The organism is Amycolatopsis sp. (assembly GCF_035546795.1).
GTDB lineage: Bacteria > Actinomycetota > Actinomycetes > Mycobacteriales > Pseudonocardiaceae > Amycolatopsis_E.
This window is the reverse complement of record NZ_DASZWC010000039.1, coordinates 171444-229114: the sequence shown is the minus strand read 5'-3', so window position 1 is coordinate 229114 and position 57671 is coordinate 171444. Positions and strand designations below refer to the sequence as shown.

The 57671-nt window shown below is 66.3% G+C and carries 57 protein-coding genes and 1 pseudogene (2 of these 58 cut by a window edge); 24 read left to right on the top strand and 34 right to left on the bottom strand.

Features of this window, described 5'->3' with window-relative positions:
* The 3 genes from VHD82_RS22905 to VHD82_RS22895 form a co-directional block, all read right to left on the bottom strand.
* A protein-coding gene (locus VHD82_RS22905) for an SAF domain-containing protein (RefSeq protein ID WP_325707435.1) crosses the window boundary here: on the bottom strand, positions 1-587 show its 5' portion. 124 nt of this gene lie to the left of the window's left edge; the window shows 587 of its 711 coding nt (coding positions 1-587); the start codon lies at positions 585-587; its stop codon lies beyond the left edge, outside the window.
* A gap of 119 nt (positions 588-706) precedes the next feature.
* Positions 707-1669: a hypothetical protein gene (locus VHD82_RS22900; RefSeq protein WP_325707432.1), complete on the bottom strand. Its 963-nt coding sequence runs from the start codon at positions 1667-1669 to the stop codon at positions 707-709.
* Between the two features lie 41 nt (positions 1670-1710).
* Positions 1711-2304, bottom strand: coding sequence for a hypothetical protein (locus tag VHD82_RS22895; RefSeq protein WP_325707549.1), 594 nt, complete (start codon positions 2302-2304; stop codon positions 1711-1713).
* A 287-nt stretch (positions 2305-2591) separates the two neighbouring features.
* On the opposite strand from VHD82_RS22895, the gene VHD82_RS22890 reads away from it, so the two are divergent.
* Positions 2592-3242 carry a prepilin peptidase gene (locus VHD82_RS22890; RefSeq protein WP_325707429.1) on the top strand — a complete coding sequence of 217 codons (651 nt, stop codon included), beginning with the start codon at positions 2592-2594 and terminating at the stop codon, positions 3240-3242.
* A gap of 155 nt (positions 3243-3397) precedes the next feature.
* Positions 3398-4237: a hypothetical protein gene (locus VHD82_RS22885; RefSeq protein ID WP_325707426.1), complete on the top strand. Its 840-nt coding sequence runs from the start codon at positions 3398-3400 to the stop codon at positions 4235-4237.
* Positions 4238-4647: 410 nt separating this feature from the next.
* On the opposite strand, the gene VHD82_RS22880 is transcribed toward VHD82_RS22885, so the two are convergent.
* From VHD82_RS22880 to VHD82_RS22870, 3 genes are all read right to left on the bottom strand, one after another.
* A complete protein-coding gene (locus tag VHD82_RS22880; protein ID WP_325707423.1) occupies positions 4648-5103 on the bottom strand; it encodes a hypothetical protein in 456 nt (151 codons plus the stop codon).
* The gene (locus tag VHD82_RS22875; RefSeq protein ID WP_325707420.1) at positions 5100-5405 is read right to left on the bottom strand and encodes a hypothetical protein; all 306 of its coding nucleotides are present in this window, start codon (positions 5403-5405) and stop codon (positions 5100-5102) included. The genes VHD82_RS22880 and VHD82_RS22875 overlap by 4 nt, the downstream gene beginning before the upstream one ends.
* Before the next feature lie 154 nt (positions 5406-5559).
* Positions 5560-5856: a hypothetical protein gene (locus tag VHD82_RS22870; RefSeq protein WP_325707418.1), complete on the bottom strand. Its 297-nt coding sequence runs from the start codon at positions 5854-5856 to the stop codon at positions 5560-5562.
* Between the two features lie 778 nt (positions 5857-6634).
* On the opposite strand from VHD82_RS22870, the gene VHD82_RS22865 reads away from it, so the two are divergent.
* Positions 6635-6859, top strand: a complete 225-nt coding sequence (locus VHD82_RS22865; protein ID WP_325707415.1) for a helix-turn-helix transcriptional regulator — start codon at positions 6635-6637, stop codon at positions 6857-6859.
* A 68-nt stretch (positions 6860-6927) separates the two neighbouring features.
* Here VHD82_RS22865 and VHD82_RS22860 read toward each other — a convergent pair whose 3' ends face one another.
* From VHD82_RS22860 to VHD82_RS22840, 5 genes are all read right to left on the bottom strand, one after another.
* The gene (locus VHD82_RS22860; protein WP_325707412.1) at positions 6928-7767 is read right to left on the bottom strand and encodes a phosphotransferase; all 840 of its coding nucleotides are present in this window, start codon (positions 7765-7767) and stop codon (positions 6928-6930) included.
* 111 nt (positions 7768-7878) lie between these two features.
* On the bottom strand, positions 7879-8016 hold the full coding sequence (locus VHD82_RS22855; protein ID WP_325707409.1) for a hypothetical protein: 138 nt from the start codon (positions 8014-8016) through the stop codon (positions 7879-7881).
* On the bottom strand, positions 8013-9062 hold the full coding sequence (locus VHD82_RS22850; protein WP_325707406.1) for a radical SAM protein: 1050 nt from the start codon (positions 9060-9062) through the stop codon (positions 8013-8015). Before VHD82_RS22850 ends, VHD82_RS22855 begins: the two co-directional genes overlap by 4 nt.
* A gap of 427 nt (positions 9063-9489) precedes the next feature.
* Positions 9490-9819, bottom strand: a complete 330-nt coding sequence (locus VHD82_RS22845; RefSeq protein ID WP_325707403.1) for a hypothetical protein — start codon at positions 9817-9819, stop codon at positions 9490-9492.
* Positions 9820-10160: 341 nt separating this feature from the next.
* Positions 10161-10424: a hypothetical protein gene (locus tag VHD82_RS22840; RefSeq protein WP_325707400.1), complete on the bottom strand. Its 264-nt coding sequence runs from the start codon at positions 10422-10424 to the stop codon at positions 10161-10163.
* A 261-nt stretch (positions 10425-10685) separates the two neighbouring features.
* Between VHD82_RS22840 and VHD82_RS22835 the strand changes: the two genes are divergently transcribed.
* Entirely contained in the window at positions 10686-12068 is a 1383-nt protein-coding gene (locus VHD82_RS22835; protein ID WP_325707396.1) for a helix-turn-helix transcriptional regulator, read from the top strand.
* Here the strand turns inward: VHD82_RS22835 and VHD82_RS22830 are convergent, their stop codons facing one another.
* On the bottom strand, positions 12069-12629 hold the full coding sequence (locus tag VHD82_RS22830) for an NUDIX hydrolase (protein ID WP_325707393.1): 561 nt from the start codon (positions 12627-12629) through the stop codon (positions 12069-12071).
* Between the two features lie 51 nt (positions 12630-12680).
* On the opposite strand from VHD82_RS22830, the gene VHD82_RS22825 reads away from it, so the two are divergent.
* The 3 genes from VHD82_RS22825 (at position 12681) to VHD82_RS22815 (ending at position 13953) form a co-directional block, all read left to right on the top strand.
* Positions 12681-12830 carry a hypothetical protein gene (locus VHD82_RS22825; protein ID WP_325707390.1) on the top strand — a complete coding sequence of 50 codons (150 nt, stop codon included), beginning with the start codon at positions 12681-12683 and terminating at the stop codon, positions 12828-12830.
* Between the two features lie 233 nt (positions 12831-13063).
* Positions 13064-13423, top strand: coding sequence for a Gfo/Idh/MocA family protein (locus tag VHD82_RS22820; RefSeq protein WP_325707388.1), 360 nt, complete (start codon positions 13064-13066; stop codon positions 13421-13423).
* A 176-nt stretch (positions 13424-13599) separates the two neighbouring features.
* A complete protein-coding gene (locus tag VHD82_RS22815; RefSeq protein WP_325707385.1) occupies positions 13600-13953 on the top strand; it encodes a hypothetical protein in 354 nt (117 codons plus the stop codon).
* 239 nt (positions 13954-14192) lie between these two features.
* Here VHD82_RS22815 and VHD82_RS22810 read toward each other — a convergent pair whose 3' ends face one another.
* Positions 14193-14759, bottom strand: a complete 567-nt coding sequence (locus VHD82_RS22810; RefSeq protein WP_325707382.1) for a L,D-transpeptidase — start codon at positions 14757-14759, stop codon at positions 14193-14195.
* Between the two features lie 286 nt (positions 14760-15045).
* Here VHD82_RS22810 and VHD82_RS22805 point away from each other — a divergent pair, with 286 nt between their 5' ends.
* On the top strand, positions 15046-15186 hold the full coding sequence (locus VHD82_RS22805; RefSeq protein ID WP_325707379.1) for a hypothetical protein: 141 nt from the start codon (positions 15046-15048) through the stop codon (positions 15184-15186).
* 370 nt (positions 15187-15556) lie between these two features.
* A complete protein-coding gene (locus VHD82_RS22800) occupies positions 15557-16594 on the top strand; it encodes a potassium channel family protein (RefSeq protein WP_325707376.1) in 1038 nt (345 codons plus the stop codon).
* A gap of 202 nt (positions 16595-16796) precedes the next feature.
* Here VHD82_RS22800 and VHD82_RS22795 read toward each other — a convergent pair whose 3' ends face one another.
* From VHD82_RS22795 to VHD82_RS22785, 3 genes are all read right to left on the bottom strand, one after another.
* On the bottom strand, positions 16797-17249 hold the full coding sequence (locus VHD82_RS22795) for a hypothetical protein (RefSeq protein WP_325707546.1): 453 nt from the start codon (positions 17247-17249) through the stop codon (positions 16797-16799).
* Between the two features lie 45 nt (positions 17250-17294).
* The gene (locus VHD82_RS22790) at positions 17295-17594 is read right to left on the bottom strand and encodes a hypothetical protein (RefSeq protein ID WP_325707373.1); all 300 of its coding nucleotides are present in this window, start codon (positions 17592-17594) and stop codon (positions 17295-17297) included.
* A gap of 178 nt (positions 17595-17772) precedes the next feature.
* Positions 17773-18102 (bottom strand): effector-associated constant component EACC1, encoded by a 330-nt coding sequence (locus tag VHD82_RS22785; RefSeq protein WP_325707370.1) that lies wholly within the window; start codon positions 18100-18102, stop codon positions 17773-17775.
* Positions 18103-18353: 251 nt separating this feature from the next.
* Here VHD82_RS22785 and VHD82_RS22780 point away from each other — a divergent pair, with 251 nt between their 5' ends.
* Positions 18354-18659 carry a hypothetical protein gene (locus VHD82_RS22780; protein ID WP_325707367.1) on the top strand — a complete coding sequence of 102 codons (306 nt, stop codon included), beginning with the start codon at positions 18354-18356 and terminating at the stop codon, positions 18657-18659.
* Positions 18660-18683: 24 nt separating this feature from the next.
* On the opposite strand, the gene VHD82_RS22775 is transcribed toward VHD82_RS22780, so the two are convergent.
* Both VHD82_RS22775 and VHD82_RS22770 read right to left on the bottom strand, forming a co-directional pair.
* Positions 18684-19541, bottom strand: a complete 858-nt coding sequence (locus VHD82_RS22775) for a formate/nitrite transporter family protein (protein ID WP_325707365.1) — start codon at positions 19539-19541, stop codon at positions 18684-18686.
* A gap of 798 nt (positions 19542-20339) precedes the next feature.
* On the bottom strand, positions 20340-20783 hold the full coding sequence (locus VHD82_RS22770; RefSeq protein WP_325707362.1) for a hypothetical protein: 444 nt from the start codon (positions 20781-20783) through the stop codon (positions 20340-20342).
* Between the two features lie 519 nt (positions 20784-21302).
* Here VHD82_RS22770 and istA point away from each other — a divergent pair.
* Genes istA through VHD82_RS22755 form a run of 3 tightly spaced genes read left to right on the top strand, consistent with a single transcriptional unit; the run spans position 21303 to position 23823 of the window.
* Positions 21303-22658 carry an IS21 family transposase gene (istA, locus tag VHD82_RS22765; protein ID WP_325707359.1) on the top strand — a complete coding sequence of 452 codons (1356 nt, stop codon included), beginning with the start codon at positions 21303-21305 and terminating at the stop codon, positions 22656-22658.
* A 6-nt stretch (positions 22659-22664) separates the two neighbouring features.
* Positions 22665-23480 (top strand): IS21-like element helper ATPase IstB, encoded by an 816-nt coding sequence (istB, locus tag VHD82_RS22760; RefSeq protein ID WP_325707356.1) that lies wholly within the window; start codon positions 22665-22667, stop codon positions 23478-23480.
* The gene (locus VHD82_RS22755) at positions 23470-23823 is read left to right on the top strand and encodes a hypothetical protein (RefSeq protein WP_325707353.1); all 354 of its coding nucleotides are present in this window, start codon (positions 23470-23472) and stop codon (positions 23821-23823) included. The genes istB and VHD82_RS22755 overlap by 11 nt, the downstream gene beginning before the upstream one ends.
* Before the next feature lie 239 nt (positions 23824-24062).
* Here the strand turns inward: VHD82_RS22755 and VHD82_RS22750 are convergent.
* The 3 genes and pseudogenes from VHD82_RS22750 to VHD82_RS22740 form a co-directional block, all read right to left on the bottom strand.
* Positions 24063-25040 (bottom strand): annotated as a pseudogene (locus VHD82_RS22750) (undecaprenyl-diphosphate phosphatase); the annotation flags it as partial.
* A 310-nt stretch (positions 25041-25350) separates the two neighbouring features.
* Positions 25351-26319: a M56 family metallopeptidase gene (locus VHD82_RS22745; RefSeq protein ID WP_325707350.1), complete on the bottom strand. Its 969-nt coding sequence runs from the start codon at positions 26317-26319 to the stop codon at positions 25351-25353.
* An 18-nt stretch (positions 26320-26337) separates the two neighbouring features.
* Positions 26338-26751 (bottom strand): BlaI/MecI/CopY family transcriptional regulator, encoded by a 414-nt coding sequence (locus tag VHD82_RS22740; RefSeq protein WP_325707347.1) that lies wholly within the window; start codon positions 26749-26751, stop codon positions 26338-26340.
* 105 nt (positions 26752-26856) lie between these two features.
* Between VHD82_RS22740 and VHD82_RS22735 the strand changes: the two genes are divergently transcribed.
* The 7 genes from VHD82_RS22735 (at position 26857) to VHD82_RS22705 (ending at position 35522) form a co-directional block, all read left to right on the top strand.
* Positions 26857-27600, top strand: a complete 744-nt coding sequence (locus VHD82_RS22735) for a DedA family protein (protein WP_325707344.1) — start codon at positions 26857-26859, stop codon at positions 27598-27600.
* A complete protein-coding gene (locus VHD82_RS22730) occupies positions 27597-28373 on the top strand; it encodes a phosphatase PAP2 family protein (RefSeq protein WP_325707342.1) in 777 nt (258 codons plus the stop codon). Before VHD82_RS22735 ends, VHD82_RS22730 begins: the two co-directional genes overlap by 4 nt.
* A complete protein-coding gene (locus VHD82_RS22725) occupies positions 28370-29056 on the top strand; it encodes a DedA family protein (RefSeq protein WP_325707339.1) in 687 nt (228 codons plus the stop codon). The genes VHD82_RS22730 and VHD82_RS22725 overlap by 4 nt, the downstream gene beginning before the upstream one ends.
* Before the next feature lie 69 nt (positions 29057-29125).
* On the top strand, positions 29126-29791 hold the full coding sequence (gene cei / locus VHD82_RS22720) for an envelope integrity protein Cei (RefSeq protein WP_325707338.1): 666 nt from the start codon (positions 29126-29128) through the stop codon (positions 29789-29791).
* A 202-nt stretch (positions 29792-29993) separates the two neighbouring features.
* The gene (locus VHD82_RS22715; protein WP_325707336.1) at positions 29994-32231 is read left to right on the top strand and encodes a transglycosylase domain-containing protein; all 2238 of its coding nucleotides are present in this window, start codon (positions 29994-29996) and stop codon (positions 32229-32231) included.
* An 18-nt stretch (positions 32232-32249) separates the two neighbouring features.
* Positions 32250-33452: a glycosyltransferase family 87 protein gene (locus VHD82_RS22710; protein ID WP_325707333.1), complete on the top strand. Its 1203-nt coding sequence runs from the start codon at positions 32250-32252 to the stop codon at positions 33450-33452.
* A gap of 504 nt (positions 33453-33956) precedes the next feature.
* A complete protein-coding gene (locus tag VHD82_RS22705) occupies positions 33957-35522 on the top strand; it encodes an LCP family protein (protein WP_325707330.1) in 1566 nt (521 codons plus the stop codon).
* Positions 35523-35644: 122 nt separating this feature from the next.
* Here VHD82_RS22705 and VHD82_RS22700 read toward each other — a convergent pair whose 3' ends face one another.
* Genes VHD82_RS22700 through VHD82_RS22690 form a run of 3 tightly spaced genes read right to left on the bottom strand, consistent with a single transcriptional unit; the run spans position 35645 to position 38557 of the window.
* The gene (locus VHD82_RS22700; RefSeq protein ID WP_325707327.1) at positions 35645-36145 is read right to left on the bottom strand and encodes a MarR family transcriptional regulator; all 501 of its coding nucleotides are present in this window, start codon (positions 36143-36145) and stop codon (positions 35645-35647) included.
* A gap of 31 nt (positions 36146-36176) precedes the next feature.
* The gene (locus tag VHD82_RS22695) at positions 36177-36446 is read right to left on the bottom strand and encodes a hypothetical protein (protein ID WP_325707324.1); all 270 of its coding nucleotides are present in this window, start codon (positions 36444-36446) and stop codon (positions 36177-36179) included.
* A 35-nt stretch (positions 36447-36481) separates the two neighbouring features.
* Positions 36482-38557 (bottom strand): chloride channel protein, encoded by a 2076-nt coding sequence (locus tag VHD82_RS22690; protein WP_325707321.1) that lies wholly within the window; start codon positions 38555-38557, stop codon positions 36482-36484.
* A gap of 217 nt (positions 38558-38774) precedes the next feature.
* On the opposite strand from VHD82_RS22690, the gene VHD82_RS22685 reads away from it, so the two are divergent.
* Positions 38775-41756, top strand: coding sequence for a UPF0182 family protein (locus VHD82_RS22685; protein ID WP_325707318.1), 2982 nt, complete (start codon positions 38775-38777; stop codon positions 41754-41756).
* 681 nt (positions 41757-42437) lie between these two features.
* Here VHD82_RS22685 and VHD82_RS22680 read toward each other — a convergent pair.
* From VHD82_RS22680 to VHD82_RS22640, 9 genes are all read right to left on the bottom strand, one after another.
* Positions 42438-44951 carry a DUF2156 domain-containing protein gene (locus tag VHD82_RS22680; protein WP_325707315.1) on the bottom strand — a complete coding sequence of 838 codons (2514 nt, stop codon included), beginning with the start codon at positions 44949-44951 and terminating at the stop codon, positions 42438-42440.
* Positions 44948-46258, bottom strand: coding sequence for an alpha/beta hydrolase (locus tag VHD82_RS22675; protein ID WP_325707312.1), 1311 nt, complete (start codon positions 46256-46258; stop codon positions 44948-44950). Before VHD82_RS22675 ends, VHD82_RS22680 begins: the two co-directional genes overlap by 4 nt.
* Before the next feature lie 257 nt (positions 46259-46515).
* A complete protein-coding gene (locus tag VHD82_RS22670) occupies positions 46516-46764 on the bottom strand; it encodes a hypothetical protein (protein ID WP_325707309.1) in 249 nt (82 codons plus the stop codon).
* Between the two features lie 704 nt (positions 46765-47468).
* Entirely contained in the window at positions 47469-48188 is a 720-nt protein-coding gene (locus tag VHD82_RS22665; RefSeq protein WP_325707306.1) for a TIGR02391 family protein, read from the bottom strand.
* A gap of 89 nt (positions 48189-48277) precedes the next feature.
* Positions 48278-49057: a hypothetical protein gene (locus tag VHD82_RS22660; RefSeq protein ID WP_325707303.1), complete on the bottom strand. Its 780-nt coding sequence runs from the start codon at positions 49055-49057 to the stop codon at positions 48278-48280.
* A gap of 63 nt (positions 49058-49120) precedes the next feature.
* Positions 49121-51589 (bottom strand): AAA family ATPase, encoded by a 2469-nt coding sequence (locus VHD82_RS22655; RefSeq protein WP_325707300.1) that lies wholly within the window; start codon positions 51587-51589, stop codon positions 49121-49123.
* 105 nt (positions 51590-51694) lie between these two features.
* On the bottom strand, positions 51695-52327 hold the full coding sequence (locus VHD82_RS22650) for a hypothetical protein (protein ID WP_325707297.1): 633 nt from the start codon (positions 52325-52327) through the stop codon (positions 51695-51697).
* A gap of 3 nt (positions 52328-52330) precedes the next feature.
* A complete protein-coding gene (locus VHD82_RS22645) occupies positions 52331-53161 on the bottom strand; it encodes a hypothetical protein (RefSeq protein ID WP_325707294.1) in 831 nt (276 codons plus the stop codon).
* A 1-nt stretch (position 53162) separates the two neighbouring features.
* Complete coding sequence (locus tag VHD82_RS22640; protein ID WP_325707291.1) at positions 53163-55106, bottom strand: AAA family ATPase; 1944 nt, start codon at positions 55104-55106, stop codon at positions 53163-53165.
* A 26-nt stretch (positions 55107-55132) separates the two neighbouring features.
* On the opposite strand from VHD82_RS22640, the gene VHD82_RS22635 reads away from it, so the two are divergent.
* Positions 55133-55339 (top strand): hypothetical protein, encoded by a 207-nt coding sequence (locus VHD82_RS22635; RefSeq protein WP_325707288.1) that lies wholly within the window; start codon positions 55133-55135, stop codon positions 55337-55339.
* A 593-nt stretch (positions 55340-55932) separates the two neighbouring features.
* Here VHD82_RS22635 and VHD82_RS22630 read toward each other — a convergent pair.
* A complete protein-coding gene (locus tag VHD82_RS22630) occupies positions 55933-56715 on the bottom strand; it encodes a hypothetical protein (RefSeq protein ID WP_325707285.1) in 783 nt (260 codons plus the stop codon).
* Between the two features lie 83 nt (positions 56716-56798).
* On the opposite strand from VHD82_RS22630, the gene VHD82_RS22625 reads away from it, so the two are divergent.
* Positions 56799-57020, top strand: a complete 222-nt coding sequence (locus VHD82_RS22625) for a hypothetical protein (protein WP_325707283.1) — start codon at positions 56799-56801, stop codon at positions 57018-57020.
* Positions 57021-57378: 358 nt separating this feature from the next.
* On the top strand, positions 57379-57671 hold the 5' portion of the coding sequence (locus VHD82_RS22620) for an MFS transporter (RefSeq protein WP_325707280.1). The gene runs 133 nt beyond the window's last position; 293 of the gene's 426 nt are visible here — the first part of the coding sequence; its start codon is at positions 57379-57381; the stop codon falls past the right edge of the window.

Genomic DNA, 57671 nt, shown 5'->3' with positions numbered 1-57671 from the left:
ACGATGCCGGTCACCACCGCGGTCCAGGCCGAGGTTTGTGTGTTCTGCGTTCCCGTCGTGGCGCCCTGCGGTGGGGTCGTAAGCACGAGAACGGTAGTGCCAGGCGTCAGGTCGGGTGGGAACTGGCCGGATTTCAAGCCCACCGCGGCGATCGCGGTGCCCCGCGCCGGGACCTGTGGTGAGCCGAGCACCGAACGCGTCACCAACGAGCCGGCGGGCAAACTGAACGCGACCGGCTGTCCCACCACTGTGGACGAAGCGGATGCCAGGACGACGTCCGTTCCGGAGTCGTCCGCCATGCTCACCTGCGCGAGATCCTGCGCCGACAGCACCTGCCCCACAGCAACAGGACGAGCCAACACCAGCACGTTCTCGCGGTCGCCCAACTGCATCCCGGCCAGCACTCCGCCCGCAGAACACGCCACCACCAGCAGCACACCGAGCAGCAGGTGCGGTACGCTCCGGCGCCGATTCGTGCCGCTCACGCGAGAAGGGGCTTTGCCGGTGCCATCGCGGCCACTCCACGCACTCGCCAACGCGTCCTTCGCCGACGAGTTCTGAGCGGTCGAAACCGAAGTCGTCACCATCAACCTCCTTCAGGCAAGAAACCATCGCGACGCGTCGACGTGATGTGTTCCTCGACGAGCCTTTTCGTGACTGCGTGTTTCGTTGTGGCTGTTCCGCCCGGCGGGCGGAACAGGAGCGCTTATCCGGTAGCGATGCCCTGGCTCTCCGCAACGCGGAACGCGACCGACGCCGACGTGGTCATGTTCGGGAAGACGCCGCCCTGGCCGGCGCCCGACCAGGTCACCGTCCAGTTCACGGTCGCGGTCACGCCGAACGCCTCACCGCGTTGACCGGCCGACGACGTGCGGTAGGTGTAACCGCAATCCGGCGAGGCGCTCTTCGGAGCACCACCAGCTTGGAACGACGTACCCGGCCCGGTGCAGGTCACCGAGCCGCCATCGCCCATCGACCACCTCACGGAAGTCGGTTTGGCCACCGCCGTCACGGACACACCCGGCACCGACGCGGTCGCCGACACCTCGCCCCAGCTGCCGCGGTCCAGCCACAGCCAGGTCGGCAGGTTCACCAACTGGTCGCCGACCGGGTTCGCCTCGATCTTCGGCGACGGCAGCCGCAACTGGTTCCTCGCCTGGGCCGCGAGCTCGGCCGGTGACGGCAGCGGTACGGGGCTGGCTTGGCCGTCCGCGATCCACACTGGCGGCCGGTACATCGCGTCGGCCACACCCGGACTGGTGCACTTGTACACGTACCAGGCACCCGACGGCGGCTGCACCTGCGCCAGACGCGGGCCAGCGACCGCGAACACAGCAGGTTGCACAGTCACCGTGCCGGACCGCATTGGAACCGTGTAGGAAGCCGGCTGAACACCACCCGGCGGCGGCCACTGGAAGTCACTGCGGACATAATTGCACTGGGCGAGATTCGTATCGCCACCGATGATCTTGTCGCCACCGGCATCGACCCGACCTGTACTCGGGTTCCCGTTCCCCGACGTGCCCGGTTTGCTGTCTCTGTTGCCCTGGTTGCTCGGACCGGGCGTGGGGTATTTGCCCGCCCCTAGCTCACAACCAGGGTTCGGGAACTGGCTGCAATCGGTGGAACCCCAGATATCGTCGGCGAGGGCAGGAACCGCACTCGCCACTAATACGGCCAACGTCAGGCCAGCAACAAGGCCTACGCGTCTCAGGCACATGAGCCCAGCCCCTCTACCGCGAACCGGGTCACACGCCACGCACGATCGGGCTGCTTCTTGACCTCCGCCGTGATCGCGCGTTTTCCGCCAGGTGTGTCGTTGAGCAGGTGTCCGTCCTTGTACTTCAGCGAGTTCGTGCTGTCGCCGCAGTCGGAGATCATGACCGTGGTCGGATCGCCTGACGGGTCCACACTGGACACTTGGGGGTTGTTCGTAGGCGCCCCCTTGGTGACCACGCCATTGAGGTGATCCGTGTACAGGCTGCGGGAGATCACGCCGAGCGCATCGCCGGTCGCGTACTTCGCGAGGTCGGGTGACTGCCAGTCGGATGTCACGCCGGCCTTCGCCATCGCCTGCCACATCCCGATATATGCGGCTGTTGCCTGTTGGCGGGCTTCATCTGCTGTGGATACCGTTGTGGGTGCGGCGCTGGTCGTCTCCGAAGCGCTGACAGTCGGCCCGGCCGTGCTCGGCCCGGTGGCACTGTTCGTGCTGCACGCGGTCACGAGCAGCGCGGCCCCTGCGACGAGAATGGTCCAGGCGCGCAGGTGCCCGCCGGAACCTCGGCGATGGCTGTTCACCATGACCACACCCCAGACTCGGAGGACGGTAGATCCCCTCCGATCTACTCTGTGACGGTCTTCACGTCTACCTTGCGCCCCCCTACCGACTGCAAGCTCCCCATGTGCCGACTTCGGAGTCGGAAAGGCATTTTCAAGCAAATGTTCAGCCGAATGAACTACCCCGTTAGGGTGAAAGCACTCGGTGTAACGTCGAGATCTCATCGTCCGCGCTCAGCCAACAACAGGGAGTAAACGATGAGGGGTGTCGTGGCCGTCGCGCGTCGCTGTCAACCCAGTCCAGGCCAACCATGACCAGTGTTGGTGTCATAGCGTGGACACTGGCCGGGGCCGTCATCGGCGCCGGCGCGCAGGTGCTCGCCCGCCGATGGATGCCCCGCCCTGACCACAGGCGACTCCTCGAGCTGGCCGGCGCAGTCGCGACCGGCAGTCTGTTCGCGCTGCTGGCCTGGCGACTCGGCGCCCAGCTGCCCCTGTTCGCCTATTCCTGGCTGGCGATGGTGAGCGTCCCACTGGCCACCATCGACTGGGCCATCCGCCGGCTACCGACCACGCTCATCCTGACCGGCGCAGGCGGCATGATCACCCTGCTGTGCGTGACTGCGGGGCTCGACCACGACCTTGCTGCGCTGCTGCGCGCCCTCACCGGCACCGTCGTCATCCTCGCGCTATACGGCGCGCTCTATGTGGCGATCCCTGGGCAGTTCGGCGGTGGCGACCTCCGGCTCGGTGGTCTCCTCGGCTGCGCCCTAGCCTGGTTGGGTTGGACCACGCTGGCCACCGGCACGCTCTCCGGCTGGGTCGCCGCCGCGCTCGCCCTACTCGTTCAGCGCGCTGCGGGTGGTCGTAGCGCCAGCAATGCCTCCCTACCGCTGGGACCGTTCCTGATCATCGGCGCGTTCGCCGCTGTGCTCACCGCTCCAGCGTCTGCGAGCGTGTGACGGCGGCATCCTCCGACCTAGTGAGGCTTCCGGCCTTACGACACGTCGGCAACGGCGATGCGCACACCGTCGTGGCCTTGGCTGGCTAAGCTCACGCAGGTACGCAAGGTTCGAGACCAGTCGCCGGGCCGATTCCGTCCAGCTGGAGGCTTTCAATGAGCGCAATTGGTCGTCGCAGCCGCGACGACCTGGGCCGTGCCTACGTACAGGCACTTTCGCGTGGTCTCGAGTGGCTACAAATGGAAGCGTCGGTCGCCTCCCTGACCTTCGACCAGCTCGCTCGGCTGGCCGAAGTGTGGGTCGACGACGTCCGACGGCAGCAGGCCCGCCATAGGGTCATCGAGGCGCTGCAGTTCCTGCACGGTCGGGTGGCATCTCGCTGGGTGCGCTGGGCCGACACCTTCGGGCTCCCGCAGCCGCCCACCACCGGGGATCCCGTGGACATCATCGCCAGCCCCTACAGGCTCGCCACCGATCTGCGGCTCGGGCGGTACGTGGCAGGGCTGCTCCCGTTGTACGACACAGCCCTGGCGATCCTCGCCGGCGACCACGCGGCGAAGACCGACTACGAGCTCCTGTCGGCTCCCTGGCGGCAGGTGTGTCTGCCATCTCCATTCACCCCAACCACCCTCTACGGTCCCCGCACGCAACTCGCACTGTCGGCGCTGTCCGCGCGCCGCTTTCCCCGCTCGTGCCTCACGCAGATCTTGTGCGCTCGCCGGGCCATCGACAATGCAGACTGGGAGGCCGCCACGGACACGGTGCACAAGGCGGCACTCGCATCGGGCTATCCCTACCGTGGCAAGTGCCTGTTCAGGGAGGCCGTGGCCAGCGCGGAGACCGCGGCCGACGAGTCTCCAACCCATCCCGAACTCGCTCAAGCCCTCTGGGGTTACTCGGCAGTCCAGGCCTTCCATCAGCAACTCACAGCAGACGGCGCGGCCCTGCTCGCAGGCCCCTATCGGGCCGGTGGACGCACACCACCGCCCGCCTAGCCCAAGGTTCCGAGTCGCTAATTCGGGTCGTATGTTGCTACGAGCGGCTGACCGCGCGCGTCGCGACCGAACGCCGAGATTCAGTCCACTGTGGAGCATGATCAGGTTGTTCGCTGCCCGCGGCCGACGACAGGAACAACACAGCGACGACCTTCGGAATCCGGCGCGTCAGCCAACCTTGGACGCTGCCCACTCGGCGACTCACTGCGATGCTCTTGCTCCTCGTCGTTTGCAGGTTGAGCCACCTCGGCAACAATCCCGGCCCGCAACGCATCCTTGATTCTCAGATAGTCCTCATGCGACACATTGGCTCCTTACGGCAGAGCGTTCAGTCCATCCGTGTGTCTGCTCTGGTGGGGCCGCTTGGCTAGGAAGACAACGCGGCAGGGTCGAGCGGTCGGACTGGTTCCCTACCAGCGTTTCAGCCATCTGACCCAAACGGCGTCCTTGCTGTCGAACACTTTTGCGGCATCACCGAGTTCCTCGGAAACCGCGTGAAGTACCTTTTCCCTGGCTCCGCGGTCGAAGTCCGCGGTGGAGTCGGGGTTCTTAACGATGCTCATGTACGACACGTGCGTGACCACGGTCGCCGGAATGTCAACCCGCTTGAGGGCAGTTCGGCACGCCTCCGTGCACTCGTCGGCCATGAAGGGCACGTTGGCTAGCTCGACGATGGCGGCGCACATGGTATCGAGGAGTTGTTGGTCGTAGCCGCTGCAATCGATATCGACTTTGCTTCGCACCAAGGCGAACAAGTCCTCGGGCTGGGCGTCGGGCTGCTCCTTCAACCTGCGACGTGCGACATCGACAAGGTCCCCAAGATCAGCGCGCGCCACGTCAAGCTGCTTGTACAAGTCCTGCATCATCTCTCCCCTACCTCGTTCCACACAGAACGCAGCTCTTCCCACGACGGCGCTTCGCGAACGACGTCCATCGCCAGTCGAGTTACCGCAAGGGAAGCGAGTAGCACCAGGTCCGTCTGGCTCATTTGCCCTCTCGCGAGGCCGTCGTCCAAAACTGTCGCCATCTGCGCCGCAGACACCTCCGGGGAATGCTTTTGGAGCAAGACACTAAGGGCGCCGACTGTCGCGTCAAGATTGTCGCCGACTTCGGCAAGGAGTTGGTCGAACTCGGCGACGGCTGAACCGAGATTGTCAGGCTGCTCCATTGTCGCCCCTTGTGCCTGTACCAACCCCCAGCTCAGGAGAACCCCCAGCGCCGCTTAGGGGGAGAATCGACGCTGGGGGTCCTTGATTGCCGGGCCGCCAATGAAGACAAACGCACCCGGCGAGCCTCGTGCTACACCTCGCATGCGAAGACATCTAGTTTCTCCGCCACAGCATAGGAATATAGCTCGGGAGAATCATCATGTCCGGACCTGTCAGCGCATGTTCAGCCGCGAACTCCTGAACCTGCTCGGCTGGCATCGCGTGCAGGGTTACTGGGCCTCCCACCTCTTCGTAATACGTCACAAGGCCAAAGCGGACGCCCCTTACCATTCCGGTCTCAACGGTATCATTCCATTCTATTCTGATTTTGCCGTCCTGCCCGTGGGCGGCAAGAGCAATGAGGATGTTCGTATTACGGTTCTCGTCGACCGGTAATAGTCTTACAGTCATGAACGTCCTTTGGAGAGGAATTGTTGTATAGCGAGTCGCATTGAATGAGTTCGAGGTCTAATAGATCTGCCAGTCCGGTATATGGCTCCGGGGCCAGTTGTTCATCCACAGCACACTGGCCACAGAAATATTCGCCGTCACTGTTCCTATACCACAACTCACCTACCGGCGTGGAATCAGGGGGAATCGCACAACCTGCGCAGAGACACCGACTTTCCCAACTTCCGTTTCCAATGCCGGAAGGCGCATTATCGGATGCTGCGGTCATAGAGGTCATAGCGTTAACCTTTCAGGTCACTATGCCCCGTACTCACCCCTTGCTCAGATTCGTTGGGAATTGAGCGCCCGATTACAGGGCAATGCGTGGTGGCGGTTGGTACCTGGCGTCGCTCGCGCTACGCCCGATAAAGGTCATGCGCTATGTACTCCCTCCTCGTGATCACTGGTCGAAAGCAGGTCCTAGGCGCGTCAACCGCGCAGATGAAGCATCGGAGGCCACCCCGAATGAACCGCGCATGACGTCGCGAGTTTCGCCGACCGGATCAGGCTGGACCGGGGCGACGTGACCTGCGAAAACGATGAGAGGTCACACCCTCGGCGTCGCGGTGCCCGATCCGAAGACGATGTCAACTGGCAGCGTTTTCGTACCCACACAGTGATGAGGGTCTCACATGTGATGAAAAAATGCTACACGTAGCACTGACAAGCGCCGGTTGATCTGTCGTGATTTGATCTTGTGCCGTCCCGCCGCGCCCGACGCCCCACCGACCCGGTGCTGGTGGCCCTCGGTCGCGCTCTCGCTCAAGCGAGGGAGGAACGCGACCTGACCGTCGACGAGCTGGTGGCGCTGGCCGACGTCTCACGACGTAACTACCTCTACATCGAGGGTGGCATGATCGAGCCCAAGGTCAAGACGCTTACCCGCATCCTGGCCGCCCTGGACGTCCCACCCGAGCAGGTCATGCAGCCCATGATCGAGGCGCTGAAGATCGAGGAAGCATAGGTCGCTCCGGCGAGGCCAGGTCGTCGGCAACGGTGAGGACTTGTGCGGCTAGCTTGTCGATCACGGAACTACACGAGCACGGTGGGACGAGCCGCCGATCGGTGGTCCTTCCAGGCCCGGGCTGCCTGCGCGAGCGCTTGCTTCCAGTCCTCGTCCGGTTGATCCTGGGCGATCTCGTTCCACATCGTGGTGAGCGCCGCGACGAAAACGTCGATCGCCGCTGGGTCGGCCTCGACCCAGGCCGGGCACTCGCGTGCGACCTCTTCGGCGGTGGTCGGGCTGTGTCCCCAGGCGATCAGGCGGGGTACGAGGCTGGCCGGGTCGACCCACGCCGCGCCCTTGGTCGCCCAGGCCCAGTCGATCATCTGAATGTCGCCGGCGCCGGTCACGAGGATATTCGTGGGGTTGTAGTCGGTGTGCAGGATGGTGTCGCCGGCCAGCACTTCGCGCGCCTCGGGGTCCTCGATCACCTCGGCCCAGCGAAGCTCGGCGTGCCGGAAGTAGACCGGCGGCAGGGTTGGGCAGGGCAGCTCCGCCAGCTGGCGCATGGTGGCAACCAGGCGGGGTAGGTCTGCCGAGCCGGGCGTGTAGTCGGCGCGTCGGCCATCCACGTGCTCGAAGCAGAGCAGATCCCAGCCTGCGATCTCGATCCGCCACAGCAGCTCCGGGGCCACGGCGCGCACGTGCGGGTTGATCGCGGCCTCGCGCTGCTGGGTTACTACGGCGGGTGTGTCCGTGCGCAGCCCCTTCAGGAAGACCCGTCCCGCTTCGACGTCGAGGATCGTGGCGATCGCAGAGTTCTGGCCATCACCGACCGTCTTAGCGGCCTTGACTGAGCCGAGAAGCGCTTCGACGGCGTCGTGGACCCGGGTGGGGAGCTGCTGCCAGTCGATACGCGGGATGGCCATGAACGTCTGTCCCTTGCTGGGTCCGGATGGGATGGATGCGGAATGAAGGCTAACCGGGCGGCCGGGTGCCGACGTGTGCCACGCCGACACCGGCCCGACGAGTGAGCCCGACTAGTACGGGTTGTCATCGCTCGCTGCGCAGTTGCAGCGGCCCTCTTCTGAGAGAGCTTCGAGATCTTCGATGATCTGGATCTCGTCGTCCGTCTCCGCCGGACCCGGCGGCTTCAGGTCGATCATCATGGCCGTCATACGTTCACCCCCTCCCGTCCGTGCTGGCAGTACGCACCCAGAGGCGCCTTCGCCTCCTGGTACAACTTCGCGAGGGGACGGCACACCCAGCAGGTGCCGGAGAGCGTGCAGCCGGTGCAGCCGCCGGTGCGGGTGTGCAGGGAATCCGCGATGGCGGACAGCCGGGGAAGCCCCTCGATGCCCTCGGTCATCAGGTCGACGGACGGGTTGCGGCCGACCTTGCAGATTGAGGCCACACCGTGGGGGTCGGCGTGGAAGAAGGTCACGCCGGCGCCGCAGCCGCCGAACGGCTTGCGCCGGCGTTGGAACTCCTGCGACTGCGCCGGCAGGCTCTCGGGTCCGCCGTAGATGGTCGGGCTCATGTTGGTGAACACGTGGTAGGGCAGGCCGAGATCGTTGGCCATCGCCTCCATCGCGGCGACCTCGTGGTCGTTGTGCCGGGCGACGACGATGTTCAGCTTGATCGGCAGCCCAGCCTCGACCGCCGCCGCGAGCCCGCGCCGGAACAGTCGGTACGACCCGCGACGCCGGGTGAGCCCGTCGTAGCTCTCCTCCGTCGCGCCGTACACGCTCAAGGTCAACCGGTACGGCCGCTTGGTGGTCAGCAGCTCCAGGATCTGGGAGTTGTGCAGCCGGGAACCGTTCGACGAGATCCCGAGCATCATGCCCAGGTCCCAGGCCAGCTCGTAAACCTGCGGGAACAGCTTGTCGATCAGCGGCTCGCCACCGGTGAGTTGGAGCCACAGCACACCGGCGTCCCGCATGATGTGGAGCAGCTTCTCGCGGTCGACCCAGGGCAGGCCGGAGAACTGTTTCAGCCCCAGATAGCAGTGCTCGCAGTCGTAGTTGCAGCCGAGGTTGAGTTCGTAGCTCGCGCGGCCGAACCGGTACGCCGACTCCGTACGGACGAGCACGGTCCCAGCGACCGTTCGCTGCGCCACGTCAAGTCCCCACGCCCGCTGAGCCGCGTCGGCGAACCAGCCGGGCACTGTGTCGCCGGTCGACGACGATGCCAGCTCCTGATAGCGACGGAAGGGGATCTTCACGCCGCGCTCACTATCCGGGCGTGTTACCAGGTAATCGCCCAGGAATGGGCTTGCGATCAACTCGTGCACTACTCGTCAACTCCTTCTCCACGTTCGGTCGGCGCATTGTTTTGAAATCGGTGTCGCTGTAACCCGCGCAACACGCGTTTAGCCAATTCAGCACGTGCCGTGATCACCGCCTGATCCACATCGGCGGGGCTGACCGAAGGCTGCCGTGGTGTCCGCGTCGGCAACGGTGATGATCTGTCCGGCCAACACTTCGGGCACCACAATCGGCCGGCGGGAATCGATGGGACGCGAATACACGGGGCGCCGCAATCGGCACATCCGAAAGTGCGTCCGGCCGCGTGAAAGCGCTCCTCGTTTCCGATGGAAACCTGGTGAACGAATATGTTCCATACGGCCAACCACGCAGCATCGCTGTCATTCACTCACGCTCTGGCCACTCCGCCAATACCTCGTGGACCACGGTGGTGAGGTACCCGTGCGATACGACTTTGCGAATCGGAAGCAGGCCCACCGGGATCGGGTAGTCTTCGCCCCGAAACCGCATGGCATCCGATTCGGGCTTCCCGTTGGTGTTGAGGACCATGACATCGATGTACCCGTGCTGCGATCGTGAGATCGTCAACTGTTCCCCGACTTCTCGACGGAGCACGAACCCGGCGACCTTGGCAACCTGCAACGCGGCCATGTCCATTTCTTCCCACGTCACCGTGTCCGCCAGGTGGTCGATCTCGGACTTCGGAACGTTCATCGTTTCCTCCGAGGCACGCCGGCGAGACCGTTCGCGATCCTGAGTGCGCGGAGGACCGCCGCCTGTTGCTCAATCGCTTCGCGCTCGTCACGACTTCGTCGCCGGCGCGGAAACCTCAACCTGACCGTCATCTCGCAGCACTCCCCGTGCGATGTTGAATGTGGACGGACGCCGGGGCGCGAGTAGGGGGTGTCGGCGACCCCGACGTCCTGTCTGAGGGGTGGCGGGCGACGCGCCCAAGCCTGCGGCTGCCGGGGCGGCCGGTCGGGCTTTCGGGGCGGACACAGCCTGGGACGATGCGGGAGTCCAGCGGGCTGTCCGGGGGCGCGTCGCCCGCCGGTTTACCCGGCGCGGCCGGGCTGGTTTCGATGGATCGGGATCACGTCTCCCGACTCCACCAGTCGCAGGTGCCGAGCGAGCGCGATGAGCTGCTGTCCGAGCGCGTCAGCCTCGCTCGCGCTCAGTTCTGCCGCCGGCAGCGGCGCGATGATCACCGCATGGTCACCCGTGATGTGCGCGCTGATCGTCCGACGCAACCCGGTTGTAGTGCGGCAGGGGTACGTCCCCGCCGGTGGCAGCGCCGGCGGAACCGCCTTCGAGCCCATCGTGGCCTCCTGCTGTCCGAAGTGATGCGGGAAGCCTCCGACATCTCAGCGAGATCACCAATCACAACGAGGGATATCCGAGCTAAAGATATCTGTTAGGCAGATATTCGCTGGTCAGCCGGGTGTGCAACGCACGGTATGCTGTCCCACACAACCAGCAAGCGGAGAACGATCGTGACCTCATCGCGAAACCGCAGGCGTTGCCGGAGCTGTGATGCGCCGCTCGCCGCAGACAACCGCGACGACCAGTGCAGTCCCTGTATGAAGGCGGCGGCACTCGCCGCTGGAACGGGCGACGTGCCTCAGCCCAGCGGGGATTTCTGGGACCAATCGGATGTCCAGGAAGCGATCACAGCCCGTCACTTCGGTCGGCTGCTGCGCGCGTACCGTCGCGCACATCAGATTCGGCAGGCCACCGTCGCGGAGTGGTTCGGCATAGCCCAGGGCCGCGTGAGCGCTATCGAACGGGCATCGACCCCGGTTACCGACCTGGCCAAGCTCGACCGCTGGTGCCAGATCCTTCGCGTACCACAGGAACACCTGTGGTTCACCGTTTCAGCGCAACACTCCGACAGATACGGCGTCGCCGACCCGACGCCTAAGCTCCCGGCTGTCCGTGAGACAACTGGAGATGATGTGCAGAGAAGGAAATTTCTCAGGTCCGCAGGCGCAAGCGCCGTTGCCGTCGGTGCCAGCCTCCTAGCCGGCACGACAGCCATCCCCGCGGGCGGTGCCGTGGGACTGCCCCATGTCGAGGACATCCGCAAGATGACCAAGGCATTCCGGGCGGCGGACAACCGGTACGGCGGTGGGCACAGCCGGACCGCGCTCAACACCTACTTCGAGTCCACCGTGAAGCCGATGCTCGACGACACCCGCATCGTGGGCATGCCGCGGCGCGAACTGTTCGCGGCCGCCGCCGAGCTGCGGCAGCTCGCCGGCTGGATGGCCTACGACGTCGGGCACGCCAACGACGGCCGCGATCACCTGCGCGAGGCGCTGCGGATGTGCCAGGAGGTCGAGGACGACGCACTCGCCGGGGAAATGCTGGCCGCGATGAGCCACCATGCTGCGTTCCTCGGCGGCGGCGACGCGGCTGTCGACCTTGCCCTCGCCGCGCACCAGTCCGCCGTGCGGGCCGGTCTGCCGGCACTGCGCGCCGAGTCTGCGGTCATGGAAGCACACGGGCTCGCAATGCAGAACCACCAGCACGGATGCCTGGATGCGTTGCGCCGCGCGGAGAAAGCGTTCGAACAGGTCAACCCCAACGACATGCCGGCCTGGCTGAGCTACTTCGACGGTTCCTATATGGCCGCGAAATTCGCCCACGCCTTCCGCGACCTCGGCGTGGCCCAGGAGGCGGAGAAGTTCGCCCGCCGGTCTCTGGACATGAGCGACGGCTATGACCGGGGGAAGCTGTTCAACACGGCTCTTGTCGCCTCGACTTTGGCCGACCAGCGCCGAGTCGACGAGGCGTGTGGCTACGGCATGAAGGCAGTGCGGATGGCCGGAAAGGTGCGCTCGGTTCGCGCCACCGCGTATCTCACCGACGTGGCCCGGCGGCTCGCTCCATTCCCATCCACCGAGGTTCGCACCCTGTACCGCGAGATGGACAAGGTCGGGATCTCCACGCCCCGGATCTGACTACTCCGGCGGGAAAGCCAGCACGTGGAGGAGGCCGACCTGCGAGGACGCGCCCAGGATCTCGCCCTTCGTGATGCGCTCGCGCACTGAGTTCAGTGGAATCCAGGCGATGCGCTCCGCCTCGTTGATGTCCACCGCGTCACCGATGTACTCGGCGCCACGCGAAAGGAACAGCAGGTTCTCGGCGTCCGCCATGCCGACGTTCGGCTGCAAGGAAACCAGCGGCTCGCTGGTGCGTGGACGCCAGCCGGTCTCTTCCTCGACTTCGCGGGCCGCCGTCACGGCGGGTTCTTCGTCAGGATCGACGTAGCCCCCTGGCAATTCCCACACCCAGCGATCGAAGATCCACCGATGCCGCCACATCATCAGGACGTTCTCCCGCGCATCGTCAAGCACGACCATCATCGCCGCCTTCGGCGACCGCATGACGTACTGCTCGAACCGCACGCCGTCCGGCAACTCGACATCAGCGACGGTGAGGCGAAGGCGGCGCGTGTCATCGATCAAGCGTTCGCCGTGGATGGTCCACCGCGTCGGCTCGGAGGGCGGGTTGGAGTCCATGAGCTGAACGTACCGGACCGGTCGCTGACCGACACATGGCTCAGTCAGGTCGTGACCGAGATCAACGTGCGGTGGAAGGTTCGCACGCTCGGACTCGCGCCGGTCGTGAGTCATGTCGCTCACCGCGATGTGCCGACGATGTTCCTGCGAGACGACGCGGCCATCACCGCCGACATCGAACATTGGGTCCCGCCGACGTGATCGTGCACGTCACCGACGCGATCATCACCCTGCGCGCGATTTCTGGGACGCGATGGACAGGATAACGATTCGCCGGTTTTTCGCAGGATCGGTGCCGACGTCCATCAGAACGATCCTGCCTGCGCGTCTGGCCTCGTCTCGGAACGCGGCAGGCAGCGCACCACCGCCATTCGCTCGAAACCGAAGGACCGGAGAGCCGTCCGTGGCTGGCACCGCGACGACGTCGTCAAACCGTGCCCATAGGGCCGGCCGGCGGCGGCATCCTCTACGACCACGGCCCGCACGCCTGCTATCTCGCTTGCCACCTCACCGGCCAGCAAGCCACCTCCGTCAGCTGCACCCTGACGACCGGCGCCAACGGTGCCGATCACGCCGCGCAGCTTGGTCTGCGGCTCGCGAACGGCTCAACGGCCGAAATCACGCTGAGCTGGTACGGAACCACCCGCACCAGCTCCTACGAGTTGACCGGCGCACACGGCACCGTGCGTCTCCGCAACGGGCTCCTCGAATTCGCCGCGCCCACGAGTACCTCCCGCGTGCGGACCGAAGATCACTCCGCCGGCGGACACGCGCGCAAGCGCTGGACCGACTGACACGACAGCGCTACTCGGCCCCATCACCCGCGTCCGGGAACCGCAGGCGATCTTCGCCAACGACAGCCTCACCCAAGCCGTGCGGCAGCTGGTCCTCTTCGGGCGCGACGGCCTGCCGGTCCTCGCTCGACACCTACGCCTGGCATGTCCAGGGCTGGCTGACCAACCAGAACGTCATGCGCGCTGTCTCCACGCAGCTGGCCGCCGAACCCGCCATCACTGCCGGCCAGCAAGCAGCCGAATGGGCCGACCCACACGGCGCCCAGGCCGAGCATGACCCCCACACCCAACTCCCCGGCTACCGCGTTGTCGAGCGCACCCTCACGCCTCAGTCGGCCGCCGTGGGCCAAGCACTGGGCGAGCTCGACTGGCCCACCGGTCACAACCGGCACCTGCACGACGCCGATGCCGCGCTGCGGCTGGCACCCGGTGACCGGATCAGCATGCTCGTCCCGCGACCGCAGACGGCAGCCCGGCGGCGTGGGGTCACCACGTGTGGCGACCCCACGCCGACCCGGAATCCCACCTAATCGAGCTCACCGGCAAACGGCGCAACCGTCGTCGCCACCGTCACCGAACAGCGGCGCGCCGAGATCGCGCACATAGTCTCCCGGATGCCCGCGGAATACCGCTCGGAACTCGTCCGCGCGCTGAAGGCGTCAGCGACGCCAGCGGCGAACCACCAGCTACCGACACCGGCCCGACGCCATTCTGAGATGTCCGGGCCGTTGTGTTGGCGAGTCACCGTACGGGGCGCGCGCCCCTGGTCTCAGTACACCGCGACCTCCGCGCCGACCGGGAGGGCTGCGTAGTAACGAGCCGAGTCGGTGGCGGAAAGGTGGACACAGCCGTGTGAGCTGGACACAAGGCTTCCTTCGTGGAACGCGATTCCGCCGGGGGCGAAGAAGACCGCGTTGGGCATCGGCTCGCCGAACTCGGAACTGACGTGGTGCGCGTCTTTCCACTGCACTCGGAACACCCCCTCGGGGGTAGCCACTGAGTCGGGGGCCCCGGCCGTGCCCGGCATGACCGGCACCGGACCGTAGATCATCTTGCCGTTCTGCTGTAGCCAGCTGATCCGGAGTTCTTCGTCGACGCAAGCAGCCGCGCTCGGGGGGCAGTGATTCACCACAACAGCCCGGGTGCCCACGTCGGCCGGTGCCGCACCGACGCCGTTATTCGTGACGGCAGCCGGTCGGGCCGGTCGCGGTGCGGCAGACGTGTCGGGAGCGACCCGAAAGAACGTCCAACCCGTCAGCACCGCCAACACGGCCGTTGCTGAGATGCCGAGCACTCGGGTTCTTCCGGTTACTGCCTGTCCGATCGTAATCACCACCTGTGCGATCGTTCCGGAGCCGGCTGGAACGCTACCCGAGTGCCCCCATGCCCACCGAAGCCTCATATCACGACGTCACCCACCAGGACGTGCATCACGAGCCCGATCCCGATGCCGACGGTCACCATGGAGATGCCGGACGTCACGCCCGTCGTGGCGGGATCCGTGGTGGACGGCAGCCAGAACCCGACGACGTGGTGGAACTACGCGAAGGCCGCGAGGTGCCCGCCTGGGCCGTATCACGGGACACCCATTCAGGCACCGGGCTTGGCCATTGTGGACGCTGATGGCAGCATCCGCGTTCTGTATCGAGGAAAGAAGCTCGGGGACTGCCCTTCGATATCGCGGATCGTCGCTGGTGCTCGGCAGCTACCGGCTGGCCCGCCGCAAGATCGACGCCGAAGACATCGAGGTCGCGGAAGGCTGATGCGGGTTGCGCACGCTGGGTCTGCGCCGCGCCCCGCGCTCGATCGCGTCGCGGCCAGTCCGCCGCCGTTTGAGCGCACCGATGTGGATCGAGGTTTCGGTCAGGAGGTCGTGCTGGGATCAGCCGTGCGCTGGAGTCGCACAACCGGCCGCCCTGCGTGTCGCGGGACACCGGCGGTGGCCAGCGCCCAGACGCCAGAATGCAAGGGCGATGCTCGGTGCGGCGCTCCTGGTGGCGCATCGGCTGACCGCGGTACGCCGCCGACGAGTTCGCTCCGTTTGCGCCGAAACGCCCAGGCTCAGAGCCCGACCGCGTGACATCAGCGCCCGCCTCGTAGGGTGACGCAGGTCGCCCACCCGGGGAGAGAAAGGTGCTGTTCTTCCTATCCAGGATGCTCGCGCGGTTCGGGGTGCTCAAGAGCTGGGCCACGCCGGTCGTAGTGATCGTGTTCGTCTTCGTGACGAGCTGGCCGCTCATGGCGCTCACCGAGCCCGGCAGCGAACTGGCGCAACCGGGCAACTACTGGTGGTACTTCGTGGTCACGGCCGCCACGGTCGGCTACGGCGACTTCTACCCGCAGTCCCCGGCAGGGCACGTCGTTGGAGCGTACGTCATCGTCGGCGGCATCGTCACGCTCACCACCGTGTTCACCAAGATGGCCTCGGTGCTCGAACAAGCGAGAGGACGGCGCATGCAGGGTTCCGGCTCCATCACTACGTCCGGCCACTTCGTCGTGATCGGCTACACGACGGGCCGCACCGAGCGGCTCGTCACCGAACTGCTCGCCGAGGACGGCAACGAGGTCGTGCTGTGCACGTGGGAGGACAGCGCGGTCCACCCGATGCCCGAGCGACCGGTCGGTTTCGTGCGCGGCGAGGTAACCGAGGACGCCGTGCTGCGGCGGGCGGGCGTGGACCGGGCCCGGGCCGTGCTGGTCGACGCCAGGGACGACAACGAGGCGCTCGCCATCGCGCTGGCCGTTGACCACGTCAGCACCAGCCCGCACGTGGTGGTGGCGCTGCGCGACATGGGGCGCGCGTCGTTGCTGCACTACGTCGGCGAGCACATCCGCTGCGTGCAGTGGCACACGCCCCGCATGATCACCGAGGAGCTTGCGTCGCCGGGCATCACGGAGGTCTACGCCGAGCTGATGACCTACGGTGGCGCCAACACCTACATGGTCACGCTGCCCGAGTCGCTCGGCCCCGTGCTCGTTGACCAGTGCCGGACCGCACTCGGCCGCCGCCACGGTGCCACCATGCTCGCCGCACGCAGCGGCGGCAGGCTCATCGTCAACCCCGACTGGCAGACCGAGCTGCCACCTGGGTCCGTCCTCTACTACATCAGCCCCTGCATGCTCACCACCGAGCAGATCACCGAGGCACTGCGAGTCACCCCACGCGCGTGATGGGGTCCCAAAGCCTCTCCCCCACCCGCGGAACTCGTGCGCTGATCTATTGGTACTTGACGACGTCCACCCCGGCGATGGCCAGCGCGCGGACGCTGGGAGCCGAGTCAGCGGATCGAACTCCACGTGCCGCCCGGAGTGGGTAACCGGCTGGAAGGACACCGACCTCACCGCCGGATGCGCCAGCCCGAACTCGACGATGTCACCCAGCTCGTGCTCGTTCAGCCCCCGCCCCACCGCCCCCACCAAGGTCACCGTCAGGCCGGCCTCGGCGCAGTTGTCCAGCGCCTACCGCTTGCGCTCGCGCAGGTCCTTGCCCCGGATCTCGAGGTGCGTGCGTTCGTCGAACCCGTCGAACCCAGGTAGATGTTGATCGACTTGCCGTTGCGGCCGTTGCGCTCGGCCAGGGCGCGACGAACCGCTTGTCGGTGGCCAGCCGGATGCCGTCGGTGTTGAGGTTGAGGTTGACGTTACGCATCGGGCGAGCCTGCGCGAGATCGATGAAATCCAGGATGCTCTTGTGGATGGTCAGTTCGCCGCCGGAGAACATCACCACCTCGACCTCGGACTCGACGAACACGTCCAGCATCCGCGCGCACTGCTCCACGGTGATCGCGTACCCGCCGGGCTGATGACAAGAGTCGGCAAAGCAGATCGGGCAGTCCAGGTTGCAGTTCGTGTTGACCTCGATGATCCCCAGTCAGGGACGCTGCTTGTACTCCGGACACATTCCGCAGTCCGACGGGCAGCCATCGTTGACTTCGGTGTGGAATGTGAGCGGGATCGTGCCCGGCTTGTTGAACCGGGCCGAGCCGAGATGCGCCTGCGCGTCACCGTAGACCGGCGCCTCGAACTCGCCATGCTCCCAGCACCGCTTGCGCAGGAACACCTTGTTGTCGCGGATGTTGACCTGCGCGTCTACCACGACCTTGCACACCGGGCAGACACTCTTGGTGTACTCCACGAACACCTCGTCCCGATACCGCTTCCGCTGCACCACCGGCCAGTCCCGCCCGACGTCGTGTGATGGTACGTGCGATCCACTTCACCATCGGCCGCACCGTGGCGCAGCCGAAGTGTCAGCGCGCCGACACTCTGCAGCCATGCAAGTCGCCAGCTGGGCAAGGCCGCGCTGCTCACTTCGGTCAGCGCTGCCAAATGCGGAGGGGCGTCACTCCTCACTGGCCGTCATCCGGTCGCGACCCGCTGTCCGCAGCCGCATCGCGCTCCCGTGCGGCACCAAGCTCCAGCACGAGGGAGATCGTGCGTTCGACGTCGTCGATGGAGGCCCCCTTGGTCATGATCTTCGTGCCATCAGGCGCTTCGACACGGATCTCGGCGTCTGGATTGCGGTCGACAAACCGCCGCAGGATCTCGGCCAGCACCGTCAGCGCGCCGCCGGAGCCGAGACCCGCCACCAGGATGTCCAGCCAATCGGCCGCGCCCGTCTGCCGCCCTCGCACGGAACAGGTCACACCGCCGCCGCGCAACTCAGGCAGCAGCCCCACGAACGCACTGTCCCCAGCGCCTCCCCGCAGCAGGAGCAATCCATCACCCGCGACACACATCCGAATCCGAGACACGACCGGTAGCTTGGCACGCGCGCCACCCCACAAGAGCGAACGACCTCACCGCGGCGACCAGCCGAGTGGCCAACGCCGGCGCCGATCCCCCACTGGGACCAGTGCTCTACCGTGGCTCTCAACGCACTCCTCGACTGGTCGCGCCAGCGGCCCACGAACACCGAGGTAGGTAAATCATGAAGCCCGAGACCGCGCAGAACACCCGGGGCCGAGTCACACCCTTCTGCTGGTGCTGCGGCAACGACAAGCTCGAGACCGAACTCGTCCGCCTCGGCTCGCACCCCGAGGTCGGCGTCTGCCTCAACTGCGCCCGGTGGCTCCAGCGACGCGCGCGGCGACACCATGACGACCAGCATCCCAGCCCGGCCGCCCGGCTTCGCGCGCGGATCAACGCGGTCCGCAACCTGGTGATCCGCAAGGGCTGGCACCGCCACGGCCTGCTCGGCGCACTGCTACGACGTCTCGACCACCACCTCCCGTAGACAAGGGCCTCCATCCGGCCACCGTCATCCCGTCACCGGCTCGAGCTGGCCACTCATCTCATCGGCCGGTGTCCCGGAGCTGTGTCGGCGCTGAGTGCGGCCCAGCATGCCGTAGCTCGCGCCGACGAGGAGACCGCCGCCGACCAGGTTGCCCAGCCCGACGAGCAACAGGTTGCCCGCGAACGCCGAAATCGTCGCACCGGGTACATGCTCGAACATGCCCAGCGAGAAAACCGTCATGTTCGCCACGACGTGCTCGAAGCCGGAGCTGATGAACGCCAGCAGGCACCAGAAGATCACGGCCAGCTTGGCGCCGTCGGACTTGGATCGCACCGCCATCCACACTGCGAGGCACACCAGGAAGTTGCACAGCACCCCGCGGAAGAACAGCATGGTGCCCGATTCGGCCGCCTTCGCCTTCACCACGCTCGCGAGCAGCGCGGCGGCAGGCGCGGCATGCCCGGGCGTGGCCCCCGCGGTGAGCACGCCGCTCTCGTGCACCAGCCACGCGAACACGACCGAGCCAACAAGGTTCCCGACGAACGACCCCGCAATGACGGCGATACCTGCGCCGACCCCACGACGGCGGGCGATCATGCCCTGCACCATCGTCATCATGTTCCCGGTGGACAGCTCTGCCCCAGCGAACACGACCGCGGTCAGCGCGATCCCGAACACCAGCCCCTGCACGAGCTTCGTCCACGGGGACTGGGCGGCGTTGAGCGGTCCGGTGGCCGCGAGCAGCAGCACGACCGCGACCCCGATGTAGGCTCCCGCCAGAGCGGAGCTCACGAGGTAGCGGCCCGGCGCGCGCAGGTCGGCGATCTTGCCCTCAGCGGCGTTAGCCTGATCGTTGAGAGCCTCGGCAACAGGTATCGGCACGGCTATTCCTCCACAACAGATCCATTGGCCGCGATCAAGTCGATCGCATGCACAGCCAAACTGTTGCTCACTGCAAAACAGTGACTCGGGTGTCACCGGTCGATGTCCAACATCGCACCAAACCCAGCCGCACCGAGTGAAACAGGCTACTTCGGACAAATCCGAGCGATCATGACCGCCGATTCCGTCGTCGCACGTGTCGCGGCGACCGCCGATGGCCAGCGGTCATGGCGGAAAACTCCGGGAGAGAACGTGACCTTCCACCGCCATACCTGTCACAACCGTGAAGATCCGACCTTGAGGGCATCGCGGTGGGCTCGCCAAGACGTGGACTACGACGGCGGTACAGCCAGCGAGCCGAAGTCCTTCCCACCGGAGAGCTGGCATGTGCTGCACGTCCTGCAGCACTATCGATGGTCGGACGGCTCGGCGACTTCGGCCGAGGACGCGATCAGCGATCACGGGCCCCCCCGTCTCGCCTGGAAACCGGGCAGCAGGGCACGGACCACGAGAACGGCTTGCAGGGTCGCAGCCGTCACATCCATCGGGACGAAGTGCTTCCTCCCGGAATGAGCGCATAGGCCAGCAGGCCCGCGCTACCTTCCTGTCGGGCTCGCTTCAGTATGCGCCGGGAAAACGAGGAATTTCCGCTCGTCGGCCGGAAATTCCACATATTCGCCGTGGTTCACGACGCTGCCTGAAGGAGGGCTGGAAACTCTGACACGCAGGCTCCTACAAGTGGTCGGCACTGAGTCTAGTAATCGATAGGTTACCTCGGGTCGCTCGTGTTCGATCGCGCTAGATAGTATCATCCAAACTCGTTTCACACCACAAATTTTCGCCGTTCGAAAACGTCTCGATCAGTCGACGCGATTCAGTAATGGCGACCCTTTGTAGATCAACATCGCTGGGGCCGCTCTCCGCAAAATCACTCATGAGCGATACGAAGGTTGCGAGATGCGGAAGCATCCTGGGATCAGCATTTGCAATGCTCGCCAGCCTGTTGCACGCAGCAACGGCATCAATGTTTCCATCGATGAGATTCTGGGCCACCCACCGGGCGGCATGTGCCCTTTGCTGCGTTGGCATCATTTCTTGTACGAAAAGTTCACTGTACAGCTCTTGGATCAACGGCTCAACATCTGCCCGCCCGGGCGTCGAGGTTGTCGGTTGACTGGCCAACTGCACAGCTGCGGACGGCGGCGGGTCCGATACAGAAAGCACGTTGATCGCCTCGGTCACGATAGCTTCGAAAGCCTCCACATCATTCAGGTAGGCACACGTAGCGTCGATGAGCCTCCGCTCCGGACCTCGTCGCATATGGCGGTGTATACCCTGCGTGTTCTCGGAGTGCAAACACATGTTCCCTACTTGGCCCGATCCCAGTAGATATTGGTCTTCTGCTCTACCCGGCACCCGGTGGCGGTATTTTCATACCAGCGGGTTTGAATCCGGCTGTAGTTGCGCGCGCGGTACGCTGTGCTGCTCTTCTTGACCCAGTCACTTATTTTTCCCCCGTAGGTACGGACCAATCGATCCGCTGCGCGCAGCGTAGAGCTGGAACCCTCGCCTGCAATGACCGACCCTTCCTCGCCGAGTTGCTGGGTACTAGCCAAATGTTGGCGCTCTCCGAATTTCCCCACTTGTGCTCTCTGAAATTCCCCAGTTGGGGTGTCTTGTCGGCGCGTCGTTTGCGCTGGTCAACGGCCTTCGGGCGACGGTTCGCGGTGTTGATCACCGCGGTTCGTGGCTGGAGGGTGGATGCTCTCGCTGGAGGAAGACGTGGAGGCGCAGGCGCTGCGCGATCAGGGCTGGTCGATCTCGGCGATCGCCCGTCATCTTGGGCGTGATCGGAAGACGATCCGCAGCTATCTGTCCGGCGAGCGGGAGCCGGGGCGGCGCAAGCCGGCGGGCCCGGACCCGTTCGAGCCGTTCGTCGCCTACTGCCGGGCGAGGCTGGCCGACGATCCGCATCTGTGGGCCTCGACCCTGCTGGACGAGATCGCCGAGCTCGGGTATCGGGGCGGCTACTCGACGTTCACCCGGGCGCTGCGCCGTTATGAGCTGCGCCCGCACTGCGAACCGTGTCAGGTCGCCCGAGGCCGCGACGTGGCGATCATTGAGCACCCGCCGGGCGAGGAAACCCAGTTCGACTGGCTAGAACTGCCCGATCCGCCCGCCGCCTGGGGCGTGGGGCGGCAGGCGCACCTGCTGGTGGGTGCGCTGGCGCACTCGAGCCGGTGGCGCGGGGTCCTGGCCGACGCGGAGGACTTCCCGCACTTGGTCGAGGCCCTCGACACGGTGGTCCGCAAGCTGGGCGGGGTTACCCAGGTCTGGCGGTTCGACCGGATGGCGACCGTCTGCTCCCAGTCCACGGGGCGGATCAGTGAGGCGTTCGCGCAGGTCGCCAAGCACTACGGGGTCCGCTCGGTGCTCTGCCCGCCGCGGCGCGGCAACCGCAAGGGCGTGGTCGAGAAGGCCAACCATTCCGCGGCGCAACGCTGGTGGCGCACCCTGGCCGACGACACCACCATCGCGCAGGCCCAAGCTGGGCTGGACCGCCTCGCACTCAAGCTCGATGACCGCCGTCGGGCCCACGACGGCCAGCGGACCACGGTCGGTGTCCTGGCCGAGGCCGAGTCGTTGCGGCCGGCGCCGCGGGTGGTGTTCCCGGCCGAGTTCGACGTGATGCGGGTGGTGACCGCGCAGGCGCTGGTTTCCTTTCGTGGCAACCACTATTCCGTTCCACCGGGTCTGGATCAGGCGCAGGTGCACGTCCGGCATCGACTCGGCGCCGATGTCTTGCGCATCGTCACCACCGGCGGCGCGACGGTCGCGATCCACCACCGCGCCCCGGATGGCGCGGGCCGGGTGGTCCGCGACGACGGGCACGTGCTGGCCCTGGAGCGGGCGGTGTTGGGCGCGTTTAGCACCGAACGGCCCTGCCCCCACAAGACCCGCCGCCCGCCTTCGGCGGCGGCGCTGGCCGAAGCGGCACGACTGCGCGGCCTGTCTGCGGCGGGGCCAGCGGCCCACGTCGTGATCGACCTGTCCGCCTACGCGGCCACCGCCGCGAGGCTCGACAGGGCACCCACTGATGAGTCCCGGAAGGACTGAAAGCTGTTGTCTGCCAACAAATCCGCGCCACAGATGAGCGAAGCCCGCCGCTACCAACAACTGCGGGCGCACTTCTCCTACCTCAAACTCGACAACGCCGCCGGAGCCCTCCCGCGCATCCTGGACGCCGCTCGCGCGGAGAACCTGTCGCTGACCGCCGCGCTGGAGCGGCTGCTGGAGATCGAGGTCAACGCCACCGAGGAACGCCGCCTGGCCGGCCGGTTGCGGTTCGCCTGCCTGCCGGACCCGTGGACTCTGGCCGACTTCGACTTCGCCGCTCAGCCTGGCGTCGACGAGAAGCTCATCCGAGACCTGGCCACCCTCCGCTTCTTGGATGACGCGTCGAACGTGCTGTTCGTCGGCCCGCCCGGAGTCGGCAAGACCATGCTCGCCACCGCGCTCGCCCGCGGCGCGGTCGAAGCCGGAAACCGGGTCTACTTCACCACTGCCGCCGATCTCGCCGCCCGCTGCCACAAGGCCGCGGTCGAGGGCCGGTGGCAAACCTGCATGCGGTTCTTCGCTGGCCCGAAACTGCTCGTGATCGACGAGCTCGGCTACCTGCCGCTGCCCGGTGACGGCGCCTCCGCGCTGTTCCAGGTGATCAACCAGCGCTACCTCAAATCGAGCACGATCCTGACCACGAACGTCGGGATTGCTGACTGGGCAACGGCTTTCGAGGACGCCACTGTCGCCGCGGCGATGCTGGACCGGTTGCTGCACCGCGCGACCGTCGTCGGGATCGACGGCCCTTCCTACCGGCTCCGCTCCCATCAGTCCACATCGGACACTCTCCGCAAGGCGGTGAACGCGCATGTCTCCTAACACCAACGCGATCCCGAAGACCTGCCCGATCTGCTGGGAAGCGTTCATCGCGACCGGGCGGCAGGCCAAGACCCGCCTCTACTGCTCCCGCGAGTGCAAACGCACCGCCGCGGCCCGCCGCGAGGTCGAACGCACCAGCCACCCGAGCAGGCCCTTCGAGCCGCCGCCTCCGGCCGCCGCCCCGCCCACGCCAGCCGGGCCGCTGCCGCAGCTGGCAGCGCAACGCGACTGCCCGCACTGCGGCGGTCCGGTCACCATCGTCGCCCTGCTCACCACACCCGAAGCCGCCCGGCCACAGATGCCGCTGGCAGCACCCGACGGAGTGAACCCACTCCACCGCTAACCCGAGCTATGCTGCACACCCCAGCTGGGGAGTTTCGACGAGTACCCCTGGGGACTTTCAGCGAGCGCCGTCACCGGCGATAAAGTCGGCGTCGAGCGCGTCCGCTTCCGGGGCGAAAGCACCCCGAACCCTGACCCTGTTCGCGATCTACTGTGTGATCGCCGGCCTGGGCTGCTTGGCCTGTGGACCGCGCGCACGTGGGCGACAGTCGCCGTCGTGACGGTCAGCGTCGTGGCAACAGTTGTCACCGACGTTTGGAAGTAGCAGACCAGGAACCGCACCGAAAAATACGCGCCTACCCCGGCGACCAGGCTGCCCACCAGGGTGGGGCCGATCGCACCGTGCATCTCCGGGCGCGCCAGCTCGGGAACTTTCAGCATCCCGGCGGCGGCGATGACTGGGGTGGCCAGCAGGAACGCGAACCGCGCCGCGTCGTCGTGCCGCAGGCCCCGTAGCAGGCCTCCGGCGATCGTGGCACCGGAGCGGCTGACCCCTGGCAGCAGTGCGAGGATCTGGCATGCCCCGACGGCGATGGCCTCCCACCAGCCCAACCGGGCAAGCCGGGCATCGCTGGCCTCCTCGGCGGACACCGCGCGCATCCGGGTAGTCGGTTGGTTCGCTGGGTCTCGTGTTACCCCAGACGAGGTCATCGCTGGCAAGACCGCAGTGGGCTGCTCACCGATGTCCTGGCGAGACGCGGCACCCGGTCCCGATCCCGCGGGCGCCGTGGCCGCCTCGCGGGTGCGCTGGAGACGTTCGACGGTGAATAGCACGATCCCGTTGAGCACGAGGAACACCGCGGCGGGCACGGGTTTGCCGAGGTATTCGCGCATCACATTGTCCAGCGCAAGCCCGGCGATACCGACCGGGATCGTGGCGACCACCAGCAGCCACGCCAACCGTTCGTCCGGTGTTGTGATCCGCCGGTGGCGGATTGAGCCGAACAAGGCGCCGATGATGCGCACCCAGTCCCGCTAGAAGAAGACCACTAACGCGGCGGCCGTCGCGACGTGCATGGCCACCAGGGAATCCAGATACGGCGAGCCCTTCGCCGACATGTCCAGATCCCGTGCCCAACTGCCCCCGATCAACCCCGTGTCCCTAGTTTGACACCCCGGGACCAGCACACTGTGCCCCAGGCTGGAGACGGGGAATAACTCGCTGACGCCCTGCAACAGTCCGACCACGATCATTTCCGGATAGGCCAACGCAGACATCGGCTCACTGCAACCCTTCGATTGGAGCCGGGATAGCCGACTCCTCCATGCACCCCCACGGCGGTGGTGGGTGCGGCACACTCCACTCAGCTACTACAGCAGTTGTAGAAGCTGCCGCGACGGTAGTACGAGTGCTCGGGGACCGAACAGGGAGGTGACCGTTTGCCTTGCTGGCCAGCGGCCGGTTTCACCTCGCCGTCGTCCACAGCAACGGGCCGTTCAGCTCGCGTTTATCTCAGGCCCGCCGTCCACAGCGGACAAAGCGCAAAGGCAGTCCTGTGAGACGTGGCTGGGCGGGCCAGCCAGCCGATCACGCGGTTCGACGGGTGCCTGCCTGTGCGAGTTCGAACAGGATGTGCACATCGCGGGCGGCTTCCAGGCTGGAGACGGTGGCCAGGGCGAGCACACCCAACGCCAGGGCTAGCAACAGCCGACGCGTCGGGGGCGGCGCGGTCAGGAGTGCTGCGACCCGTCGTGGGACCGGACCGGTCCTGCGTAGTCGGCCCATTACGCCGGTGGTGAGGCCGGTGGCGATGGCCAGCGCGGCGGCCGGCGGGGCCGAGTGGCGGTGGGTCAGTAGTGCGGCCGTGCCGATGGTGCGGGCGACCAGCCGTCGATCTCCGGTGGCGTGGGCAGCGCGTTCGTCGGCCCACCGTTCGGTGCAGTACCGCACCGCGGCTGCTAGCGGCAGCAGGAGGGGGTTGGTCACCGCGGCCAGATACGCCGCGGTGACGAAGATGTGGTGTCCGCAACGGAGGTGGGCGCGTTCATGCTCGATCAGCACCCGTTGCTGCCGCTCGTCGAGTTGATCGAGCATGCCGGTCGACACCACAATCCGCCCCGGAAAGCCGGGTAGCGCATAGGCATCCGGCACCGGATCGTCCAGCACGACGACCCGCGTCACCGGGTCAACGGGCAGGCGGTGTGCGGTGCGGGCGGCGTCGGCCAGGGCGCGGAGGCGGCGGACCAGGGCGCGCCCGCCGGCCGTCAACGCCGCGGCGAGCAGCACGCAGGCGATCAGCGAGACGGTGAGCGAGGCGGGGTCATCGCGCCGCAGCACCCGCACCGACCAGTCACCGATCGCGGCCAGCCACGGGATCTGCCCCACCGCGGTGGCGGCCAACGCGGTCAAGGCGACGCCGCTGGCCGTGGCCAACCCGACCGCCGCTGTGGTGAACAGCCAGGTAGCGACGCGGGGATCGAGCCGGGCGGACAGCCACCGCGTCGAGACTGCCGCCAGCAGCGGAAGAACCAGCGGCAGGTAGACCGCGACATGCATAGCCGGGCGTCCCTTCGTCTACCGGTCGCCGTCGCGGGCGTCCAACTGGGCCAGCAGCGTCCGGAGCCGACGTTCGTCGTCCGACGACAGGTCCTGCACGAAGCTGGCCAGCACCGCATCCCGGTCGTCGTGGTCGTCCAGTGCCCGCCGCATCCGGCGCGCCGCCAACGCCGAGTCCGCGACCGCGAGGTAGGCATACGCGCGGCCAGTGCGAAACCGCTCAGCGAGGCCCTGCTCGTGCAGCCGCGACAAGGTGGTCACAACCGTGGTGTAGGCCAACGGCCCGACTCCCCTGGCGGTCAATTGTTGCTGCACGTCGGCCGGGGTCAACGCGTTGGCGGATTTCCGAAGGATCTCCAGTACTTCCCCAGACAGCTCACCAGCTCGGCGGCGTCCCGAAGGCTCCTGGTCGCGTCGTGGGGCCACACCCATGCCACCTCCTGACCATGTCATCTACAGTGAGTGTAGAACTTCTACAAACGGCGTAGTAGTTGAGGGGGTGCTGCCCCTGACGCACACTGTCCGAGGAGATCGCGAATGACCGTATCCGCTGGCATCTCGCCTCTCGCGGCGCACCCGCTGTGGGTCGCGGCCGCGGCCGGGGCCGGGAACCCGTTGGGCGCCTCGTTCTGGCTATCCAGCCTGGGCGCGTTCGGGGTATTCCTGGTGCTGTTCGCCGAGACCGGTCTGCTGATCGGATTCTTCCTGCCCGGTGACTCGCTGCTGTTCACCTCCGGGCTGTTCTGCACCACCAGCGCCACCGCGACGGTGCACCTGTCGCTGCCGATGGTGCTGCTGGCGGCCGTGGCCGGGGCGTTGAGCGGGGCGCAGGTCGGGTTCATGCTGGGCCGCCGAGGCGGCGCTGCGCTGGTCGCGCGGGTGCGCAACTGGCACCTGCATGCGGGGCTGGAGCGCGCCGACGTGCTGTTCGCCCGCTACGGGTACGCCAAGGCGATCGTGCTGGCCCGGTTCATCCCGGTGGTGCGGACGGTGCTCAACCCGCTGGCCGGCATCCTCGCGGTCCCGACCCGCACCTTCACCCTCTGGCAGATCGCGGGCGGGCTGGTGTGGTCGATCGGCGTAACGCTGGCCGGCTACGTACTCGGGTCGAGCATCCCCGGCATCGACCAGTACCTGCTGCCGGTGATCGCGCTCATCGTGATCGTGTCCGTCATCCCAGTCGGCCTGGAACTGTGGCGCGCCCGCAAGACCCGCGGTGGCCGCGGCGCCCCGAACGCTGGCGACGAGCAGGCCACCACGATCAACCGGGAGCCACGATGACGACCTTCCTGATCGGCACCGCGCCGATGACGCCACCGGCCAATGGCGTGGACGGCGCGCTGCTGCGCTCCATCAATGCTTTCGCCCGTGCCACGCCGTGGTTGCACGGCGTGCTCTACGGCTATGCCACCTACGGCGTGGCACTGTTCGCAGTGCTGCTGCTGGCCGGGTCGTGGACGGCCCGCCGCGCCGGGGATCCGGCCCGCGTCGCGGCGGCGGTGTGGGCCGTCGTGGGCACGATCCTGGCTGTGGGGATCAACCAGCCGATCGTGGGTGCCGTGCACGAGGCCCGTCCCTACACCGCGATGTCCGGTCTGCTGGTGCTGGCCGACCGCTCGACCGACTTCTCCTTCCCCAGCGACCACGCCACCATGGCCGGCGCCGTCGCCGCCGGCTTGTACCTGGCCCGTCGCCGGGTGCTGGCCTGGATCGCCACCGTCGCGGCGGTCCTGATCGCGTTCGCACGGGTCTATATCGCCGCCCACTACCCGCAGGATGTCGCCGCCGGGCTCGTGGTCGGCGCGGTGGTGGTTGTTCTCGGCTGGGTTCTGTTCCGGAAAGTCCTCATCGGGCTGGTGCGGCTGCTGGGCCGGACCCCGCTTCGCCCGTTGGTCGCCGCGGCCTCGAGCGCGTCAAGACCGGGGGCGAAGATCGCCACCGGCAACCACCATAAGGCCGCCCAGCTGCCCAGCGTGCCCGCAACGGTAACGGTGAGTTCCGGCGCTGGTGAGCCCGCAGCGCCGCCTGTGCACCGCAACAGCACGCGATCATGATGGGCACATCCGAGGCTGTGGCCTTCGCGGCATCGGCACCGGTGCCACCGATGTTGCCGGGCGTGCTGGCCGACCTGGCGCCGATCCTGGATCACTACGGTTACGCAGCGATCGCCGGTCTGATCACGCTGGAGGACTTCGGCGTGCCCGTCCCGGGCGAGACCGTGTTGATCGTCGGCGCGATCTACGCCGGCGCCGGTCGGCTGGACCTCGTCATGGTGGCGCTGCTGGGTTTCCTGGGTGCAGTGGTCGGAGACAACATCGGCTACCTGATCGGCCGGGTCGGCGGGCGGCGGCTGGTCGAGAAGTTCGGTCGCTACATCCTGCTCACCCCGGAGCGGATCGGCACGGCCGAGCAGCTCTTCACCCTCTACGGCGGCGGCATCATCATCGTGGCGCGGTTTGTGGAGGGACTGCGCCAGACCAACGGGATCATCGCCGGGCTGACCGGCATGGGATGGGCGAAGTTTGTCGCCTACAACGCGCTGGGCGCCGCACTCTGGGTCGGCCTCTGGGTCTGCCTCGGCGACCTCGCCGGAGCGCACATCAACACCATCTACCCGCTGGCGGTGCGCTATCAGACCTACCTGGGCATTGCCGTTGGCGTGCTCATCGTCGCCCTGATCATTCGGGCGCTGGTGCGCCGCTACCGGCACCGCCCTCCAAGCAGCGCCACCCAATAGTCAGATCGATGCGGTGATCATGCACCTGGCGCACTGTCCTTTTGCGAACTCCGTCCCCGGTGACCGACGATGACGGCCCGGTTCCGTGACTCGTCCTACGCCGCGCGTCGTCGGCGCCGCCGGTGGCGTGTCGTCGCGCTGCTGGTAGCGCTTGCCGTGGCCGCAGGTGTGGTGTGGATCACCGTGATTGGCCGGGCAGCCGACACGAACGCCCGCGTGCGCTGCCCGATGCCCGCGGACGCGGGCTGGCAGCCGTTGCCCTACACCGGATTGGACACGGTTACACCGGCCCCGGCGTCGACAATCCGGGTACGGGTACTCAACGCCGGCACCCAACGCGGCCTGGCCACCCTGGTCGGCGCCCAATTGCAGCAACTCGGGTTCACCCTGGCCGCACCACCCGGCAACGATCCGCACTACCCGCGTGGGGACATGAACTGTGTGGGGCAGATCCGGTTCGGGTTGGACGGCGAGGACGCCGCCCGCACCCTCAGCCTGGTCGTGCCGTGCACCCAACTCGTGCGGGACAACCGTCGAGACGGCACGGTCGATCTCGCCCTGGGCACCAACCTGACCGGCGTGGCACCCAGCGCCAACGCGCAGCGCATCCTCAACCAGCTGGCTGCCTGGGCGCGGCAGCACCCCCAACCGACCAGCGGCCCCCAATCTGATGGCGAGTCGGGACCGCAGCTGGCCGCCAGCCTGCTGGCCGGTGCCCACACCACGCAGTGCTGACCGGGAGATCGACCGTGTCGCGCCTGGCGTGTCCAGCTCTATGCAATAGTTGTTCCATGCAATATTAGGCAACGGTGCGTTGTCGAGGTCGTCCAGGAACACGGCCGACACAGGTTTCACACACCGTCTACTACAGTCACTGTAGAAGTTCATGGTCATGCGGCGCTTCGTGGCCGCTTGGCGCGGCGCAGGAGAACGATTGGTGGACGACAGAGCCGGGCATCCGCCCCCACGCCCAGACGCGGGGCGGTTCCACGCTCCCGATGGCGCGCGCCGCCGGATCGCGTGGCGCCGGGTGCGGCGCACCCTGTACGTCCTCATTGGACTCGCCGTGCTGGGGCCGGTGGTGGCGTTCATCGTCATGTATCAGTTCGTGAATGTGCCGGATCCGACGTCGCTCGCGGCGAGCGAGAACCAGCCGGTCACCTTGTACTACTCCGACGGTTCAGTACTGGGCACCACGACAGGGACACCGAACGGTCAGCAGCTCGCGACGTGGGACGAGATCCCGGCGTCGATGAAGAACGCGCAGATGGCGGCCGAGGACGAGACCTTCATGACCAACTCGGGTTTCGACCTGAAGGCGATCGTGCGCACCGTGTTCAACCGCCTCGGTGGCGGCACGGGTGGTGGTTCGACCATCGGGCAGGAGTACATCAAGAACGCCACCGGTAACGACCAGGCGACGCTGGGCAGGAAGATCGTCGAGGTGGTCCAGTCGTACAAGATGACCCGAACTTATTCCAAACAGGACATTCTCACCGCATACCTCAATACGGTCTACTTCGGACGGGGCGCGTACGGGATCAAAGCCGCTGCGCGAGCCTATTTCAACGAGGACGTCGGCAAGCTCACCACCGAGCAGGCCGCGCTACTGGCTGGGCTCGTGCAGCTGCCCGGCTATGCGAACAGTCCCGCCTACGAACACCAGCGTTACAGCTACGTGATGGGGCGACTGCTGGCTAACCACTGGATCTCCCAGGCCGAATTCGACTCGGCCGCCTTCCCAACCCCGCTGCCGGACACCGGGCACACCACCGGCCAGCGCGCTCCCGACCAGCGCTACCTCGTGGACGCGGTCATGGCCGAGCTGAACCAGAGGGGCTATTCCGAACAGGACCTGGCCCGCTCGGGCGCCAAGATCTACACCACGATCCGCCCGGACGCCCAGAAAGACGCCGAAAACTCCGTCTCAAAGATCATGGCCGCGGACGCCAAGTATCCCGACGAGGGAGCCGCGCTGGTGTCGGCCGACCCCGCCACCGGCGGCATCGTCGCCTACTACGGCGGAGACGGTTCGACCTCATACGACTTGGCGCAGACGCCCCAGCAGCCTGGTTCATCGTTCAAACCGTACGTCTTCGCCGCGGCGCTGCAGGCGCAGCCGGGCCAGATCGGGCTGAACACCGTCTACGACGGCAGCGACAACCAGACCATCGACGGGCAGCTCGTGCACAACTCCGACGGCGAAGGCGCCCCCCAGATCACCGTCAAGGACGCGATGACGAAATCCGTCAACACCGTGTTCTACCGGATGGGGGCGCAGGTCGGCGTCGACACCATCCGCAACGCCGCGTGGGCGGCCGGGATCCCGAAACAGATCACCTCCTCACTCGGCGACACCTTCGACTCACTGCAAAACGACGACCCGGCCACCGGCAAGGGCACCGGCACCACCAACCTGGGTATCGCCATCGGCCAGTACCCGGTCCGGCCGATCGACCAGGCCCAGGGCTACGCCACCTTCGCCAATGACGGCAAGTATCTGCCGCTGCACTTCGTCGCCAAGGTGATCGACAACACCGGCCAGCCGATGTACCAGTTCGACACCCAGGCCCAGCCCGCGTTCGGAGACGCCGCGACCAGCGCCACCGTCGCCCGCACAGTCACGGCATCGATGACCGACGTCGCATCCTCCTCAATGGACGGTCTACGCGGCGGGCGGCCCAACGCCGCCAAGACCGGCACCGCACAGTTCAACGACACCGGGCACAACTCCGAAGCCTGGATGGTCGGCTACACCCCGCAGGTCGTCACCTCGGTCTGGTTCGGCAACAAGAAGCAGCCAGCGCCGATCTACGGCAACTACCACAACGGGCTGGGCAGCAACCACGGCTACGACGTCTACGGCCGCGAAGAACCCGGCTATATCTGGCAGGACTTCATGGACACCTACCTCGCCGGCCAACCCGTCGAAGCCTTCCCTGGTGCTCCACCGGCCGACACCACCGCGCCGACCCCGACGCCCGACGTGACCACCAGCGCACCCCCCAGTCCGATCAGCACACCGACCACCACGACCGGCACCCCGACGCCCACCGAGTCCTCACGGCCGCGCCACACCAGCGGCAGGCCCACTCCGACCTGCCTCATCACCTGCGCCAGCACGACCGGCACCGCGTCATCCGCACCACCGGCGACCATTGGCGCAGCACCCTGACACCTCCGGAGAATCCCAGTGAAGACCACATATCTGCGGGTGTGGCTGCCTGCGGCCGCCTTGCTCGTCCTGCTCTTGGCTATCGCCCACGCGATGCGTAAGGATCTCGGCGACGCCGACATCTATCGCCTCGGCGCGCTCACCTTCCTGCACGGACACTCGATCTACACCCAGCTCCCCGTCTCCACGATCGCGGGTCCGCTGCCCTACACCTATCCGCCGTCCTCCGCGGTCCTGTTCCTCCCGCTCGGGCTCGTGCCGCCGTGGATCGGGTTCCGCCTGCTCAGCGCGGCGACCGTGCTCGCGCTCATCCCGCTCGTGCTGGCCTACCGCGCGAGCACGCCGCGGCTGCGCGCGCTGCTGCACAAGCCCTGGGCCGTCGCCGCCGCGGCGATCGTTCTCGTCGTGGGACATCCGGTCGCCAACACGATCTTCTGGGGGCAGATCAACGTCCTGCTGATGGCGCTCGTCGCACTGGACTGCCTCGTACCCAATCCCCGCTGGCCCCGCGGAATGCTGATCGGCATCGCCGCCGCGATCAAGCTGACCCCAGCCGGTTTCGTCCTGTTGTTCCTGCTCCGCAAGGACTACCGCGCCTTGGCCACCAGCGCGCTGACCTTCGTGGCACTGACCGCGTTCACCGCCGTGCTGGCGCCGGCCGATTCCTGGTTCTACTGGACCAACCGGGTCTTCCACGCCACGGACATGCGCATCGGCGGCCCGCTGGCCAACGAATCGGCGTTCGCCAGCCTCACCAAGCTCGGTATCTCTGGGGCGACACTAAGCGTGACCGGCCTGCTCGTGGTCGCGGCGGTCGGCGTCATGACCGTGCTAGGCACGAAACGAGCGGTCGCCGAGCACAACCTGCCGCTGGCGCTCGGTGTGAACGCCGCCGGCGTGCAACTCGTGGCACCGATTTCCTGGTCACACCAATGGGTTCTTGCGCTGCCCACCGCGGCCGTCGTGCTGTTCCAGGGCTATCGGCGTCACCACGCGCCGCTGCTGCTCACCGGCGGAATCGCCGTCGCCATCATCTGGCTGGCTCCGCACTACTGGATGCCCCAGAACCCCGCGGTGTGGTCCGTGCCCGAAAAGATCGCCGGAAGCTCCTACCAACTCGCCGCGCTCGCCCTGCTTGCCGTCACCACCATCCGGCACCTCATGAGGCGGCCGCTACCCGCCTCCACCACAGTCAACGCCGAATTCGAGCTGGTGGCATGACGTACGACCATCACCAACCTCACCCTGGCGCCGCACGCCAAGGCCGGCGTGATCCCTACCCACCGCGCAACGTCCCCCCGACGGGGCAGCGGCCGCGCAGGCAGCAGCCGCCCCCGCCGGCTGCCCAACGCGCACCGCGAAACCGGGGCACCGGCCGACAGTTCGGCCGCGTCGATCCGTTCTGCTGGATCGCCGCGGGCCCGCTGTTCATCGTGGGCGTCGGACTGGCCGTCATGGCCGGAAACGCGTGGATCGGCATAGTCGGAGTCGCTTTCGCGGCCGCACTCGTGCTCTTCGACGCCCGAGTCAACCGGCCGCAGTCGCGACCGCCAACGCGCCGCCCACCGCAAGCCCCAGCACGGCGGCCTCCCCGGCGCCAGGAGTGGTAAGTGGCAAGTGGGTGGGGTACGCCGGTTCGACGAGGCGGGAGGTCGTGAGATGCACGATCGGTCCCGTGGCCCGCGCCGATCGGATGCCATCCCGCCGCGCTCCAGGCCAGGCCGGGTGCCTGGTCGTGCCCAGCGACCGAGCCCGGCCCGCGGGCCACGGCAACCGCGGCCACAGCAGGCGATCGCGCGCAGGCCGCTCCGGGCACGGCGGGTCGGCCAGGCCCTGGTCGCCGTGGTGTCGCAGGCGGTGTTCGGTGGCTTGGGCTACGGCTGGGCGGTGCTGAACAAGGCCGACGGGGGCCTGAGCCGGGCCGCTGTGATCGATCCCGGCGCGCAAGGCAGCGCCGGTCCACAGAACATCCTGCTGGTCGGGATCGACACCCGGGTCGACGCTCAGGGCAACCCGATCCCGCCCGCGGTGCTCAGCCAGTTGCACGCCGGGTCGGCCACTGATGGCGCCGACGCGACCGACACCATGATCGTAGTGCACCTTCCCGCCGGCGGCGGAAAGGCGGTCGGGGTCTCCATCCCGCGCGACTCCTACGTCCGGCTCGCGGGTGGCTACGGGATGCACAAGATCAACGCCGCGTACACCTACGCCGAGACCGCGGCCCTCAAGCAACTTCAAGCGCAGGGGGTGACCGGCGCGCAGCTGTGGCTTCGAGCCGCGCAAGCCGGTGCGAAGAACTCCATCCAGACCGTAGAACAGTTCACCGGGCTCACGATCAACCACTACGCCGCGGTGAACCTCGTCGGGTTCTACGACATCAGCCAGGCCATCGGTGGGGTGCAGGTCTGCCTCAACCACGCCACCAGCGACTCGTTCTCCGGGGCGAACTTCCCGGCTGGCATCCAGACCATCCAGGGCACCACCGCGCTGGCGTTCATACGGCAACGCCACGGCCTGCCGCAGGGCGACCTGGACCGGATCAAACGTCAGCAGGTGTTCCTGGCCGCGATGGCCAAGTCCGTGCTGTCGGCCGGCACCCTGACCAACCCGGCCAAACTGGACAGTCTGATCGGCGCGATCCAGAAATCGATCACGGTCGACCAGAACTGGGACCTGATCAGCTTCGCGCAGCAACTTCAGGGCATCACCGGCGGCAACATCCAGTTCGAGACGATCCCGGTCGTCAATATCTCCATGCAGACCCCGGACGACGGCGACGCCGTCGAAGTAGACCCCCAGCAAGTACAGGCGTTCATCGCCCACAACGTCACAGGCGTCGCCGCGAATCCGGCGCCGTCGACCACGCCTACACCCGGCAGTGACAATGGGCAGTCCGCCGCCGACGCGGCGACCGTGGACGTGTACAACGCCAACGGCGCCACCGGCCTGGCCACCAAAGTGCTAGACGCCCTGGCCGTCCGCGGTTTCACCAAGGGCCGGGCCGTCACCTCCACCGCCCGCGGCCACAGCACGATCGACTACGCCCGCGGGATGCAGGCCAGTGCCGGCGCCGTGGCCCGCGCGTTGGGCGGCGGTATCACGCTGGTGCCAGATGCCGCCCTGCCATCCGGTCACGTGCGGGTCTACCTCGGGGGCGACTACGCGGGGCCGGGGAGCCACGGTGACGTCGCGCCGGCGGCCTATCAGGTGAGCACGACCGGGCAACCGGCCCAGCCGGCCCCGCCGCCGGCCGGTCCGATCACCGCCACCGGCGTGCCCTGTATCGACTGACGACGTGAGGTCAGTTGAGCCCCCAAGGAGGAGAAGAAGAAGCGCACCACCGGCGCACGAGGTGAGCCCCCTGCCGAGGACGACCACGACGTGATCGCGGCGTCCCTCGGGGGACGTGGTGCTCATAGCCAGGCGGGGCTGCTTTCGGTGACGGGGGGTTCACCGCTGGCGTCGTTGAACGCCTCCAGGGCACGCACGAGTTCAGTGCGGTGCTTGTAGGGCATCCGGGCTACGATCCGAGCGATTTCGGTCCGCCGTTGCTCGGTGACCGTGGTGACGACCTGAGCGCCGTTGTCGGTGAGTGCGATGAGGACTTCGCGGCGGGAGTGGGGGTTGGTGTGCCGGCTGACCAGGTCGGCGTGGAGCAGGCGGTCGATCATCCTGGTGGCGGTGGAGGGTTTGACGGTCAAGTGCTCGGCCAATGTGGACAGTTTGAGCGATCCGTTGGTGCTGAGTACGACGAGCATCCGGAACTGCGGCAGGGTGATCGGGTCGTCGATGACGGTGATAGTGCGGGCGGAGAGGGCGATCAGGACGCGCGAGGCGGTCAGTAGGGCGTCGGTGAGCGCGTCCGGGTCGGTGGCGACGCGGGCGGAACTCGCGGTGGGGTCGCGGGTAGCCATGGGTCGTTGGTCCTGGATCGGGCCGCGCGGGTCAGTTGGGTGTGGAAGGCTCGATGTCGGGCTGCCGCGCAGGTAGGTAGCGGCGAGCGTCGAGGTGGGCGCCGACGTGGGTGTGGCGGCAGTGGTCGCACACGATCGTGCCGGCGACCGGGCTTGCCGCCGGGGAACCTTCGCGATAGTGAAATGTCCAGGGTGAGCCTTCGCTGTCGGTGGCATAGCGCACCTGGTACTCGATCGTCCAGGTGTGGTCGCAGTGGTGGCAGGTGAAGCGGTAGGTCTCCATGCCGTACTCGCAGATCATGCTGGGTGCCTCCCTTCGTTGCTGTAGCTGTGGGTTCATGCGGGGTCGCGGGCGGCCCTCGGACTGCTGGGGCCGGCGGCCGGGTTGTTGGCGGCGGTGCTGTCGATCCGGGTGTTGTCGGTGGCAGGGACGAGAATGTTGAGTCGGTCGCCGGCGGCGAGCCGGATGGTGGGTTCGGCGTCGATGAGTCGGCGGTTATGCAGGACGGATACGGGTAGGTGGCCGGCTGGCCAGTCGAGGTCGCCGACGGTGCGACCGACGGCGGCCGAGTCGGGAGCGAGGGTGTGTTCGACGATGCGGTAGCCGGCGAGTTGGCTGTGCAGGTCGTGCTCGGCGGCGCGCCCGTGCGGTTCGGCCCATTCGGCGGCCTGGTGGCCGGCGGCGATGTCCGGTTCGGCGGCGGTGAGTTGGGTCGCGACGGCCCGCAGTACGTTCTGGTTGGTCAGCCAGCCCTGGACGCGACGGGCATCGGTGTCGATCACGGGGAGCCCGTCACGGCCGTAGAGGACGAGTTGTCGCAGGGCTTGGGCGAGGCTGTCGTTGCCGAACACGGCCTGGGGTTCCCGGACGCGCGTGACCGGGCCGAGCAGGCCTGTCCAGTCTCGGTGCCCGTCGCCCTGTGCGGTGTCTGCCGCATCGATGCGGTGGGTGATATCCAGGGGGATGGTGAACTGGTGCATGGCGTCGGTGGCGGTCAGGTCCGCGAAGGCGTGGGTGGGGGCGGGGCGGTCGATGTCGGTGCCGCGGCGCAGCAGCTTGGTGGTGTAGATGGTGCCGTAGCTGATCGCGCGGGATACGGTGGTGGACACCGCGATGCCGAGCATGACCGGCAGGGTGAGAGTGAAATCGCCGGTCATCTCCACGACGCTGGCCAGCGCGGTCAGCGGGCCGCGGGCGGCGGAGGCGAACACGGCGCCCATGCCGACGATCGCGTAGAGGGCGGGCTGCCCGGCGGCCGGGCCGAGCAGGTGGTCGACGATCACGCCGAAGGCCATGCCGGAGGTGGCGCCGATGAACAGCGACGGCGCGAACACGCCGCCGGAACCACCGATGCCGATGGTCAGGCTGGTGGCGATCATCTTGCCCGCCGCCAAGATCACCAGGAACCACAAGGCATAGTGCCCGGCGAACGCGGCGTACATCACCGGATAGCCCACCCCGTACAACTGGGGAACGGCGAGCAGCAACAGGCCGAGCACGACGCCACCGACCGCGGGCCGCGCCCATTCCGGCCGGTTGCGCCATACCCGGTCGCACAGGTCCTCGATGCGGTACAGGATGTTCTTGAACCCGAGCCCGATCAGCGCGGCGGTCACGGCCAGCACCGCCACCAGTAGGTAGTTGTAGATGTGGTGCAGCGCGATCCCGGCGGGGAGTTGGGTGAAGAACGGGGCGGAGCCGAGGAAGATCCGGGCGATCACGTCGGCGAGCATCGCCGAGAGCATCACGGTGAAGATCGCCTCGATGGAGAACTCGCGCAGGATCAACTCGACGCCGAAGAACACTCCCGTGATCGGGGCGTTGAAGGTCGCGGAGATCCCGCCGGCCGCACCGCAGGCCACCAGCACCCGTAGCCGGTTCTCCGGCATCCGCACCCACTGCCCGAGACTGGAGGCCAGGGCGGAACCGATCTGCACGATCGGGCCTTCCCGGCCGACCGAGCCGCCGACGCCGATGCACAGCGCGGACGCGAGCGCCTTGACCACGCTGACCTGTGGGCGGATCCGGCCGCCGTTCTCCGCGACCGCGATCATCACCTCCGGTACACCGTGGCCGCGGGCCTCACGGGCGAACCGGGAGATCAGCGGCCCGTACAGCAGTCCGCCGAGGACGGGGATGAGCACGAAGAACCCGATGCCCAGCCAGGGCAGGTGTGCGCTGGCGACCCAGCCCTGCTGGCCGAACTCGGTGTGCCCGGTGGCTAGCCAGGTGAACCCGTAGATGAGGTAGCGGAACGCCACCGCGCCGAATCCGGCGCCCACTCCGACGGCGATCGCCACGCAGAACAGCCCGAACTGGTTGCCGCGCAGCCAGCCGGCCACATGCCCAGCCGCGTCGGACACCGACCGCGGCGCGCGTACCGGATCGCTCGCCACCGTAGGCCGTTCCACCGGCCATCACCTCTCCTTCGTTGACCGCCGGGTCCGGCGCGACACCTGACGATCCCACACCCGAGGCAACAATTGCACTATAATATGATTGTCTAGTGCAAACTATGCGGGCCGTCTGGGCTGGTCACGGTGCACGGTGGAGCACGCTGAGCGGGCCACGCCGTGGTGCGTACGGTGGAGACCGTCAAGGGGGCGAGGCGAGGACAGAGGTGGTGTCGTGGGCAGTCGGCCTGCTGTGAGCCTGCCGAAGCTGTCCCGCCGCGGCCGGATCCTGCTCAGCATCGCCGCCGTGATCGTCCTGGCGCTACTGCTCGGCGCGGCACTCCTCAACGCCTACATCAACTGGCTATGGTTCGGCGAGGTGCACGCCCGCGAGGTGTTCAACACCATCGTCGTCACCAGCATCGTGCTGTTCTTCGCGATCGGCCTGCTTGTCGGCGGCAGCCTCTGGTTGAGCCTGTGGATCGCCTACCGGACCCGGCCGGCATTCGCCTCCGGCTCCGGTGCCGACGACCCGGTTCTGCGCTGCCGTTTAGCTGTCGTCGGCCGTATCCGGTTGTTCGGCATCGGGATCCCGGTCATCGCGGGGCTGATCGCAGGCGTGACCGGGAACGGCGACTGGCAGCGCGTGCAACTGTTCTTGCACGGCACCAGTTTCGGCCAGACCGACCCCGAGTTCGGTAACGACATCGGCTTCTACGCCTTCAGCCTGCCGTTCTACCAATGGCTCATCGGCTGGCTGTTCGTCGCGATCACGCTGTCGTTCGTCGCCGGTTTGATCGCGCACTACCTGTTCGGCGGCATCCGGCTGGCGGGCGGGGGTGGGCAGCTCGCGTCAGCGGCGCGGGTGCAACTGGCCGTTACGGCCGGGCTTTTCGTGCTGTTGAAAGCGGTCGAATACTTCTTCGACCGCTACAACCTGCTCTTCTCCAGTCGCAACGCGCCGCTGTTCTACGGTGCCACCTACACCGACCTGAACGCGGTGCTGCCGGCGAAGCTGATCCTGCTGTGCATCTGCGCGATCTGCGCGATCGCGTTCTTTGCCGGGGCGTTCCTGCGCAACATCCAGCTGCCCGCGATCGCGTTGGTGCTGCTCATCCTGTCCGGCGTGCTGGTCGGCGCCGCGTGGCCGGCGATCCTCGAACAGTTCTCGGTGAAACCGAACGCCAACCAGAAGGAAGCGCTGTCCATCAGCCGCAACATGGCGGCCACAAAGGACGCCTTCGGCCTCAACAACGTCCAGTACGAAAACTATTCGGGCGCCGGGTCAGCGACGGCCGCTTCCATCAGCGCCGCCACAGCGACAGTGCCGAACATCCGGCTGCTGGACCCGAACATCCTCTCGCCCACGTTCACCCAGCGCGTCGGCCGCGAGAACGTCTACGGCTTCCCAGCGAAGCTGAGCATCGACCGGTACACCATCGGCGGCAAGGTCGGGGACTACATCGTCGCCGCACGCGAGATCAACACCGCGAACCTGACCGGCAACCAGACCAACTGGATCAACAAACACATGGTCTACACCCACGGCAACGGGTTTGCCGCGGCCCCGGCCAACACGATCGACCGTGCCGTGGCAGGCGCCAACAGTGACGGTGGATATCCGATCGCGGTGGTCAGTGATACGCACAATCCTTCGGGGGCGGGACTGGATCCGGCCAACCCGACCGCGCCCGGGATCCCGGTGAGCCAGCCGCGCATCTACTACGGGGAGCTGACCAACGACTACGCCATCGTCGGCGGCCAGCCCGGCAAGGCACCCGGCGAGTACGACAGCGCGTCCAACAGCAACTACCACTACGACGGCAGCGGCGGCGTACCGATCGACAACTGGTTCAACCGGCTCGCGTTCACCGCGAAGTTCGGCGAGCGCAACATCCTGTTCTCCAGCGCCATAAGCGACGGCTCGAAGATCATGTACAACCGGAACCCCCGCCAGCGCGTGCGGAAGGTCGCCCCGTGGCTCACCGTCGACGGCGACCCCTACCCGGCGGTCGTCAACGGCAAGATCCAGTGGATCGTCGACGGCTACACCACGTTGAACAACTACCCGTACTCACAACAGACCCGCCTCGGGCAGGCCACCGAGGACTCACTGGTGGGCACCGCCAGGCAGGCCAACGACACCATCAACTACATCCGCAACTCCGTGAAGGCCACCGTCGACGCGTTCACCGGCAAGGTGACGCTCTACGCCGTCGATGACAAGGACCCGGTGCTCAAGGCATGGGAGCAGGTCTTCCCCGGCACCGTGAAGCCGAGTTCGGACATCTCGCCCGATCTGCGGGCACACTTCCGCTATCCGGAAGACCTGTTCAAGGTCCAGCGCGAACTGCTCGCCAAATACCACGTCAGCGACCCGCAGGAGTTCTACACCACCAACACCTTCTGGAACGTGCCGCACGACCCGACACAGGAAGGCGGCACCAACCCCAACGCGCCCGCCCTGGCCAACCAGCCCGGCTACTACGTACTCGCCCAGGTGCCCGGCGAATCATCGGCGCAGTTCCAGCTGACCAGCCCGCTCACCGCACTGCAACGGCAATACCTGGCCGCCTGGATGTCGGTGTCGTCCGATCCGCGCGACTACGGCACGATCCGGGTGCTGCGACTACCGACGACCGCAGCCGGCAACAGCCAGGTCGACGGTCCGGTCCAGGTGCAGAACAGGTTCCAGAGCGACTCGAACTTCGCGCAACAGCGCACACTGTTCAGCAACCAGTCCGTCAACGTCATCTTCGGCAACCTGATCACCCTGCCACTGGACGGCGGCTTCCTCTACGTCGAACCGGTCTACATCCAGCAACGCAACCAGAACAGCTACCCACAGCTAGCCCGCGTACTCGTGTCCTACGGCTCGAAGGTCGGCTTCGCCTCGACCCTCGCCGACGCGCTGAAACAGGTCGTCGGGAACGGGGCCAACCAGGCGGCGACCCCGCCAGCCCAGCCGAGTACACCGAACACGACACCGTCGATCATCCCCTCCCCCACCACAGCACCCCCGGCGGCCAGCGGCGGTAGCAACCCCGCGCTCGACAAGGCCGTCGCCGACATCCAGGCCGCGCTCAACCAGCTCCGCACCGCACAACAGAACGGCGACTTCGCCGCACAGGGACAGGCCCTCGCGGCCCTCGACGCCGCCACCCGCGAATACCAAGCCGCCAGCGCCACCAGGGGGCCAGCCCAGCCAGGTGGTTAAACCGGACGCGGTGTCTCGCGGCCAGCGCGGCAGGCACCTGAACAGTTCGGCAGGCACGTGTTGCCCGCCACGGCCACAACTTCGGCTTATCGCAGGTGGCGTCGAAGGTTCGCCCGCCCGTGACCCGCGAGAGGGTTATCAGGGAAGCCACAGCCACCCCAGGACGTCGGTCACCTGAGTGTGGTCGCAGGCGGGCGCAACCTCGACCTGCACGGTTGCGCGAACTCACCAGCACGACTCGGACCTCGCCCCACCACTGCTCCACAAAGGACCGCGCGGAGCTACGCGTGGGGCCAAACGCAACGGTTACAAGTCGGGGGCCGTCTTTGACGAGGAGACGTCGACGGCGAGCACCACATGACACATTCGGCTGTACCGATGTGCCGTAACGCGGGAGCGGCCACCCCCGGTGTGAGGACGGCGACCGCCGGTAGCCTTACTGGTGAACGCGCCGGGCCACGCAGGAAATCCGCTATGCGGCCCGCCGAGTCCTCGTCGGTGCAGCTCCGTAGATGCTCCACGCTGGTGCGCACGATCATGTCCGCGATGGCGCGCCGCTGGCCGGCACCCGCCGCATCGGTGGCGTGCACGAACCGGATCAGGGCTCGGCTTGGGCGGCAGCACCGTGATCTCGCTACCCCCAAGCAAGCACACTCCGAGTGCAAGCAATGCAGCCCGGGATTAGAAGGTGCCGCTGTCGGTCCGGGCCAAGGGTTTTCGCGGAACGTGGGCGAACATTGTCCGGACCAGCCGGAGTGTTTGCCGGAGGGTCATGTGTGGCAGGTAGGCGTACGTTACCGCGCTGCCGATGCGGGGTAGCGCGGCGGCGTCGGGGTATGCCATGAACATCGGCTGGTACTGGGGCTGGAATTTGGCTTTGAACGCGAGCAGTGAGCGGAATCCGTAAACCGGTTCGAGACGCCGTCCGACGAAATCAAGGATCCGTTGCAGCGGGTCGTGTTGGCGGTGGTGGCCGATCCGGGCCAGCGGTGCCCCGGACAGGCTCAGTATCTCCGCGCCTTCGGCTTGTGCGGAGATCGCCATGGAGGCGATGAGGAATTCCATCACGCCGGGAAACGCGTGTGCGGACCGGCGCATGAAATCCAGCGTCCAGCCGATCGCTCTGCCGTCGCGCCACACCGGCAGCCAGCTGGTGACGCCGTGGAGTGTCCCCTCGGCGCCGATGGCCGCGAGGCACCACACGTCCTCGTCGTCGAGTTCGTTGACGCTGCCCAGGGTGAAACCCATTTCCGGCAACTGCTTGTGCGTCAGCCAGTCCTGGGAGAGCTGAAGGATCTGCTCGGCGAAGTGCGGCGGTGCTTCCCGGTAGCGAATGCGACGTGCCTGGATGCCGAGCGCCTTCGCTTTGTTGAGGGCGGTCCGGACGTCTTGGAACTTCTTGCCGCGGAACTGCAGCGCCGGCAACGAGAGCCGGGCTTCTTCGGCGACCTGCAGGGTGCTCCATTCGGCCCCGAGTTCGAGGCGAACATCGTCAGTGATGGCGTAGAAACACGGCGTCCACCCCCGGGACGCGCAATACCGGGCGAATTCGCGTGCGGCCGTGGTCAGCGAGGCCGGGGCGCCGAGAGGTCCGCCGGTGGTGAGAGCTACGGCAGCTCGCACGCGGTAGGCCACGACCGCCTTGCGGTCGTCGGAGAACCAGTAGTGGTGTCCCGGCCAGGTGATCATGTGCGCGGTGGGGTCGCCGCCGTAGCGACGCAGCAACGCGCGAGCCTCGGCTCTGCCGTCGGGGCGGGTGTCGACCCGGGTCCGGAGGAACGTCACTAGGCAGCCAACTAACGCCACCGCCCAGAACAGGACACCGGTCCACCCGTAGAGCGCGACCGCCGCGCCCCGTTGCGGCAGAAAGGTGATCGGGAGTTCGCCGAGGTAACCAGGCGGCGCGTAGCGTGAAGGCAGGTCGGCGAGGATCTGCGCGAGGGTGGGCGACGGATCGAACTGGCCGCGCACCAGGTAGCCGCCGACCACATAAGTCGCCGCGGACAGTCCCAGGACGCTGGTCACGGCCAGCACCAGCCGCCGGTAAGCGCCTCGCGGCGCCCGCACGTCGAACTTGCGCCGGTACACCAGAAGCAGCCCGGCGACGAGTACCGGCTGCAGCAGCGGCACCACGATGGTGGCCGACTCGTGCAGCGATCTCGGGGCGACTTCGGCCAGTTCGGACGGCAGCAGCACGATGCCGAGGACAGCCAGTGTCACATTCGCGGCGAACGCGCCCCAGCAGGCGAAGCGGCGGCCACGACGCAGCCCTTCCGCCATGACCACCAGGACCAGCGCGGGGATGACCGACAGGATCACCGGTCCGAGCCCGTCCAGCCGCACCAGGGCGCGCACCTGGCCGCAATCAAACAAAGTGGCGGGATCGGCACACATCTGCGTCACGTCCGTGGCCGAGGGATGTGGCGCGGTGAGCAGGTACTGCAGGATGGACAGCGGCGGATTGCCGGAGATCTGCGGCGTGGTCGCCACGAGCGGCCCGACCGCCGAGGCCGCGACCACCATCGCGATCAGCAGGCGGGCCTCCACCACCGACGGCCCCAGCCCGGCGCCACGTTCGCCGCGGCGGACCACAAATGGCACCAGGGCAAGCCCACAGATCCCGGCGCACAGCCGGATCAGATCCTGCAACACGCCAGCATAGAGGGTCAGCATCGCCATCGTGATGATCAGCGTCAACCGTAACCGCCGGCGCCACACCGCAGGCAGCGCAGCGCTCGCTGCCATGCCCGCGCCGAACGCGGCCGCCGACGGGGTGAACACCACCATCGTCGCCAGGCGCCGGGACCACGGATCGCCCGTAGAGGCTCCTGCTGCCATCACGGCCAGCGACCCGAGCGCGCCGGCACCGTAGGCCGCCAGCGAGGCCACCGCGGCACGCGCGCTGCCGATACGGCGCTCGGCAAGCCCGCACAAGACGACGATCATGACCGTGACGCCGACATACTGCGGGAGCCCGCCGGCCCACAGCGCCGAGCTGACCAGGCTCCACCAATGTCCCTGGGCCAGGGCCGGGAGACCGAACCCTGCCGCGTGCCGCAGCGCGACGCCGGGACCGGAGTGAAGGGTCCCGGTCGCTAGCCCGACGACCCACAACACCATGACGAAACCCAGTGTGAACCGCAGCCGTGTCACAGTTCGCGCGGCCCGGAGCCAGAAGTCCGCCGCCGTGGTCATGACGCGATCAGTCCCGTTCTCTGGGCCAGCCAGTCCAGTGACTGTTGCAGGCCAGCCCCCCATGCCTGCCAGGTGTGCCCGCCCGGGACCTCGAGCCAATGGACGTCCAGTCCGGCGCTCGAGGCCACGGCGTAGACCTTCTGCTGCTGCGGCAGATATTCGCTGTCCGCGTGTCCGGCGGTGATCATTCCCGCGGTGCCGGGATACTTTCGCGCCGCCAGCTCGTCGAACGGGTTCACCTGGCGAAATTTCGCCTCGTCCCCGCCGAACGCGGCGTTCACGGTCCGCTCCCTGTCCCCCAGCGTCGGTTCCGTCTGGCCTGAGATGTCGATGAACGTGGGATACAGGTCCGGCCTACGTAACGCCAGCTGAAGCGAACACGTGCCGCCGTAGGAGAATCCGGCCACCGCCCAATGCCGGGTGTCCTGGTCGACCTGGAGAGTGTCCTTGATCCAGTTCGGGACGTCCACGGTCAGGTAGGTTTCGCTGTTGCCGAGCGCGGAGTCCAGGCACAGCGGATTGCCCATCTCGGTGCCGGTGTCGTCGGCGTCGACCACCACCGGGGCGAGCCCGTGGTGGGCCGCAGCGAACGCGTCCATCATCGCCGCGATCTGCCCGCCTGCGACCCAGTCCACCGGCGCTCCCGGCTGCCCGTGCAGCAGCACCACCACCGGCAGCAAGGGCCGATGCTGGGTCAGATACGCCGGTGGCAGGTAGACGTAGGCGTCGCGGGAGGCGAACCCGGATACGGTGGGCGGTATCCACACCTGGCTGATCACGCCGTGGCTGGGCATCGTCGCCGGCGGCGCCCATCCTTCCTCGAGCGGCTGCCCCGGGCGGCCGCGGAACGGCGAGGAGACCCACGCCGCGTTTTGTGCGAAAGCCACCTCGTCAGCGGTGGGGAGCCCCAGGGCCGTGCGCAGGGTGGGGAACTCGCCGTAAAAGGCGTTGATCTTCACCGCGCACGTACCCACGACGAGCAGCGCGGCGAGCACGGCACCGCCACGCCGCCACCACGTGCTCCCCCAGAACGACGCGACAGCCAACGCGAGCGCGAACAATCCCACACCGAGCCAAGCCGCGACGCGCCACGGCAGCGAGTCCGGGAACGGCCGCCACACCTCGTCCACAACCCACGCCAGCAGCAGGGACGCTATCGCCGCGCCGGCGGCCAGGCCGGGAACCACCCGAGTCCACCAGCTCCGGGACCGCCGGGCAAGCAGCGCCACACCGGCCAGGCCGCCCAAACCGGACAGCACCGCGGGCAGCAGCCCGAATACCAGCGGCGCGTCCAGAATCTGACTCATCTGCGGTGCTGTCCTTCCTTGACCTGGCGCGCTGTCCCGTCAACCAGGACAGCCGCCACCTGTGCGGTATGGCAAGCAGCGCATGGAAGGATCCGCGGCGACGAGCGCCGCGGGCCAGATCGACAACGCCGCCGCGCGCAGTATTGCATCAAACAACTATTGCTTAGTACCTGGATAGGCCACATCGCCAGAGCGGGCACGGTCCGTATCGGACGATTGCCGACAGCGACACACTAGCCGCGATACCTGTCCGGCGGTCACGGGCGGCCACCCCGACCAGGCCGGTGCTCCGACGACCCGAGCCGGGCGAGCATGGCGTTGTAGGCACGTAGAGCGTCCTCGTCGTCATCGATGTCCTGTGTGGACGCTGGGTCGCCGCCGAGTGCGGAGCGGCGGGCGGATTCCAGCCAGGGGCCGAGGTCGTTGCCGCGGTCGGCTGCTGATACCCAACGGCTGATCACGATGATCGCGATCGTGACCATGAGGATGTCGCCGCCGACCCACATGGCCGCGCCGCCCCAGTGCAGGCCCAGGTGCGGGCGATGGCGGCGTAGGCGGGGAACGGTTCGCGGGGCGTCATGAGCAGCGTGACGCCGACGAGGGTATCCACGACCTTGGTCCGCGGGGACTGTTTCAAGATCGGCTCTGGCACGGGATAGACCCGGTCCGCGCGCCTCCGTGACTCGCTTTGAAACAGACGTGGACCCCTGTTTCGGCTGTTCGAGGCGCTCGACCAAGCTGAGGCGGCAAAAAGCCGCAGGTCGCAGCCGTCGATCCTGATCCAGTCGTTGCCACCGATGTGCGTGAGTGCCGCATGCTGTCGCCAGAAGATAGTGGCAAAGCTGGTCGAGGCGTACCGACGAGGAGCGGGACAACGGGAGTTAGCGAAGCGCTACGGCGTACACCGCCGTACGGTTGATCGGCACCTGGAGCGGGCTGGTGTGGCCAAGCGAGCGGCGGTCAAGATGACGCCAGCGCGGGTGGCAAGGGCGAAGGAACTCGCTGAGTAGGGGCTCAGCATCAACCAGATCGGGCGGGAGTTGGGAGTGAGTGGGAGCACCGTGTGGAAGGCGTTGAACAAGCGAGGGCAAAGCCTGTGACCGGTCGGATCGAGAGTAAGCCGCGAAGGTTATGGGTACGGACCGGCGGATCGCCTCGACGGACGTGTTAATCCCGACCACCGGCTGTAATCGCGCAACGCGACCGGTGCTTACGCGCCATGAAGATCTTGACCGTGCTGGTAGCGGAGTTGGGTCAGGATGAGACTGCCGAGGCCCAGGACGCCCAACGCATAGCGTTTGGCATCGTCCCGTCGTTGAATGTTGTGACGGTCGACATTGCCGAGTGCCTGGGCGAAGCCCATCCCTAGTCCCCGCCAGCCCTCCCACTCGCTCGGTTCCTTGCCGAGCCGGTACTGGGCGTCATTCGCAAAGACGTTGGCGTGAAGGCCCTTGCCGACCAGCGTCTCGTCGTTCCGCCCTTTCGGATCGCCGCACCACTGGCGCAAGCGGTCCTCGACGAAAATTGCAGTCTGACTTGCTACTGCCTGCCAATCCTCGTTCTGGATGTGCGTTTGGACGTAACTCCAGAGTTCGGGGTCGAAGGCGGTTTCGTCCACGGCATCGTCACTGGTGCCCGCGTCTTCGAGTTCAAAGATTGCCGCCTCGATAACTCCGCAGGCTCGGTGCAGCGCTCGTTGAAATGCCTGGTCGAAAGCAGAAGATGGTGTGCTGTCGGTCCACATCGAAAGGCTGTATCGAACGCCGTCAAACGTGGCAAGAGTGTGATGGTCCTTGCCGAGCGCCCCGATCAGAACCGAGCGTACCTTGCTTTTCCGGGCTACGAACTCGCTGGAGTTTCGCCGCATCGCGCCTTGTTCGGCCTCGGTCTTCAGTTGTTTTAAGTTATCAATTGCTTTCTGTGCCTGCATGGCCAGATTATACAATTTGTCCCTCGGGTGGAGCAATTTCGTTCAACATTGCGGCGGGCCGGAACCGAAACAGCATTCACGACGACCAATTAGTCGTCGGAGTCGCTCTGGTCAAGGTCGGCGTCAATATTCAGCACCCGGACGCAAGGTGCTGTCTGCGCTGACAGCACCGCGGCGTTTTCAGCCAAGCGCCGCGCCGACTTGAGGCGCAGATCGGCTGACAGACCGTCTTCCAGATGGACCTCCGTGGCAATAGCGAACTCGATGGTGCCACCTGCCGTCAGGTGCTCGACGATCTCCTTGTGGATCCGCCGACTCGTTCGCTGACGACTGCGATCGGTTTTGGCGTTGCGATAGTTGCTCGCCCTACGGGCCAGCTCGACAGACTCGCCAATGTAAAGGCTCCGCACGCCGTCCTCGTCGATCCCGAAGTCAAAGCGGTAGAGCCCCGGCATCCGCGGAAGAACTGGGAAACGTGGCAAACCAGCCGCATCGAGCGACACTTTCCCGGCCTTGAGCCACTCGAACGCGATTTGGAGCTCAAGCGACTCCAGAACCTCGCAGGCACCGGGATCGAATCGCTGTCGCGGCGATGATCCGACTCTTGGTGCCGACCCAACCGTGGCGCCGCTCGATGCGCCAGTGCCGATCTGAAAGCCAAGGTTCCGAAGCCACCGACGCGAATCCTGAGACTGGAATCGGGTACGCTTGGCCCCAGTCGCCAGCCCAATCACCTGCTTGACAGGCCAGCGAACACCGTCGATTTCTACCCAGTATTCACGGATATCCTCTGGGGCTTGGCCGGCAAGGCATCGCCGGACGAGCTCAGGTGTCAGCTCGAAGCGCTCGCCATCCAGCGAAAAACGCATAGACAATGCATCCTCCTCAGCAGCCGCACCGCCCGTGCTGCACTGTTCAGAACGACGGCTCGGCTACGTCCCCTCGTTCATCTTCTTCAGCGCTTGGAGCTCAGCCCAATGGCCTTCGAGCCCCGTAAGCGTCGCGCTCACGCCAAGCGTCGCAAGCGGCTGCGAATGGCCCTCCATGAAGCGACAAGCAAGGTCGAACACTTGGTTGACCTTGGCGATCATCTCCGGCAGCTTCTCCGTGTTGATCTCCTCCAACTTGCCCATCACGACATTCGGCTGATAGCGCTTTGTAACTCCCCGCAGAAGCTCGGTCTCAGTGAACACCTCACACCACGAGCGGAGCAGACTGTAGCCCTGTCGGACGAGCGCAGCTCGCGCCTCACCGTCTTGACCTCTCGCGGCCTCGATTGTTCGGTTGATCTCTGCCTTGAACCAGTTCAGAGTGTCCGAGCGAGGCCCCGTGGCGCGAGCAACCTTGCCCTTCCCGTCTTCATCGGTGACCTGGAAATAAGAGCACCGCTTGGACTTCTCGAAGAGTGCCAACAGTGTGGTGGCGAAGAAGATGTCGTGGGTGAAGACGATGACTTGGTTGTCGTGTGCGAGGCTAGCAATCCGCTGAGCGACCTCGTTGATGCGCCGGTGGTCGAGGCTAGATACCGGATCGTCGAAGATCACTGGCGCTGTGATGCCAGCCAACCTGGCTTCAGCTAAAAAGTCCGCTATCGCGAGCACCTTCTGCTCGCCTTCAGAAAGCACCTTGGACGGCTTGTGTCGACCGCTCAATACCTTGCGTCGATGGGCCTTACCTTCGCGCCCGACGAACTGAACCTTGAGCAGCGGCGCTCGCAGCGCTTCGCACTCCTCGAGAAACAGGGCGTCGAAGCTCTGGTTGATCAGTTGGTCGCTCGCCGTCTTGGAGAGTTCAGTCACACCCCGTGAAAGTTGAGGTAACGCCTTCCTTAAAATTTTGAGCCGATCGGTCTCCTTAGCATTCTTGACTTGTGTCTCGATGGTCGACCACGAGCGAGTCAGCTCCGCCGCTGCAGTCAGTTCGGCGAGTTCTGCTTGCTTTTCTGCAAGGGCGGTTGTCCGGTTCTTCGACTGCTCTTCCAACGTGTCGATGTCTGCGGTCACCTTGGTCAACGCGCCCGCGACCGCCGACTTGTGGGCTGCCACGGCAGTGGCGAGATCGAGCTCAACGGGACGGCCATTCTCTGTTGCGTCCGCTACGGTCACTCTCGCGAGCTCAATGGCTTGCACCGCTGCAAAGAAGTCGGGCTTGTCGTCTCGAGGTAAAAACTCCTCAAGGAATCCCGACACCTCGGCGTTGGAAATGAGGGCGATCGATCGCTTGGACGCAGCAAGCGACGTATCGGCCTCCCGGATATCCGACGAGATTCTGTCCTCAAGGTAGGTCGAGTACTTGGCGAGGAGGTCGCGCGCCGGGTCAGCCAGAGTCTGACGGCAATACAGACAACGGTCGACATCGTGCGAGTCAACCTTAATGAGGTGCTGCCGGTACGTCTCACCCGCTGCGATGAACGCGTCCCACGTCTCTTCGGGCTCTGCGGGCAGGTCAGCGGCTGCGAACAATTCGTTGCGGAATGTCTCGTAGTCTGCCGCGAGCTGCGCTCGTTTCTGTGCGGTCTGGTTGTAGGCGCTCACATCGAAGCCAAGCAGCGTCTCGGCCGCTTGGACTGCCTGCTCAAGCACACGCTGTTCTCGCTTGCGAACAGTGATTTGGTTGCCGAGCGCGTTCGACTGCAGGGCAGCCACAGCCTGCCGAAGCCCGTCCAGTTTCTCATCGACCCTCGAGTCAATGGACGCCTTTGCCTTAAGGCTATCTAGATCAGTGGAGGCGCCGAGTGTCTCGATCAAGGGGTAGACAGAGGAGTTCTTGGGAAACCGTGAGAGGAGTGTCGAGTTCCCTGTACCAAGCTCTGTAATCGCGCCATCGATGCGAGCAGCGACCGCTTGGGTAGCGGAGATAGCGTGCTTGAACAGTGCAAGAGCGGCCGGGACGTAAACATAGTCAAGGTCGTCGTCGACATGAGTCGTCACACCCTGGCTGTCGAAGATCGACATCCGAGTGAACGGCGATATACCACGCTCGCCAGCCCATGCCAGCGCCTCCTCCTGGTCGCCAAGCTTGTACTCGATCTTGGCGCCCTGCTCATCCGACGCCTCCGCATTGATATCCCCGAGGATCTCGTCAGCTGTTCGGCTGTCGGCAAGCGCCTTAAAGATGCGCGAGTAGCCTGTCTTGCCCGTTCCGTTTTCTCCGTAAAGGATCGTCAACCCCTCGTGCGGTTCGACTACAGCGCCGGGGACGAGAGCGTTAACCCCTCGCACCTCTGAGAGTCGGACAATCGACAGCGGTGGCGCAGCCTCGTCCTGGCGAGCTTCTGTGCTGAGTGCGGCAACCTCGGGCATACTCCGTTCGTCGAGTGCCTTCTCTTGCCGGAACAACTGGTATGCGCGATCGATGGTGCTCTCACCTACGGGGCGCCCAGAGACGATGACTTCCGACACAACTAGTCGTACCCACTCGTCGTTGGCGTTGGCCCATTCCGCAAGCAGTGCACGCGGGTCTAGCGTGACGGATGTTGTAGAATCAGTAGGAAAACTAGACATGAACTATCCCTCTTCCAGCGGCCCTGTCAAGAACACGTCGACGTTGACATCCAGCCCCCATACTTGACCGCCATCAAGGTGTATCACGGTTGTTTCGCCGAATTCGGTTTTCACGTCCTCGAGCCAACGCGCCGTTGCCAAGGAGCGCACAGCGTCCGCGCCGTAACTGGACGCAGCAGTCATGATGCCAGGTGCGTACTTAACGACATGGCGCTTGAGTTCGGGGCGTATCTCCCCACGAACGTCGGTGATGACCGAAAGCAGGTACCGATCTGAGGGAGCCAGCGCTTGCATCTTTGCTCGGTCTGCACGTAGGTAGCCCAGATACTTCCGCCGTCCCGCTTCCCGCAGTACGTCAAAGCTGTAAAGAGCCTTCGCCTCCACCTGCGCGACAACGTTGGAGCCCGCCAAAATCGCAAGGTCTGCCCGCCGCCACTCGCGTGTCACGACAAACGCCTCGCCGAGATCCTGAGCCACGCGCCATGCCAACCGGTCCCGGATAGGCAGTTCGGCCTTGCTGGTCACCGCCAGAAACGCCAGCTCCCCAGGCTCGAACGCTTCATTGAGCCCCGCCGCGGCGGCGCCCAAAGCCTGGCGTACTGCCACAACCGCCTCATACCGGCTCTCCACTGACATCGCTTACGCTCCCGGCCCAGTCGTTAGCTTTTCTAGATCGACGAGCGCAGCTCGAAGTACCTGCTGAGCGATCTTGGCAGTCTCGATTCGAGGCTCGAAACCTTCCGCCAGCTGCTGCCGTGGATGGATGTAGTTGCGGAAGGTTCGCACGTGGTCGGCGAACTTCAAGACGTCGGCGCCGATGATGCCCAAAGCATGCGAGACAGCGATCAGGTCGCTCAGTCGCCACTGGGTGATCGGCCGGACTCTGCCACGATCTTTTGGGGCGGACGAAGCTGCCGTGAACTGTGCCGCATTCGCCATCGCCAGCTCCATCAACAGACCTTCAAGGGTGCTGCCAACAAGGAAGATCACGGCAAGCGGCGCTTCTGAAGCAATGCACGCATCGATCTCGCGTAACCGGACCTCAACCACATCCCGCGAAGTCAACGCCTGCGGGAGGGCGTCGAGGTCGATCGCGCTGAAATCCTTCGTAAGGAACTCGATGCTAGCCGGAGCCGCCGTGCCGACAGGTGTGGAGAACTGCGCCTTAAGCTCGTCGTGCAGCGACATCTGATACGGAGCGGGTTCCTCGCCCGCGATGAGCTTGCCGACCCGCCAGTGCTCCAACAGTTCGAGGTTGAGCTTGGCGACGAGCGGCATAGGCTCTTGATGCCAGATGGTGCGGAGCAGCACCGCCTTCGAGGCCGGCGGATACTTCTCGTACGGATCGATGTCAATCGCAGTCTTGACGAAGTCGGCGAAGCGGGGGTTGCTGAAGTCGAGCACATAGCCGCCGCTCATGTCGAAGATCGACTCAAGCTTCCGCTTCGTGGTGTTGTCCAGATCAGCCACGTCACGCGTCCTCGTGGCCTAGCGCGTTCAGGAGCCGCCCATGGAGGCTCTTCAAGAGGGCCACGCCATCAGTACTGGGGACCGCCCGGTGGTTCTCAACCAGCCAGTTGGCGATCGCGACCTTCGAGGGAGCCTTGAGGCCCTGCCCCTCAATCCATGCCGTTGCCGAGTTCGCCCATGACCCATCCACTCCGGCGTCTATGACAGGAAGCGCAGGCACGGCATCAGCGGCGAGCGTCGGATTGCACTCGGGCAGCAGCGCGCTGATTGCCTCGCGGTAGGCATCTGGATCGAGCAGGTTCTCGATGCCAGGCACACCCACGTCGGCGATAAGGCTCTCCGGCACGCCGACGTCACCGAGAGACGCGCGTAGCGCTGTACCGCCATCGTCGCCGTCGACGAGGTAGGCAACACGGGCGGCCTCCAGGTCCAACTTGGGCAGGAAATCGTTCGGCACCTCCGAAAGGCCCGGAGCGACCTGGTACGGCAACTCAGACTCACCCGTCGCGGCACGCACGAGCGTTGGAAGCAGGATCATCTCCGTCGCCCCCTCAGCGAGGACAACACTGCGGGCAGGCGTGAACGCTGCAGCCGCGGCACCCATCGCAAGCATGAGCGGCGAGTACCCTGCCGACCCTTGCCAGAAGCTGTTCTTGATATCGCTGACCTGGAAGTTGTCTTCTCGCGGAACCACGGTGCGGATCCCGGTCCCGAGATCGGGCGGCAGGCATGCCGGGCTGTGGGTCGTGTAGATGACCTTCACGGCGTGCTCCTGGGTGACGAACATGTTCACGAGGTCGGCCTGTGCGTCGATGTGGAGGTGGTTCTCTGCTTCGTCGATTAGGAGGATCGGCGTTCGGTCGGAGCCGTGGGTCTTAAGGAACGCGATCAGAGCCACGAACATACGGAGGCCGGCGCTGCGCTCGTCGAAGACGGTGACGTTATCGCCGTCTTCCATGAGCTCGATGCGAAGTTGGTCGCCATCGATCTCGAAGTGAACCGACAGCCGCGACTGCTTCCACGCCTGCTCAAAGATGGCATCCATGCGCCTGTTCGCCTGCACGATAGCGGTGCGTCGTCGGGCGACGTCGGCTGATCTCACGAAGCCAAGCAAGTCCTTAAGGTTGAGCGATGCGGTGCCAGCCAGATTGACCAGCGCGGCTGGCGGGTTAGCGACCAGATTCTCATCGAACGTGTAGGCCGACTGGATCGAGCGATCGGCCTCATTGAACAGAATGAAGTCCGGCGACCGTTGCCAGATCCGGTCGCGGGCCACCTGTCCAGGGTCCTCTCGCTTGGCCCAGCTGACAACGGTCTCGAGTGCCGTGCGCAGTTCATTAGTGCCCGCGCCCTCAAGCGTCGCCCCGAGAAGGGACTCGGCGAGCCCGACCGCCTCGTCTGAAATACTTGTGCCTGGCTCAGCAACCGCGCCGTCGACCGCGTCCATGACCGACTGCAGCTCGGTCCGGTAATCGCGCGCAGCGTCAGAGGCCGGGTCGGCGTAGGTCGTCTCAAGAGCAATCCAGCCGTCGAGATCATCGTTCGCGTGCCCAGCCTTGAGCGCGGCAATGGCGCCTTGGAGAGGGACGACCGACTTCGCAGGTCGGGGCTTGATATCCACCGTGAGTCTCTGGGCCGACGCGGTTCGCGCGATGGAGGCACGGGTCGGTTGTTTGTGTAGATCCAGATCTGCCAGGACGTCCCTGTCCGCGTCGTCGAGCACGTAGTCGAAGGTGGTGATGCGCGTTTCATCCGTAACCTCGGCAGCACGGGAGCGCTGCGGCACAGGCACTGCATCCTTGCCATCGACATGAGCAAGGGCCTTCAGCAGAGTCGTTTTGCCGGCCTCGTTGGGTCCGACAATTGCGATCACCTTGGCGTCGAGGTTGACCTTGGAGTCGACGAGGCGGCCGTAGCCGCGGATACGCGCCGATATGAGTCTCATACCCGGCTCTCCTGAGCCGGCGGCGCGTGACCGAGCTGGTCAGGGTTGCGCCGGTCGGGCAGGTGTACATCCATAAGCTCGGCGAAGCAATCGCCATGACCGCCTTGGAGGCTGCGTGTCATCTGATGGAAGGTGACGCATTCCTGGTGGCCACGGTGCGTCGCGACGAGTCCGACGTTGAACCAGGTGCGCCCGCAGCCACACGATCCCCGTTTGGTCTTCATACGCTTTGACGCTCAACCCTTTCGTGCCATTGCGTGACAGCAGGGTCACGAACGGTGTCACTCAAACTGAGTGCTTCAACGATAGCGCTGGGCACCGACACAACTCGGTGGTGACGCGCCCCGTCCGATGGACCGGTCGTCACTGATAGATAGGTCACGCCAGCTCTTCCTCCAGCATCCACACGAACGCGACCCCGCTCGTGGGAACACCTGACCGTCGAAGCTAACGTCCACTGTCTTTGCTGGCGCGGCCGCGCAGGTGACTGCTCGACACCGAGCCGTGTCCGGGCTGGCGAAGTAGTCGAGTACGTTCACGCGGCGGATGCCGGCCGTTGTGTAGTCGAGTCGCACCCGCACGCCCGTGGCTGGCCGCGGTACGTCGAGGTAGAGCAGGTGGCCATGGCGCTGGACGAGTACCCGGTAGGTGTACGAGAGAGTCACCTCGTGATTGACCGCTTTGTCAGCGAGCGTCACCGTGGCTTGTTGGCTGCCGTTTCGGGCACTGCGCCCGGTACCTTGCTCCGACCGTTGACGCTGAACTGCAGCAGCAGACGGGGTTCGCACTGGTTGTTCGACTCCGTATGAGGACTGACATGCCGTGTTCAGTTGGGGGGTAGTACTGCTGCCCCGCTTGCTCGGCGGGACCTCCGGAGTTCGACGATGACGCGTCCGCCGATGGCAAGCGAGGCCGCTGCGGGCAGGCAAGCGATGACGGCCGGGAAGAGCCATTCGTGCGGGTTGGTAGCGGGATCGCCGGAAAGCTCGGAGTACGCGGGGTTGTGCGGGTCGAGCAGCATGGACACCGTCTGCCCAGCATGCAGGGACGTCTTGTCGGGGGAATGGATCACCGTGGTCACCACCGAGCCGACCGGGCGCGCCAGGGCAACGGTGATCTCAGTTTTCCAGCCTGATTTGACCTGGATACTGTTCACCTGTTGCGCGATCCCGCTGTCCGGCAGACCGTCGCGCTGCACGAACGCCGAGTACGCGCCATTCGCACGCATGACAATCGCGGCGGCGATCAGGCCGCCAAGTACCAGAATTTGCGTCGTCAAGGCTGTGATCAGCTTGGCCCGGGAGGGTCGAGTGGGTCGTCGAATACCGGCACCAAGGACGTGGGCCTCGACGGCCAATCTCCGGAGGCGACGCCCAGTGTGCACCACCGCCCACACGGTCGCCACCAACACCAGCAGCGCGACCGCGAGCACCACCGCATCCGTGCTCGGCGTGTCGGAGCCAGCAAAGTCGCCCGTCACCAGTTCCAGTCCAGGGCCGATCACGCCGACGACTGCCAGCAGCGCAAACACAACTGCCACAACAAACCCCGCCTGGTATCGCACCCGGGAGCGCGCCACCCGCCACCTCCACGACACGTACGGGATCACGCTACGCAGCCACCTCGGGTATGCGGCACGAGCCGAGACGACCATCACGTCCGCCGTGCTCGCCCCGAGGAGCCATACAGTTCGTGACCGCGTTCGGCACGGTCAGCTTGCTGATGGACTTCGTCTACGAGGGCGCTCGTTCGATCACCGGGCCATTGCTGGCTTCGCTGGGCGCGTCCGCGCTCGTTGTCGGGGTCGTCACCGGCACCGGTGAGGCCGCCGCGCTCGGGCTACGGCTCGTGTCCGGTCCACTGGCCGACCGCACCGACGCTTCTGGGCGTGGACCATCGCCGGATACACGCTGACGCCCTCACCGTCCCGGTCCTCGGCCTGACGGGCCTGCTCTGGCTCTCGCGTGCGCCCTGGTGATCGGTGAGCGAATCGGCGAAGCCGTCCGCTCACCGGCGAGGGACACGCTGATCTCCCACGCCACTGCCGCGGTCGGACGCGGCCGCGGGTTCGCGGTGCTCGGCCCGCTCACTGTCGCCGGAATGCTGGCCCTGACCCACGACGACTACTCCCCCACCCTCGGCGTGCTCGCCGTCCCGGCGTCGCCGCACTCGCCCTGCTGGTCTGGTTGCGTGCCCGGGCGCCCGACCCGATCGCCTACGAAACCACCATCACGAAACCCCGGCCCGCGCGCGATGCCAATCAACCGCGGCGGTGCCGCCGGTCTACGCCGCGGCGATGGCTGCCGACGCGCTCGCCGCCCTGGCCACCGGCTGGCTCTACGACAAGGCCGACGCCCGCACCCTCATCGCGCTCCCGCTGCTGTCCGCCGCCGTGCCGCTGCTGGCATTCACCAACACCCTCGGCCTCACGATCCTCGGCGCCCTGCTGGGGGGCTGCGCGGTCGGCGTGCAGGAATCCACCCTGCGCGCGGTCGTCGCCGACCTCGTCCCCAGCACCCGCCGGGCCACCGCGTACGGCATCTTCGCCGGCGCCCTGGGCGGCGC

Bases quoted from the DNA above. Each gene is read 5' to 3' on its own strand.
- VHD82_RS22840 (WP_325707400.1), bottom strand. From the start codon at position 10,424: ATGGGCTCGAAGGCGGTTCCGCCGGCGCTGCCACCGGCGGGGACGTAC.
- VHD82_RS22805 (WP_325707379.1), top strand. From the start codon at position 15,046: ATGGCAGCATCCGCGTTCTGTATCGAGGAAAGAAGCTCGGGGACTGCC.
- VHD82_RS22680 (WP_325707315.1), bottom strand. From the start codon at position 44,951: ATGACCACGGCGGCGGACTTCTGGCTCCGGGCCGCGCGAACTGTGACA.
- cei (WP_325707338.1), top strand. From the start codon at position 29,126: ATGACGGCCCGGTTCCGTGACTCGTCCTACGCCGCGCGTCGTCGGCGC.
- VHD82_RS22895 (WP_325707549.1), bottom strand. From the start codon at position 2,304: ATGGTGAACAGCCATCGCCGAGGTTCCGGCGGGCACCTGCGCGCCTGG.
- istA (WP_325707359.1), top strand. From the start codon at position 21,303: ATGCTCTCGCTGGAGGAAGACGTGGAGGCGCAGGCGCTGCGCGATCAG.
- VHD82_RS22860 (WP_325707412.1), bottom strand. From the start codon at position 7,767: ATGGCCATCCCGCGTATCGACTGGCAGCAGCTCCCCACCCGGGTCCAC.
- VHD82_RS22755 (WP_325707353.1), top strand. From the start codon at position 23,470: ATGTCTCCTAACACCAACGCGATCCCGAAGACCTGCCCGATCTGCTGG.
- VHD82_RS22700 (WP_325707327.1), bottom strand. From the start codon at position 36,145: ATGGCTACCCGCGACCCCACCGCGAGTTCCGCCCGCGTCGCCACCGAC.
- VHD82_RS22875 (WP_325707420.1), bottom strand. From the start codon at position 5,405: ATGGAGCAGCCTGACAATCTCGGTTCAGCCGTCGCCGAGTTCGACCAA.
- VHD82_RS22640 (WP_325707291.1), bottom strand. From the start codon at position 55,106: ATGAGACTCATATCGGCGCGTATCCGCGGCTACGGCCGCCTCGTCGAC.
- VHD82_RS22780 (WP_325707367.1), top strand. From the start codon at position 18,354: ATGAAGCCCGAGACCGCGCAGAACACCCGGGGCCGAGTCACACCCTTC.
- VHD82_RS22730 (WP_325707342.1), top strand. From the start codon at position 27,597: ATGACGACCTTCCTGATCGGCACCGCGCCGATGACGCCACCGGCCAAT.
- VHD82_RS22815 (WP_325707385.1), top strand. From the start codon at position 13,600: ATGCGCGCTGTCTCCACGCAGCTGGCCGCCGAACCCGCCATCACTGCC.
- VHD82_RS22890 (WP_325707429.1), top strand. From the start codon at position 2,592: ATGACCAGTGTTGGTGTCATAGCGTGGACACTGGCCGGGGCCGTCATC.
- VHD82_RS22660 (WP_325707303.1), bottom strand. From the start codon at position 49,057: ATGCGTTTTTCGCTGGATGGCGAGCGCTTCGAGCTGACACCTGAGCTC.
- VHD82_RS22675 (WP_325707312.1), bottom strand. From the start codon at position 46,258: ATGAGTCAGATTCTGGACGCGCCGCTGGTATTCGGGCTGCTGCCCGCG.
- VHD82_RS22740 (WP_325707347.1), bottom strand. From the start codon at position 26,751: ATGGGTGTGGCCCCACGACGCGACCAGGAGCCTTCGGGACGCCGCCGA.
- VHD82_RS22870 (WP_325707418.1), bottom strand. From the start codon at position 5,856: ATGACTGTAAGACTATTACCGGTCGACGAGAACCGTAATACGAACATC.
- VHD82_RS22650 (WP_325707297.1), bottom strand. From the start codon at position 52,327: ATGTCAGTGGAGAGCCGGTATGAGGCGGTTGTGGCAGTACGCCAGGCT.
- VHD82_RS22830 (WP_325707393.1), bottom strand. From the start codon at position 12,629: ATGGACTCCAACCCGCCCTCCGAGCCGACGCGGTGGACCATCCACGGC.
- VHD82_RS22855 (WP_325707409.1), bottom strand. From the start codon at position 8,016: ATGACGGCCATGATGATCGACCTGAAGCCGCCGGGTCCGGCGGAGACG.
- VHD82_RS22845 (WP_325707403.1), bottom strand. From the start codon at position 9,819: ATGAACGTTCCGAAGTCCGAGATCGACCACCTGGCGGACACGGTGACG.
- VHD82_RS22735 (WP_325707344.1), top strand. From the start codon at position 26,857: ATGACCGTATCCGCTGGCATCTCGCCTCTCGCGGCGCACCCGCTGTGG.
- VHD82_RS22670 (WP_325707309.1), bottom strand. From the start codon at position 46,764: ATGTGGGTCGGCGGCGACATCCTCATGGTCACGATCGCGATCATCGTG.
- VHD82_RS22695 (WP_325707324.1), bottom strand. From the start codon at position 36,446: ATGATCTGCGAGTACGGCATGGAGACCTACCGCTTCACCTGCCACCAC.
- VHD82_RS22880 (WP_325707423.1), bottom strand. From the start codon at position 5,103: ATGATGCAGGACTTGTACAAGCAGCTTGACGTGGCGCGCGCTGATCTT.
- VHD82_RS22665 (WP_325707306.1), bottom strand. From the start codon at position 48,188: ATGCAGGCACAGAAAGCAATTGATAACTTAAAACAACTGAAGACCGAG.
- VHD82_RS22745 (WP_325707350.1), bottom strand. From the start codon at position 26,319: ATGCATGTCGCGGTCTACCTGCCGCTGGTTCTTCCGCTGCTGGCGGCA.
- VHD82_RS22885 (WP_325707426.1), top strand. From the start codon at position 3,398: ATGAGCGCAATTGGTCGTCGCAGCCGCGACGACCTGGGCCGTGCCTAC.
- VHD82_RS22725 (WP_325707339.1), top strand. From the start codon at position 28,370: ATGATGGGCACATCCGAGGCTGTGGCCTTCGCGGCATCGGCACCGGTG.
- VHD82_RS22835 (WP_325707396.1), top strand. From the start codon at position 10,686: ATGAAGGCGGCGGCACTCGCCGCTGGAACGGGCGACGTGCCTCAGCCC.